General features: G+C 72.8%; 59 protein-coding genes and 4 tRNA genes (1 of these 63 only partly in view). 37 read left to right on the forward strand and 26 right to left on the reverse strand.

Annotation, left to right across the window (positions count from 1 at the left end):
* The 11 genes from E0W78_RS12795 to E0W78_RS12845 form a co-directional block, all read left to right on the forward strand.
* On the forward strand, nt 1–1,754 hold a 1,754-nt coding region (locus tag E0W78_RS12795), incomplete at its 5' end, for a chemotaxis protein CheA (RefSeq protein ID WP_131404349.1).
* A complete protein-coding gene (locus E0W78_RS12800) occupies nt 1,751–2,170 on the forward strand; it encodes a chemotaxis protein CheW (RefSeq protein WP_019145947.1) in 420 nt (139 codons plus the stop codon). The genes E0W78_RS12795 and E0W78_RS12800, both read left to right, overlap by 4 nt.
* Before the next feature lie 21 nt (nt 2,171–2,191).
* The gene (locus E0W78_RS12805) at nt 2,192–3,757 is read left to right on the forward strand and encodes a methyl-accepting chemotaxis protein (RefSeq protein ID WP_131404350.1); all 1,566 of its coding nucleotides are present in this window, start codon (nt 2,192–2,194) and stop codon (nt 3,755–3,757) included.
* 169 nt (nt 3,758–3,926) lie between these two features.
* Entirely contained in the window at nt 3,927–5,567 is a 1,641-nt protein-coding gene (locus tag E0W78_RS12810) for a methyl-accepting chemotaxis protein (RefSeq protein ID WP_131404351.1), read from the forward strand.
* Nucleotides 5,568–5,651: 84 nt separating this feature from the next.
* On the forward strand, nt 5,652–6,524 hold the full coding sequence (locus E0W78_RS12815; protein WP_131404352.1) for a hypothetical protein: 873 nt from the start codon (nt 5,652–5,654) through the stop codon (nt 6,522–6,524).
* Between the two features lie 109 nt (nt 6,525–6,633).
* The gene (locus E0W78_RS12820) at nt 6,634–7,767 is read left to right on the forward strand and encodes a chemotaxis response regulator protein-glutamate methylesterase (protein WP_131404353.1); all 1,134 of its coding nucleotides are present in this window, start codon (nt 6,634–6,636) and stop codon (nt 7,765–7,767) included.
* Nucleotides 7,764–8,600 carry a protein-glutamate O-methyltransferase CheR gene (locus tag E0W78_RS12825; RefSeq protein ID WP_131404354.1) on the forward strand — a complete coding sequence of 279 codons (837 nt, stop codon included), beginning with the start codon at nt 7,764–7,766 and terminating at the stop codon, nt 8,598–8,600. Before E0W78_RS12820 ends, E0W78_RS12825 begins: the two co-directional genes overlap by 4 nt.
* A gap of 20 nt (nt 8,601–8,620) precedes the next feature.
* Nucleotides 8,621–8,977 carry a response regulator gene (locus E0W78_RS12830; protein ID WP_242686347.1) on the forward strand — a complete coding sequence of 119 codons (357 nt, stop codon included), beginning with the start codon at nt 8,621–8,623 and terminating at the stop codon, nt 8,975–8,977.
* Entirely contained in the window at nt 8,974–9,417 is a 444-nt protein-coding gene (locus E0W78_RS12835; RefSeq protein WP_131404356.1) for a chemotaxis protein CheX, read from the forward strand. Before E0W78_RS12830 ends, E0W78_RS12835 begins: the two co-directional genes overlap by 4 nt.
* 39 nt (nt 9,418–9,456) lie before the next feature.
* The gene (locus tag E0W78_RS12840; RefSeq protein WP_131404357.1) at nt 9,457–9,819 is read left to right on the forward strand and encodes a response regulator; all 363 of its coding nucleotides are present in this window, start codon (nt 9,457–9,459) and stop codon (nt 9,817–9,819) included.
* Nucleotides 9,820–9,830: 11 nt separating this feature from the next.
* Nucleotides 9,831–10,313 carry a hypothetical protein gene (locus E0W78_RS12845; RefSeq protein WP_131404358.1) on the forward strand — a complete coding sequence of 161 codons (483 nt, stop codon included), beginning with the start codon at nt 9,831–9,833 and terminating at the stop codon, nt 10,311–10,313.
* A gap of 1 nt (nt 10,314) precedes the next feature.
* On the opposite strand, the gene E0W78_RS12850 is transcribed toward E0W78_RS12845, so the two are convergent.
* The gene (locus E0W78_RS12850; RefSeq protein WP_131404359.1) at nt 10,315–10,779 is read right to left on the reverse strand and encodes a tRNA (cytidine(34)-2'-O)-methyltransferase; all 465 of its coding nucleotides are present in this window, start codon (nt 10,777–10,779) and stop codon (nt 10,315–10,317) included.
* Between the two features lie 46 nt (nt 10,780–10,825).
* On the opposite strand from E0W78_RS12850, the gene E0W78_RS12855 reads away from it, so the two are divergent.
* The 6 genes from E0W78_RS12855 (at nt 10,826) to E0W78_RS12875 (ending at nt 16,846) form a co-directional block, all read left to right on the forward strand.
* Entirely contained in the window at nt 10,826–12,424 is a 1,599-nt protein-coding gene (locus E0W78_RS12855) for a gamma-glutamyltransferase (RefSeq protein ID WP_131404360.1), read from the forward strand.
* Nucleotides 12,425–12,465: 41 nt separating this feature from the next.
* Entirely contained in the window at nt 12,466–12,870 is a 405-nt protein-coding gene (locus tag E0W78_RS16765; protein WP_207392757.1) for a TOBE domain-containing protein, read from the forward strand.
* On the forward strand, nt 12,867–13,604 hold the full coding sequence (modA, locus tag E0W78_RS16770) for a molybdate ABC transporter substrate-binding protein (protein WP_207392758.1): 738 nt from the start codon (nt 12,867–12,869) through the stop codon (nt 13,602–13,604). Before E0W78_RS16765 ends, modA begins: the two co-directional genes overlap by 4 nt.
* The gene (locus E0W78_RS12865) at nt 13,601–14,386 is read left to right on the forward strand and encodes an ABC transporter permease (protein ID WP_131404362.1); all 786 of its coding nucleotides are present in this window, start codon (nt 13,601–13,603) and stop codon (nt 14,384–14,386) included. The genes modA and E0W78_RS12865 overlap by 4 nt, the downstream gene beginning before the upstream one ends.
* Nucleotides 14,383–15,423, forward strand: a complete 1,041-nt coding sequence (locus E0W78_RS12870) for an ABC transporter ATP-binding protein (RefSeq protein WP_131404363.1) — start codon at nt 14,383–14,385, stop codon at nt 15,421–15,423. Before E0W78_RS12865 ends, E0W78_RS12870 begins: the two co-directional genes overlap by 4 nt.
* A gap of 109 nt (nt 15,424–15,532) precedes the next feature.
* Nucleotides 15,533–16,846: a hemolysin family protein gene (locus E0W78_RS12875; RefSeq protein WP_131404364.1), complete on the forward strand. Its 1,314-nt coding sequence runs from the start codon at nt 15,533–15,535 to the stop codon at nt 16,844–16,846.
* A gap of 121 nt (nt 16,847–16,967) precedes the next feature.
* Here E0W78_RS12875 and E0W78_RS12880 read toward each other — a convergent pair whose 3' ends face one another.
* The 5 genes from E0W78_RS12880 to bcp form a co-directional block, all read right to left on the reverse strand.
* Complete coding sequence (locus tag E0W78_RS12880; RefSeq protein WP_131404365.1) at nt 16,968–17,861, reverse strand: LLM class flavin-dependent oxidoreductase; 894 nt, start codon at nt 17,859–17,861, stop codon at nt 16,968–16,970.
* A 24-nt stretch (nt 17,862–17,885) separates the two neighbouring features.
* The gene (locus tag E0W78_RS16620; RefSeq protein WP_165570508.1) at nt 17,886–18,053 is read right to left on the reverse strand and encodes a hypothetical protein; all 168 of its coding nucleotides are present in this window, start codon (nt 18,051–18,053) and stop codon (nt 17,886–17,888) included.
* A 162-nt stretch (nt 18,054–18,215) separates the two neighbouring features.
* Nucleotides 18,216–18,297 (reverse strand) — tRNA-Leu (locus E0W78_RS12885).
* Between the two features lie 103 nt (nt 18,298–18,400).
* Nucleotides 18,401–18,880: a GAF domain-containing protein gene (locus E0W78_RS12890; RefSeq protein WP_131404366.1), complete on the reverse strand. Its 480-nt coding sequence runs from the start codon at nt 18,878–18,880 to the stop codon at nt 18,401–18,403.
* 93 nt (nt 18,881–18,973) lie between these two features.
* Nucleotides 18,974–19,447: a thioredoxin-dependent thiol peroxidase gene (gene bcp, locus E0W78_RS12895; protein ID WP_131404367.1), complete on the reverse strand. Its 474-nt coding sequence runs from the start codon at nt 19,445–19,447 to the stop codon at nt 18,974–18,976.
* Nucleotides 19,448–19,507: 60 nt separating this feature from the next.
* On the opposite strand from bcp, the gene E0W78_RS12900 reads away from it, so the two are divergent.
* The 5 genes from E0W78_RS12900 (at nt 19,508) to phoA (ending at nt 23,690) form a co-directional block, all read left to right on the forward strand.
* On the forward strand, nt 19,508–19,756 hold the full coding sequence (locus E0W78_RS12900; protein ID WP_131404368.1) for a DUF3618 domain-containing protein: 249 nt from the start codon (nt 19,508–19,510) through the stop codon (nt 19,754–19,756).
* 218 nt (nt 19,757–19,974) lie between these two features.
* Nucleotides 19,975–20,271, forward strand: a complete 297-nt coding sequence (locus E0W78_RS12905; protein ID WP_131404434.1) for a co-chaperone GroES — start codon at nt 19,975–19,977, stop codon at nt 20,269–20,271.
* A 34-nt stretch (nt 20,272–20,305) separates the two neighbouring features.
* Nucleotides 20,306–21,433, forward strand: a complete 1,128-nt coding sequence (locus tag E0W78_RS12910) for an FUSC family protein (RefSeq protein WP_131404369.1) — start codon at nt 20,306–20,308, stop codon at nt 21,431–21,433.
* Nucleotides 21,434–21,876: 443 nt separating this feature from the next.
* Nucleotides 21,877–22,068 carry a hypothetical protein gene (locus E0W78_RS12915; protein WP_131404370.1) on the forward strand — a complete coding sequence of 64 codons (192 nt, stop codon included), beginning with the start codon at nt 21,877–21,879 and terminating at the stop codon, nt 22,066–22,068.
* Between the two features lie 176 nt (nt 22,069–22,244).
* Nucleotides 22,245–23,690 (forward strand): alkaline phosphatase, encoded by a 1,446-nt coding sequence (gene phoA, locus E0W78_RS12920; RefSeq protein ID WP_131404371.1) that lies wholly within the window; start codon nt 22,245–22,247, stop codon nt 23,688–23,690.
* Between the two features lie 60 nt (nt 23,691–23,750).
* On the opposite strand, the gene E0W78_RS12925 is transcribed toward phoA, so the two are convergent.
* The 10 genes from E0W78_RS12925 to E0W78_RS12970 all read right to left on the reverse strand — a co-directional run bounded on the left by E0W78_RS12925 (nt 23,751) and on the right by E0W78_RS12970 (nt 30,171).
* Nucleotides 23,751–24,623: a CoA ester lyase gene (locus tag E0W78_RS12925; RefSeq protein WP_131404372.1), complete on the reverse strand. Its 873-nt coding sequence runs from the start codon at nt 24,621–24,623 to the stop codon at nt 23,751–23,753.
* Between the two features lie 8 nt (nt 24,624–24,631).
* A complete protein-coding gene (locus E0W78_RS12930; protein ID WP_131404373.1) occupies nt 24,632–25,681 on the reverse strand; it encodes a CoA ester lyase in 1,050 nt (349 codons plus the stop codon).
* Between the two features lie 82 nt (nt 25,682–25,763).
* Nucleotides 25,764–27,254, reverse strand: a complete 1,491-nt coding sequence (locus E0W78_RS12935; protein ID WP_131404374.1) for an amidase — start codon at nt 27,252–27,254, stop codon at nt 25,764–25,766.
* 46 nt (nt 27,255–27,300) lie between these two features.
* Entirely contained in the window at nt 27,301–27,597 is a 297-nt protein-coding gene (locus E0W78_RS12940; protein ID WP_019145977.1) for a DUF503 domain-containing protein, read from the reverse strand.
* 1 nt (nt 27,598) lies between these two features.
* Complete coding sequence (locus E0W78_RS16890) at nt 27,599–27,949, reverse strand: zf-TFIIB domain-containing protein (RefSeq protein WP_131404375.1); 351 nt, start codon at nt 27,947–27,949, stop codon at nt 27,599–27,601.
* 51 nt (nt 27,950–28,000) lie between these two features.
* Nucleotides 28,001–28,240: a hypothetical protein gene (locus E0W78_RS12950; protein ID WP_131404376.1), complete on the reverse strand. Its 240-nt coding sequence runs from the start codon at nt 28,238–28,240 to the stop codon at nt 28,001–28,003.
* A gap of 49 nt (nt 28,241–28,289) precedes the next feature.
* Nucleotides 28,290–28,904, reverse strand: coding sequence for an FMN-binding negative transcriptional regulator (locus E0W78_RS12955; protein WP_131404377.1), 615 nt, complete (start codon nt 28,902–28,904; stop codon nt 28,290–28,292).
* Nucleotides 28,905–29,015: 111 nt separating this feature from the next.
* Nucleotides 29,016–29,091: transfer RNA gene (locus E0W78_RS12960), tRNA-Lys, on the reverse strand.
* 106 nt (nt 29,092–29,197) lie between these two features.
* Nucleotides 29,198–29,887 carry a hypothetical protein gene (locus E0W78_RS12965; RefSeq protein WP_131404378.1) on the reverse strand — a complete coding sequence of 230 codons (690 nt, stop codon included), beginning with the start codon at nt 29,885–29,887 and terminating at the stop codon, nt 29,198–29,200.
* Nucleotides 29,884–30,171, reverse strand: a complete 288-nt coding sequence (locus E0W78_RS12970; RefSeq protein WP_131404379.1) for a hypothetical protein — start codon at nt 30,169–30,171, stop codon at nt 29,884–29,886. The genes E0W78_RS12965 and E0W78_RS12970 overlap by 4 nt, the downstream gene beginning before the upstream one ends.
* A gap of 120 nt (nt 30,172–30,291) precedes the next feature.
* Here E0W78_RS12970 and E0W78_RS12975 point away from each other — a divergent pair, with 120 nt between their 5' ends.
* The gene (locus tag E0W78_RS12975; RefSeq protein WP_131404380.1) at nt 30,292–31,134 is read left to right on the forward strand and encodes a DUF4097 family beta strand repeat-containing protein; all 843 of its coding nucleotides are present in this window, start codon (nt 30,292–30,294) and stop codon (nt 31,132–31,134) included.
* Nucleotides 31,131–31,667: a nucleosidase gene (locus E0W78_RS12980; protein ID WP_131404381.1), complete on the forward strand. Its 537-nt coding sequence runs from the start codon at nt 31,131–31,133 to the stop codon at nt 31,665–31,667. The genes E0W78_RS12975 and E0W78_RS12980 overlap by 4 nt, the downstream gene beginning before the upstream one ends.
* 57 nt (nt 31,668–31,724) lie before the next feature.
* On the opposite strand, the gene E0W78_RS12985 is transcribed toward E0W78_RS12980, so the two are convergent.
* The 4 genes from E0W78_RS12985 to orn all read right to left on the reverse strand — a co-directional run bounded on the left by E0W78_RS12985 (nt 31,725) and on the right by orn (nt 37,619).
* Nucleotides 31,725–34,445 carry an ExeM/NucH family extracellular endonuclease gene (locus tag E0W78_RS12985; RefSeq protein ID WP_131404382.1) on the reverse strand — a complete coding sequence of 907 codons (2,721 nt, stop codon included), beginning with the start codon at nt 34,443–34,445 and terminating at the stop codon, nt 31,725–31,727.
* A gap of 5 nt (nt 34,446–34,450) precedes the next feature.
* Nucleotides 34,451–36,706, reverse strand: a complete 2,256-nt coding sequence (locus tag E0W78_RS12990) for a 5'-nucleotidase C-terminal domain-containing protein (RefSeq protein ID WP_207392760.1) — start codon at nt 36,704–36,706, stop codon at nt 34,451–34,453.
* Nucleotides 36,707–36,883: 177 nt separating this feature from the next.
* Nucleotides 36,884–36,956 (reverse strand) — tRNA-His (locus E0W78_RS12995).
* 60 nt (nt 36,957–37,016) lie between these two features.
* The gene (orn, locus tag E0W78_RS13000; RefSeq protein ID WP_131404384.1) at nt 37,017–37,619 is read right to left on the reverse strand and encodes an oligoribonuclease; all 603 of its coding nucleotides are present in this window, start codon (nt 37,617–37,619) and stop codon (nt 37,017–37,019) included.
* Between the two features lie 127 nt (nt 37,620–37,746).
* On the opposite strand from orn, the gene E0W78_RS13005 reads away from it, so the two are divergent.
* Nucleotides 37,747–38,532 carry a thioredoxin domain-containing protein gene (locus E0W78_RS13005; RefSeq protein ID WP_131404385.1) on the forward strand — a complete coding sequence of 262 codons (786 nt, stop codon included), beginning with the start codon at nt 37,747–37,749 and terminating at the stop codon, nt 38,530–38,532.
* A 130-nt stretch (nt 38,533–38,662) separates the two neighbouring features.
* A complete protein-coding gene (locus tag E0W78_RS13010; RefSeq protein WP_131404386.1) occupies nt 38,663–39,433 on the forward strand; it encodes a thioredoxin domain-containing protein in 771 nt (256 codons plus the stop codon).
* 22 nt (nt 39,434–39,455) lie between these two features.
* On the opposite strand, the gene E0W78_RS13015 is transcribed toward E0W78_RS13010, so the two are convergent.
* The 3 genes from E0W78_RS13015 to E0W78_RS13025 form a co-directional block, all read right to left on the reverse strand.
* On the reverse strand, nt 39,456–39,794 hold the full coding sequence (locus E0W78_RS13015) for a CrcB family protein (protein ID WP_131404387.1): 339 nt from the start codon (nt 39,792–39,794) through the stop codon (nt 39,456–39,458).
* A complete protein-coding gene (locus tag E0W78_RS13020; protein WP_131404388.1) occupies nt 39,791–40,195 on the reverse strand; it encodes a CrcB family protein in 405 nt (134 codons plus the stop codon). The genes E0W78_RS13015 and E0W78_RS13020 overlap by 4 nt, the downstream gene beginning before the upstream one ends.
* A 16-nt stretch (nt 40,196–40,211) precedes the next feature.
* A tRNA-Arg gene (locus E0W78_RS13025) sits at nt 40,212–40,285 on the reverse strand.
* Nucleotides 40,286–40,435: 150 nt separating this feature from the next.
* Here E0W78_RS13025 and E0W78_RS13030 point away from each other — a divergent pair.
* From E0W78_RS13030 to ettA, 9 genes are all read left to right on the forward strand, one after another.
* On the forward strand, nt 40,436–40,984 hold the full coding sequence (locus tag E0W78_RS13030) for a hypothetical protein (RefSeq protein ID WP_131404389.1): 549 nt from the start codon (nt 40,436–40,438) through the stop codon (nt 40,982–40,984).
* Between the two features lie 38 nt (nt 40,985–41,022).
* Nucleotides 41,023–41,520: a hypothetical protein gene (locus tag E0W78_RS13035; protein WP_131404390.1), complete on the forward strand. Its 498-nt coding sequence runs from the start codon at nt 41,023–41,025 to the stop codon at nt 41,518–41,520.
* 30 nt (nt 41,521–41,550) lie between these two features.
* Entirely contained in the window at nt 41,551–42,477 is a 927-nt protein-coding gene (locus E0W78_RS13040) for an alpha/beta hydrolase (protein ID WP_131404391.1), read from the forward strand.
* Nucleotides 42,478–42,531: 54 nt separating this feature from the next.
* Nucleotides 42,532–43,467 (forward strand): DUF1524 domain-containing protein, encoded by a 936-nt coding sequence (locus E0W78_RS13045; RefSeq protein ID WP_242686348.1) that lies wholly within the window; start codon nt 42,532–42,534, stop codon nt 43,465–43,467.
* A gap of 80 nt (nt 43,468–43,547) precedes the next feature.
* Complete coding sequence (locus tag E0W78_RS13050) at nt 43,548–45,173, forward strand: hypothetical protein (RefSeq protein WP_131404392.1); 1,626 nt, start codon at nt 43,548–43,550, stop codon at nt 45,171–45,173.
* A gap of 102 nt (nt 45,174–45,275) precedes the next feature.
* On the forward strand, nt 45,276–46,454 hold the full coding sequence (locus E0W78_RS13055; protein ID WP_131404393.1) for a PrsW family intramembrane metalloprotease: 1,179 nt from the start codon (nt 45,276–45,278) through the stop codon (nt 46,452–46,454).
* Nucleotides 46,455–46,548: 94 nt separating this feature from the next.
* Entirely contained in the window at nt 46,549–48,240 is a 1,692-nt protein-coding gene (locus E0W78_RS13060; protein ID WP_242686349.1) for a dynamin family protein, read from the forward strand.
* Complete coding sequence (locus E0W78_RS13065) at nt 48,237–49,868, forward strand: ABC transporter (RefSeq protein WP_131404394.1); 1,632 nt, start codon at nt 48,237–48,239, stop codon at nt 49,866–49,868. Before E0W78_RS13060 ends, E0W78_RS13065 begins: the two co-directional genes overlap by 4 nt.
* A gap of 45 nt (nt 49,869–49,913) precedes the next feature.
* Nucleotides 49,914–51,596 (forward strand): energy-dependent translational throttle protein EttA, encoded by a 1,683-nt coding sequence (ettA, locus tag E0W78_RS13070; RefSeq protein ID WP_131404395.1) that lies wholly within the window; start codon nt 49,914–49,916, stop codon nt 51,594–51,596.
* A 64-nt stretch (nt 51,597–51,660) separates the two neighbouring features.
* Here the strand turns inward: ettA and E0W78_RS13075 are convergent, their stop codons facing one another.
* Together E0W78_RS13075 and E0W78_RS13080 are read right to left on the reverse strand one after the other, a co-directional pair.
* On the reverse strand, nt 51,661–52,041 hold the full coding sequence (locus tag E0W78_RS13075; RefSeq protein ID WP_131404396.1) for a VOC family protein: 381 nt from the start codon (nt 52,039–52,041) through the stop codon (nt 51,661–51,663).
* 8 nt (nt 52,042–52,049) lie between these two features.
* Nucleotides 52,050–52,583, reverse strand: coding sequence for a MarR family transcriptional regulator (locus E0W78_RS13080; protein WP_131404397.1), 534 nt, complete (start codon nt 52,581–52,583; stop codon nt 52,050–52,052).
* A gap of 112 nt (nt 52,584–52,695) precedes the next feature.
* On the opposite strand from E0W78_RS13080, the gene E0W78_RS13085 reads away from it, so the two are divergent.
* Entirely contained in the window at nt 52,696–53,241 is a 546-nt protein-coding gene (locus tag E0W78_RS13085) for a YceI family protein (RefSeq protein WP_019146006.1), read from the forward strand.
* A gap of 91 nt (nt 53,242–53,332) precedes the next feature.
* On the opposite strand, the gene E0W78_RS13090 is transcribed toward E0W78_RS13085, so the two are convergent.
* Nucleotides 53,333–53,908, reverse strand: a complete 576-nt coding sequence (locus E0W78_RS13090; protein WP_131404398.1) for a TetR/AcrR family transcriptional regulator — start codon at nt 53,906–53,908, stop codon at nt 53,333–53,335.
* A 99-nt stretch (nt 53,909–54,007) separates the two neighbouring features.
* On the opposite strand from E0W78_RS13090, the gene E0W78_RS13095 reads away from it, so the two are divergent.
* A protein-coding gene (locus E0W78_RS13095; protein WP_131404399.1) for an acyl-CoA dehydrogenase family protein crosses the window boundary here: on the forward strand, nt 54,008–55,092 show its 5' portion. The gene runs 61 nt beyond the window's last position; 1,085 of the gene's 1,146 nt are visible here — the first part of the coding sequence; its start codon is at nt 54,008–54,010; the stop codon falls past the right edge of the window.

The following is a 55,092-nucleotide window of genomic DNA, read 5'->3' on the forward strand; positions in this document are numbered from 1 at the left end:
CCGCGGCCCCCTCCGCGCCGGAGGAGGAGCACACGACCCGCCGCAACGCGGCCGAGTCGTCCATCCGCGTGGACGTCGACCTGCTCGACACCCTCATGCGCCAGGTCGGCGAGCTCGTGCTCAGCCGCAACCAGATCGTGCGCCAGGCCGCCGAGACCGACGACCTCGACCTCGCCCGGGCCGCGCAGCGCCTGAACCTCATCGTCACCGAGGTGCAGGAAGGCGTCATGAAGACGCGCATGCAGCCCATCGACCACATCTGGGCCAAGATGCCGCGCGTCGTCCGCGACCTCGGCAGCTCGCTGGGCAAGAAGGTCAACCTCGAGATGATCGGTCGCGAGACCGAGCTCGACCGCAGCCTGCTCGAGTCGGTCAAGGACCCGCTGACGCACCTGGTGCGCAACGGTGTCGATCACGGCCTGGAGAGCACCGAGGACCGCGTCGCCGCCGGCAAGCCGGCCCAGGGCACGCTGACCCTGCGGGCGTACCACGAGGGCGGCCAGGTCGTCGTCGAGGTCACCGACGACGGTGCCGGCATCGACCCGGAGAAGATCGCCGCCAAGGCGGTCCAGAAGGGCCTGCGCACCGCCGAGCAGATCTCGCTCATGAGCCAGGCCGACGTCCTGCAGCTCATCTTCTCGCCCGGCTTCTCGACGGCCGCCCAGGTCACCAACGTCTCCGGACGTGGCGTGGGCATGGACGTCGTGCGCACCAACATCGAGGCCATCGGCGGCACGATCGAGGTCGAGTCCGTCGTCGGCCGCGGCACCACGTGCCGCCTGCGCATCCCGCTGACGCTGGCCATCGTGCCCGCGCTCACCGTGGAGTGCGCCGGCGACCGCTACGCCATCCCGCAGGTCAGCCTGCTGGAGCTCGTCGCGCTGGACGCCGACCGCGCCGCCACCGCCATGGAGGAGGTCAACGGCGCGCCGGTGTACCGCCTGCGCGGCTCGCTGCTCCCGCTCGTCCGCCTCGCCGAGGTGCTCGGCGTCGAGTCCGAGCGCAGCGACGGCCACGTGCTCATCGCCGTGCTGCAGGCCGAGAACAAGCGCTTCGGCCTGGTCATCGACCGCGTCCTCAACACCGAGGAGATCGTGGTCAAGCCGCTCGACGCGCGGCTCAAGGCGATCGGCACCTACTCGGGCGCCACGATCCTGGGTGACGGCCGCGTGGCCCTCATCCTGGACGTGCAGGCGCTGGCCCGCCGGGCCATGGCCGCCGAGGCGCTCGAGCGCACCGCGGCCGACGAGGTCGCCGGCGAGGCGGTCAAGGGCGTCGGCGAGCAGCTGCGCATGCTGGTCGCGGGCATCGGCAGCGGCCGTCGCGTCGCGATCCCGCTGTCGTCGGTCACCCGGCTGGAGAACATCCCGTCGGACAAGGTCGAGCTGGTCGGCAGCCGCGAGATGGTGCAGTACCGCGGGCAGATCCTGCCCCTGGTGCGCCTGGACCGTCACCTCGGCGCCATGTCGGAGCGCCACACCGACGACCTCGTCGTGGTGGTGTACTCCGCCGGCGACCGCAGCGTCGCGATCGTCGTGGACGAGATCATCGACATCGTCGACGAGACGTCCGACGTCCACAGCGACATCGACGACCCGGGCCTGCTCGGCTCCACGCTGATCCGCGACCGCATCGTCGAGGTGCTCGACGTCCGCTCGGCGATCCTCGCCGCGGACCCGCGCTTCTACACCGATCCCGCGCCGGTCCTGGACGCGGACGGCACCATCACCACCAGCTTCCAGGAGGCGCTGTGAGCACCCGTCTGGTCACCTTCACCCTCCACGGGCACCTGTACGGCGTCGACGTCGACGCGGTCCAGGAGGTGCTGCGGACGCAGCCGCGCACGCGCATCCCGCTGGCGCCCAAGACGTTGGGTGGACTCATCAACTTGCGCGGCCAGGTGCTGAGCGCGGTCGACATGCGAGAGCAGCTGGAGCTGCCCGCGCGGTCGGACGAGCAGGAGCCCATGGTCGTCGTCATCCGTGTCGCGGGCGAGCCCGTGGCCATGCTGGTGGACTCGATCGGATCCGTCGTCGACGTCGAGGACGATCAGTTCGAGCTTCCGCCGGACACGTTGTCGGGGGCGTCACGAGAGCTTCTTCTCGGGGCGTACAAGCTGCACGACCAGCTCTTGCTCGCGCTCGACGTCGAGCGCGCGGTCGCTGCCTAGTCGCTCGAAGGAGCCAACCCCATGAAACGCATCACCTGGACCGTCGGCCGGCGGCTCACCGCCCTGGCCCTGGTCGGAGTCCTCACCGTCGGCGTCGTCGTCAGCGTCGTCGTCAACAGCATGATGAAGCTGGACGACTCGAGCGAGAACCTGCAGACGCTCAACACCGTCGTCGACAAGATGCACCTGCTCGACACCCGGGCCAGCGAGCTGAAGTCCACCGCGTACCGCGCGCTCAGCTCGCCGGACCCGACGTCGCTGCAGGGCGACATCGACGAGGACGTCAACACGATGAGCACGCTGCTCGACGAGATGGACGGCGTCAGCCTGGACGTCAGCGCCGAGGAGAAGGAGGCGTTCCGCGTCGCCTTCGTCGAGTACGGCGGCACGCTGAGCGACGTCATCGCGCAGGCGGCGAGCAACCCGCGCGCCGCGCGCGGCCTGGCCGACGACATCCAGGCGGCCAACGACGTGGTCGACGACGTCATCTCCGGCGCGCTGGAGGCGATGTCCGCCGCGACCGCGGCCGAGGCGAAGCTCCAGGACGAGGACCGCAGCGCGACCATCACCCAGACGATCGTCATCGGCCTGGTCGGCATCGCGGCGCTCGGCGCGCTCGCCGTCGTCATCTCGCGCTCGATCGTGCGTCCGCTGGGCGGCGTGGTGGCGGTGCTCAAGGGCTTCGCCGACGGCGACCTGTCGCGTCGCGTCGACGAGACGGCCCAGGCCGAGCTCGGCGCGCTGCAGCGCAACCTGAACGCCTCCATGGAGGCCACCGACCGCATCGTCGGCAACGTCGCCGAGTCGGCGGACGCCGTGGCGGCCGCCGCCGAGGAGATGTCGGCCTTCGCCCAGCAGCTCGCGTCCGGCGCCGTCGAGACGTCGAGCCAGGCCGGCCTGGTGTCCGGTGCCGCCGAGGAGGTCTCGCGCAACGTGCAGACCGTCGCGGCCGGCGCCGAGCAGATGGGTGCCTCGATCCGCGAGATCTCGCACTCGGCCAACGAGGCGGCCCGGGTCGCGTCGGACGCCGTCGGCACCGTCGAGTCGACCAACCAGCAGGTCTCGAAGCTGGGCGAGTCCAGCCAGGAGATCGGCAACGTCGTCAAGGTGATCACGTCGATCGCCGAGCAGACCAACCTGCTCGCGCTCAACGCCACGATCGAGGCGGCGCGCGCCGGCGAGGCCGGCAAGGGCTTCGCCGTCGTGGCGAACGAGGTCAAGGAGCTCGCGCAGGAGACCGCCCGGGCCACCGAGGACATCGCCCGTCGCGTGGACGCCATCCAGGGCGACACCGCCGGTGCGGTCAACGCGATGGAGGAGATCTCCACCATCATCGCGTCGATCAACGACTACCAGCTCACGATCGCCTCGGCCGTGGAGGAGCAGACCGCCACGACCAACGAGATGAGCCGCAACGTCGCCGAGGCCTCGAGCAGCTCGAGCCAGATCGCCAGCAACATCACCGGCGTCGCCGACGCGGCCGACACGACCCGCGAGGCCGTCGTCCAGGCCGAGTCGTCGGTGCAGGAGCTGGCCCGCATGGCGGCCGACCTGCGCACGCAGATCAGCCACTTCTCGCGCGCCTGAGTCGCACGAAGGGGCCGGCCGGGACTCCCGGCCGGCCCCTTCGTCGTCCGGCCCGGGCGACCGGCCGTGGCCGGATCGTGACAGATTGCCGCCCGAAACCACTTGGACGTCCGAGCATCCCGCCGATGAGGGACGCGTCGACCTGCACGAAGCACCCGAGGGGTTACGGATGACCGATCACGACACCGACACCACCGCCGCGGCCGAGCGCCGCGGGCTGGTCCAGCGCCTGCGCGACTTCAGCGTCCGCACCAAGACCTTGACCGCCGTCGGGCTGGCGTCCTTCGTGGCGCTCGTCGTCGGCGTCAACGGCATCAACGCGCTCAGCGACGCCACCGACGAGGCGGACGCGCTGTACCGCAGCAACACCATGGGCATCGAGCACGCCGCCGAGATGCGGACCGCGATCGACGGCATGCGCATGGCGGCGCGCGACGCGCTCATCAAGACCTCCCGCGCCGACAAGCAGGGCGCGCTGGACAGGCTGGACGAGAAGTACGCGGCGTTCGAGGAGGCGAGCCAGGCGTACGCCGACTCGGGTCTCGACGCGACCACGCGGGCCCTGGTGGAGGAGCTCGAGCAGGCGGCCACGCAGTACGACCAGGTGCAGACCACCGACATGGCCACCCTCGCCCTGCGCGGGGACTTCCGTCGCTGGGACGACCTGAACGCGACCCAGGTGAGCGGCTACACGAAGGTGCTGGAGGAGAACATCCAGGCGATCACCGACCACGAGCTCGCGGCCGCGGCCGACGCGGTCGAGGCGATCAACGACGACTACACCTCGACCCGCAACCTCAGCATCGCGCTGCTGGTCGGCGGCATCCTGCTGGCCACCGCGCTCGGCTGGTGGATCGCCGCGACGCTGGCCAAGAACGTCGCCCGCGTCAAGCACGTCATCGACGGCATCGCCGAGGGCGACCTGACCCGCACCGCGGAGGTCGAGAACCGCGACGAGATGGGCGACATGGCCGAGGGCCTCAACGCGGCGTCCGAGAAGATGCGCGGACTCATGCGCACCGTCGTCGACTCCGCCGACGCGGTGGCGGCCGCCTCGGAGCAGCTGTCGGCCTCGTCGGCCCAGATCGCGGCCGGGGCCGAGGAGACCAGCGTCCAGGCGAACGTCGTCAGCAGCGCCGCCGAGGAGGTCTCGCGCAACGTGCAGACCGTCGCGGCCGGCGCCGAGCAGATGGGTGCGTCGATCCGCGAGATCTCGCACTCGGCGAACGAGGCGGCCCGGGTCGCGTCGGAGGCCGTCGGCACGGTCGAGGCCACGAACCACCAGGTCTCGAAGCTGGGCGAGTCCAGCCAGGAGATCGGCAACGTCGTCAAGGTCATCACGTCGATCGCCGAGCAGACCAACCTGCTCGCGCTCAACGCCACGATCGAGGCAGCGCGTGCGGGCGAGGCCGGCAAGGGCTTCGCGGTGGTCGCCAACGAGGTCAAGGAGCTCGCGCAGGAGACCGCCCGCGCGACCGAGGACATCGCCCGCCGGGTCGAGGCCATCCAGGCCGACACCGGCGGCGCCGTCACCGCCATCGGCGAGATCGAGTCGATCATCACCTCGATCAACGACTACCAGGTCACGATCGCCTCGGCGGTCGAGGAGCAGACCGCGACCACGAACGAGATGAGCCGCAACGTCGCGGACGCCTCGACGAGCTCCAGCGAGATCGCCACCAACATCACCGGCGTCTCGCAGGCCGCGGTGTCGACGACCGAGGCGATGAACCAGTCGCGCCAGGCCGTCGACGAGCTCTCGCGCATGGCCGCCGACCTGCGCGGGGTCGTCGCCCAGTTCAAGGCGTAGTCCGCGCAAGCCGTGCAGAGGTCGGCCCGTCCGGTTATGGTCCGGACGGGCCGATCTTTTCTTCACGAGCGGGCGGAGGACGCGATGACGTACTCCCTCGTCGGCGCGCCCGCCGTCGGCTTCGACCTCTCCCGGTTGGCCGGCGGGCCCCGGGTCGCCGCCGTGCTCCGCACCGCGCTGGCCACCGACGCGTCCGCGGTCACCGCCCTCGCCGCCCGCCATCCCGGCCCGGTCCGGGCCGCCTGGTGGGACGCCTGCACCGCGCGCCCGGCCGAGCCGCTCGGCTCCGTCCTGCCCGACGTGGCCCCGCGGCTCGGCGACGCGGCCGGGTCCGGCGTCCTGCTCCACCGGCTCGAGTCCGGGCTGCTCGGCGACCTCGGCGCGCTCGACCGGCTCGTCCGCCACGACCTGCTCGACTGGTCGTGGATCCACGCCGGCCCCGTCTCGGCCCAGGACCCGCTCGCGGCCGAGGCCGCCGACGTCCTCGTCGACGCGGCCGCCGCGGCGTACGCCGGTGACGAGGTCGAGGCCGACACCCGCCGGGCGATGACCCTGCCGTTCCTCGGTGCCAAGGTGCCGCTGCGCGACGACGCGGTGCCGGTCGGGGTCGAGGACGTCGACGTCCGGCTCGACCGGCTCGCGCACGCCGACGAGGAGGTGCGCGCGGCCTGGCGGTCCGTCGTCGACGCGCGCCGGCGCAGCACCGCGCGTTGGGCGCCGGCCATGCACCAGGCCACCTGGGCCCTCGCCGTCGCCGACCGGCTGCGGCCCGCCTTCGACGCGCAGATGGCCGCCGTGGACGCGTTCGCGCGGGCCGGCTTCACCGCCCACGACGCGGCGTACGGGGTCTGGAACGCGCTGAGCGGGGTGGTGCAGGCGGCCATGGTGGGCGACCTGCTGCCCGCCGCCGACGCCGACGTGCTGCTCGCGCCGTGGCGCGCCGTGCACGGCGACTGACGTCACGTCCGGATCGGTCCATCCGGCCTCCTGATCGGCTCAGGTGCCCGGTCGCACGGCCGATGGGGGTGGGGCCCGCCGCCCGGCGGCCCAGGACCGAAGGAACACCGTGACCCCCATCCGCGTGCTCGTCGTCGACGACTCCGTCGTCATCCGGCGACTGGTCACCGGGCTGCTGTCCGACGACCCCGACATCGAGGTCGTCGGGACCGCCATCAACGGCCGCGCCGCGCTGCAGAAGCTCGAGGCCCTGCAGCCCGACCTGGTGACGATGGACATCGAGATGCCCGAGATGAACGGCATCGACGCCGTGCGCGCCATCCGCGCCGGTGGCAGCCGCGTCCCGATCATCATGTTCAGCACCCTCACCGAGCGGGGCGCGACGGCGACGTTCGACGCGCTGTCCGCCGGCGCCTCGGACTACGTCCCCAAGCCGGCCAACGTCGGCAGCGTCGGACGCTCCATGGACCAGGTCCGCGACGCGCTCATCCCGCGGATCAAGTCGCTCGTCCCGCGCGCCGGGCTCAAGCCCGTGCGCCCCACGGCCGGCGGCCCGGCCATCACGCCCGCCGCCGTCCCCGCTCCGGCGTCGGCGGCGATCCCGCCGACCCGCGAGCGGGTCCAGCCCGCCGGTGGCTACAAGATGCTGGTGATCGGCAGCTCCACCGGAGGCCCGGAGGCGCTGCACACCTTCCTCACCGCGCTGCCGCCGCTGCCCGTGCCGGTCGCGATCGTCCAGCACATGCCGCCGCTGTTCACCCGCCAGTTCGCCGCGCGCCTGGACCGCCAGTGCCGCTTCCCGGTCCGGGAGGCCGAGGTCGGCATGACGCTCGACCCGGGCACCGTGACCATCGCGCCGGGCGACTTCCACCTCGTCGTGCAGCGGCACGGCACCAGCGGCTTCGCCGCCGGCCTGAACCAGGACCCGCCGGAGAACTACTGCCGGCCCGCGGTCGACGTGCTGTTCCGCTCGGCGGCCAAGGCCGTGCCCGGCCCCGTGCTCGGCCTCGTGCTGACCGGCATGGGCTCGGACGGTGCGGTCGGTGCCCGCCACCTGGTGGACGCCGGCGGCAGCGTGATCGCCCAGGACCAGGCCAGCTCGGTCGTGTGGGGCATGCCCGGCGCCGTCGCCGCGGCCGGCCTCGCCGAGCAGCTGCTGCCGCTGGGCCAGGTCGCGGGAGAGGTTCAGCGCCGGCTCAGCCAGAGCCGCGCGCTCGTGGACGACAGAGGAGGACGAGCATGAGCATCGGTGCCGACGCGTTCGGCTTCGTGCGTGACCACGTGCGGGCCGAGAGCGCGATCGTGCTGGAGACGGGGAAGGAGTACCTCGTCGAGTCGCGTCTGCTGCCGCTCGCGCGCCAGACCGGCCACGACTCGGTCGACACGTTCGTGGCCGAGCTGAGGCGCACGCGCAACCCTGCGCTGATGCGCCAGGTGGTCGAGGCGCTCACGACCAACGAGACGTCGTTCTTCCGCGACTCCGACCCCTTCGTGGCCCTGCGCCAGGACGTCCTGCCGACGCTGGCCAAGGAGCGTCCGGGTCGCAGCCTGCGGGTCTGGGCGGCGGCGTGCTCGTCCGGCCAGGAGCCGTACAGCATCGCGATGACGACGCGGGACACCCCCGAGGTGGCCGGCTGGAAGATCGACATCGTCGCGACCGACCTGTCCGAGGAGGTCCTGGCCAAGGCGCGCAAGGGCGAGTACTCCCAGCTCGAGGTCAACCGCGGGCTGCCGGTCACGACGCTGGTGAAGCACTTCCAGCGCTCGGGCATCAACTGGCGCATCAACCCCGACCTGGCCGCCATGGTCCAGTTCCGCCAGCTCAACCTCATGCGCCCGTTCGGGCCGGTCGGCCGCTTCGACGTGGTCTTCCTGCGCAACGTGCTCATCTACTTCGACCTCGCCACGAAGCGCGACATCCTGCGGCGCGTCCGCCAGGTGATGGCGCCCGACGGCTATCTCTTCCTCGGCGCCGCCGAGATGACCATGGGCGTCGACGACGCCTGGGAGCGCGTCCCTGCGGGGCGCTCGTCCGTGTACCGAATCAGAGAGGACCAGCGCTCATGCGTGCGTTGATTGTTGACGACTCACGGGCCATGCGCCGCATCGTGGGACGGATCCTGACCGAGCGTGGCTTCGAGACCGCCGAGGCCGCCGACGGCCAGGAGGCCATCGCCGTGCTCGAGTCGATGGACGACCTGCCGGCCGTGGCCTGCATCGACTGGAACATGCCGGTGATGGACGGGCTCGAGCTCGTCACCGCCATCCGGGCCCGTCCGGAGTGGCGTGACATCACGCTCATGATGGTGACCACCGAGAGTGAGCAGGACCGCATCGTCCGCGCGCTCGCGGCCGGCGCCCACGAGTACCTGATCAAGCCGTTCACCCCGGACGCCCTGGTCGAGAAGCTCGACCTGCTCGGGCTCGTCCCCACCCCCGGAGGCGTCGCATGACCATCACGACCGGACCCGACACCGACCTGGTCCAGGCCGCTCTCGAGCAGGTCTGGGAGTCGATGCTCTACGCGGTGGCCGAGCCGGTGCCCAGCACCGCGGGCGCGCTCGCGAACGGCCTCGAGGCCACCATCACCGTCTCGGGCGCCTGGAACGGCGAGCTGCGCCTGTTCTGCGACGCCGGTGCGGCCTCGCAGATGGCGGCGACGATGCTCGGCGCCCCGGCGGACGAGGAGATGCCCGAGCTCGACGTCCACGACGCGGTCGGCGAGATCCTCAACGTCGTCGGCGGCAGCGTCAAGGGCGCGCTGGAGGGCGAGAGCCGGCTCGGCCTGCCCCAGGTGCGTCCGGCCACGTCGCTGCCCGACCCGGCCGACTGCGTCGCCGTGTCGTGGCGCGGTGCGCCCGTCTACGTCCAGATCGTCTCCCTGCCGGCCTGACCCGCCGGTCTCTCGCACAACCGTAAGGAAGCTCCACCCATGAAGATCCTCGTTGCCGACGACAGCCGCGTGATGCGCCAGATCGTCGTGCGCACGCTGCGTCAGGCCGGCTTCGGCCACCACGACGTCGTGGAGGCCGAGGACGGCGCGGACGCGCTGGCCAAGGTCGCCGCCGAGAACCCGGACCTGATCCTGTCGGACTGGAACATGCCGAACATGACCGGCATCGAGCTGCTCCGCGCGCTCAAGGCGCAGGGCGACACGCGTCCGTTCGGCTTCGTCACCTCGGAGGGCTCGGACGACATGCGGTCCACCGCCGAGCAGGCCGGCGCGCTGTTCCTCATCGCCAAGCCGTTCACCCCCGACTCGTTCCAGGACGCCCTCAGCGGCGTGCTCGGCTGAGAGGCATCCCCATGCTCCCCACCCGCAAGGCGATCAAGGACATCTTCGACGGCCTGCTCGGCCGCGAGGTGTCGATGACCGACGGCGACCGCGTCGTCCTGGACGGCGAGCGCGGGCTGCTGCCCGTCGTGGCGTCCTACGTCGACGACCACAACCGGCTCTCGTCCGTGGCCACGATGGACTTCAAGCTGGCCGCGTACTCCGGTGCCGCGCTCGGCCTGGTGCCGCTCGGCGGCGCCGAGGCGTCCATCGAGGACAAGGAGCTGTTCCCGAACCTGTTCGAGAACACCTGCGAGCTGCTCAACGTCCTCGCCTCGCCGATCGGCGACGCGAGCCCCGTGCACCAGCGCCTGTTCGAGACCTTCGAGCCCGGTCGCGGCCTGCCCGCGGACGTGGCCCAGTGGGCCGCGACGCTCGGCGTGCGCGAGGACGTCAAGATCGACATCCCCGGCTACGGCGCCGGCAACCTGTCGATCATCACGACGCTCGCCTGAGCTACTCCCCGCCGGCGAAACCGTGCTGGCGCCACGCCTCGTAGACCGCGATCGAGGCACAGTTCGCCAGGTTCATCGACCGGCGTGAGGCCAGCATCGGCAGCCTCAGCCGCTCGGTGACCCTGGCGTCGTGCTGCACGGCGTCGGGCAGCCCGGTGGGCTCGGCGCCGAACATCAGCACGTCGCCGGGCTCGTACGCGACGTCGGTGTAGCGGGTCGTCGCCTGCGTCGTGAAGGCGAACACCCGGGCCGGCAGCAGCGCGGCGTAGGCCGCCTCGAGCGTCGGGTGCACGGTCACCGACGCGAGGTCGTGGTAGTCGAGCCCGGCCCGGCGCAGCTTGGCGTCGTCGAGGTCGAAGCCCAGCGGCTCGACCAGGTGCAGGTGGCTGCCGGTCGCGGCCGAGAGCCGGATCGCGTTGCCGGTGTTGCCCGCGATGCGGGGCTCGTGGAAGAGGACGTGGAACATGAGGCCTCGATCCTAGGGCCGGTGCCCGCGCCCCTACGCTGGCGCCATGACCGACGCCCCGCCGCAGCCCACCGCCCTGGTCGCCGCTCCGCACGCGCTGGCCGCCCGCGCCGCCCGTGACGTCATGGCCGACGGCGGCGACGCGGTCGAGGCGACGGTGGCCGCCGCGGCGACGCTCGCGGTGGTCTACCCGCACATGAACGGCCTGGGCGGCGACGGGTTCTGGCTGGTCAAGCCGGCCGGAGGAGCGCCGGTCGCGATCCACGCCGCGGGCACCGCGGGGTCGGGCGCGACGGTCGAGGCCTACCGCGCCCAGCACCTCACCGAGGTGCCGCGGCGCGGCCCGCTGGCCGCCGCCACGACCGCCGGCACGGTCGCCGGCTGGCACGCGGCGCTGCGCTGGTCGCGACAGCACCTGGGGTCGCGGCTCCCGGTCGCCCGTCTGCTGCAGGACGCCGAGCAGCACGCCCGCCAGGGCTTCGCCACGAGCCGTGGCCAGTACGCGGCCACCGCCCAGCTCGCCGAGGCGCTGCGCCCCGTGCCCGGCTTCGCGGACGTCTTCCTGCCCGGCGGCTCCGCGCCAGCCGAGGGCGACACTTTCGTGCAGCCGCGGCTCGCCGACGTCCTGGCCCGGCTGGCCGACGTCGGGCTGTCGGACTTCTGGGCCGGCGACGTCGCCGCGTCCGTCGCGTCCGACCTGGCGGCGGCTGGCAGCCCGGTGACGGCCGACGACCTCGCGGGCGTCCGTGCCTCGCTGCACGAGCCGCTGCGCCTGGAGCACTCGCGTGGCGTCGTGTGGAACCTCGCGCCGCCGACGCAGGGCCTGGCCTCGCTCGTCCTGCTCGGCCTGCTCGACCGGGTGCTGCCCGACGAGCCCGACCCGTCCGGCCTTCCGCTCGTCCACCTCTCGGTCGAGGCGGCGAAGGCGGCGACGGCCCTCGCCCGTCCGCTGGTCGGCGACGAGCGGCGCTCCACCGCCGAGGTCGCGCGGCACCTGCGTCCCGAGGTCCTGGACGCCATGGTCCGCCGGCTCGACGTCCGCCGGGCGTCCAGCTCGCGCGTCGCGCTCGAGGGCGGCGACACGGTCTGGACCGGCGTCGTCGACCGGCACGGCACCACGGTCAGCTTCATCCAGAGCACGTTCAGCGCGTTCGGCAGCGGCGTCGTGCTGCCCGGCAGCGGCATCGTCTGGCACAACCGGGCGACGGCGTTCTCGCTCGATCCGGCGGCGCCCGACGCGCTCGTCCCGGGCCGCCGGCCGCGCCACACGCTCAACCCGGGCCTGGCGCAGCTGGACGACGGGCGCACCATCGCCTTCGGCGCCATGGGTGGCGACCATCAGCCGCAGCACCAGGCTGCCGTGCTCACGCGCCTCCTCGAGTGCGGCCTGGACCCGGCCGCCGCGGTCGCCGCACCCCGCTGGACGTGGGGACGCGACCGCGGGGGCGCGTCCGACCTGGTGCGGGTGGAGTCCGGCATCTCGCCCGACGTGGTCGCCGAGCTGGTCCGCCGGGGTCACGACGTCGACGTCGTCCCGGCCCTGGACGAGTCGATGGGGCACGCCGGGCTCGTCGTCCGGGACGCCGACGGGCGCGTCGACGGCGCCCACGACCCGCGTGCCGACGGGGGCGTCGAGCGGCTCTGATGCCGCGCTTGGTCCGCAGATGCGTGCTAGCGTCCCGTTCCATGACGCAGATTCGGATTGCCGACGCGGCGCGCTTCCTCGGGGTCAGCGACGACACCGTGCGCCGCTGGGTCGACCAGGGCGTCCTGGAGGCGACCCGGGACGAGGCGGGACGCAAGGTCGTCGACGGTCACGCCCTGGCGGTGCTCGCCCGCGAGCGGGCCGAGCAGGTGCCCGACCCGTCCGGCGTGGCCAGCTCGGCCCGCAACCGCCTCGTCGGCCTGGTCACCGGCATCCGCACCGACGCCGTCATGGCCCAGGTCGAGCTGCAGTGCGGGCCCTTCCGCATCGTCTCGCTGATGAGCAGCGAGGCCGTCGAGGACCTCGGCCTCGAGCTGGGCAGCGTGGCGGTGGCGGTCGTGAAGTCGACCAACGTCATCGTCGAGACCGCCGGGAGGTCGGCGTGAGGCGCGCGCTCGCCGGTGTCCTCGCCCTGAGCCTGCTCGCCGCGTGCTCGGGCGGCGACGGGGACGACGACCGGCGCACCGTCGACGTCCTGGCCGCCGCGTCGCTGACCGAGCCGTTCACCGAGATCGCCGAGCAGCTCGAGGCCGATGACCCGGACCTCGACGTCCGGCTGTCGTTCGCCGGGTCGGCCGACCTCGTCGCGCAGGTGGAGGCCGGCGCCCCCGCGGACGTCCTGGCCACCGCCGACGAGGCGACCATGGCGAAGGTGGACGCCGCCGCGCTCGACGGCGAGCCGCAGGTCTTCGCCACCAACCGCCTGACGATCGTCGTGCCGCCGGGCAACCCGGGCCGCGTCGCCTCGGCGGCCGACCTCGCGTCCGTCGACACGGTGCTGTGCGCGGACGCCGTGCCGTGCGGCGCGCTGGCCCAGGAGGTGCTGGCCGACCTCGACGTCACCGTCCGTCCGGTGAGCGAGGAGCAGTCGGTCAAGGACGTGCTGGGCAAGGTCGCGGCCGGCGAGGCCGACGCCGGGCTGGTCTACGTCTCGGACGCGCAGGCGGCCGGGGACGGGGTCGAGACGATCGAGCTCGAGCGCTCCGCCGAGCACCTCAACCGGTACCCGGTCGCCGTCCTGGCCGACGGCGACGCCGACCTGGCCCAGCGGTTCGTCGACGCCGTGACCGGCGCCGAAGGCCAGCAGGTCCTGCAGTCCGCGGGGCTGGGCACGCCGTGACCCGGCGCGCACCCGGGCTCCCGGCCTGGCTGCTGCTGCCGGCGGCGATCGGGGCGCTGCTGGTGGTGCTGCCGCTCGTCGCGCTCGTCGTCCGCGTGCCGTGGACGTCCCTCGGGCCGCTGCTCACGTCGCCCACGGCGGTCGACGCGCTGCTGCTGAGCCTGCGCACCGCCGCGGTCAGCACCCTGCTGTGCGTCGTGCTCGGCGTCCCGATCGCGCTGTTCCTGGCCCGGACGTCGTTCCGCGGCCAGGCGCTGCTGCGCGCGCTCGTCCTCGTGCCGCTGGTGCTGCCGCCGGTGGTGGGCGGCCTGGCCCTGCTCTACACCTTCGGCCGGCGCGGCCTGCTCGGCGAGACGCTGGACGTGCTCGGCGTGCAGGTCGCCTTCTCGACGACCGCCGTCGTCCTGGCCCAGACGTTCGTCTCGCTGCCGTTCCTGGTGCTGAGCCTGGAGGGCGCGCTCCGCACGGCCGGCGGTCGCTACGAGGCGGTGGCCGCCACGCTCGGCGCGTCTCCCACCACCGTGCTGCGCCGGGTGACGCTGCCGCTCGTGCTGCCCGGCCTCGTGTCCGGCTCCGTGCTCGCCTTCGCCCGCAGCCTCGGCGAGTTCGGCGCGACGCTCACCTTCGCCGGCAGCCTGCAGGGCGTCACCCGCACCCTGCCGCTCGAGATCTACCTGCAGCGTGAGGCCGACCCGGACGCGGCCGTCGCCCTCGCGCTGGTGCTCGTGGTGGTGGCGGTCGTCGTGGTCGCCGGCACGCGTCTGCGCCGGGAGGACTCGTGACCCTGCACCTCGACGTGCGCCTGCACGCCCGTGACCTCGACGTCGCGCTGGACGTCGCCGACGGCGAGACCGTCGCGCTGCTCGGCCCCAACGGCGCGGGCAAGTCGACCACCCTCGACCTGCTCTGCGGGCTGCTCGAGCCCGACGAGGGCCGGGTCGAGCTGGACGGGCGGCTGCTCGCCGGGGACGGCGCGTGGGTGCCGCCGCACGAGCGTCGCGTGGCCCTCCTGGCGCAGGAGCCGCTGCTGCTGCCGCACCTCAGCGCCCGGCAGAACGTCGCGTTCGGGCCGCGCAGCCAGGGCGTGGGACGGCGCGAGGCGTCCGACCGGGCCCAGCACCTGCTCGACGCCTTGGGTGTGGGCGACCTCGCCGGACGGCGTCCGGCCGCGCTCTCGGGCGGCCAGGCCCAGCGCGTCGCGGTCGCCCGGGCCCTCGCGGCCGAGCCCCGGCTGCTGCTGCTCGACGAGCCGCTCGCGGCCCTGGACGTCACCGCGGCGCCGCAGGCTCGCGGGCTCCTGCGTGAGGTGCTCACCGGACGCACGGCGGTCGTGGTGACCCACGACCCGCTCGACGCGCTCGCCCTGGCCGACCGGGTCGTCGTCCTGGAGTCCGGAAGTGTCGTCGAGGCCGGACCGACCCGCGACGTGCTGGCCCGCCCGCGCAGCGAGTTCGCCGCCCGGGTCGCCGGCCTGGACCTGCTCGCCGGCACCGTCCGCAGCGGTGCCGTGCACACCGGGGACGTCGTCGTCGAGGGCGTCGCGCCCGAGCCGGTCGCCGAGGGCGAGCGGGCGGTCGCGGTGTTCCGGCCGGCGTCCGTCGCCGTGCACCGCGAACGTCCCGGCGGAAGTCCACGCAACGCCTGGCCGGCCGTGGTCACCGAGCTGGAGCCGCGCGGCGACCTCGTGCGCGTCCGCGCCGGCGAGGTCGCGGCCGACGTCACCCTCGCGGCGGTGGCCGACCTGGCCCTCGCGCCGGGCGACGCGGTGTGGCTGGTGGTGAAGGCGAGCGAGGTGGCCATCCACCCCGCACGCGCGTGACCGCCGACCTCGAGCCGCCCTCGGGCCGTCCCGCTACGATCTTCGCCATGAGCGACCCCGACAGTCCGAACCGTCCCTCGACCCGCACGACGAGGGACGGTGACCTCTGATGGACCAGCAGACCTGGCTCAACGCCGCCCTGGTGCTCGTCTTCGTCCTGGTCGGCGGCGTCTTCGCCGCGACCGAGCTCGCCCTGGTCTCGCTGCGCGAGAGCCAGCTGAACCGCCTGGAGTCCGAGAGCGCCCGCGGCGCCAAGGTCGCCAAGGTGGCGCGCGACCCGAACCGCTTCCTGGCCGCCGTGCAGATCGGCGTGACCGTCGCGGGCTTCCTGTCCGCGGCCTACGGCGCCTCGACCCTGGCACCGGACTTCGCGCCGTTCCTGGTCGACCTCGGCGTGCCGTCCGGCGCGGCCGACCCGCTGATGCTCGTGCTGATGACGCTGATCATCGCCTACCTCTCGCTCGTCCTCGGCGAGCTGGTGCCCAAGCGCTTCGCGCTGCAGAAGTCGCAGACGATCGCCCTGGTCGTCACCCCTGCGCTCGACCGCTTCGCGCAGGTCATGCGCCCGGTCATCTGGCTGCTGTCGGTCTCCACCAACGCGGTCGTCCGGCTGCTCGGCGGCGACCCGAACGCCAAGGTCGAGGAGATCAGCGACGAGGAGGTCCGCGACATCGTCTCGGGCCACGGGGGATTCGGCGTCGAGCAGCGCGCGATCCTCGAGGACGTCCTCGAGGCGACCAACCGGTCGGTGAAGGAGGCCATGCGCCCGCGTGGCGAGGTCGCCTTCCTCAAGGCCACGATGACGCTCAACGCGGCGGCCCAGGCCGTCCGCGAGCAGCCGTACTCGCGCTACCCGGTCATGGGCGAGGGCGTCGACGACGTGCGCGGCTACCTGCACGTCCGCGACCTGTTCGACCAGCTGCACGACGCGCCCGGCGACACCCGCGTCCGCGTCGGCGACCTGGCCCGCCAGATCGTCGTCCTGCCCGGCACGAACCGGGTGCTGCCCTCGGTCAACCTCATGCGCTCGGAGGGCACGCACATCGCCGTCGTCGTCGACGAGTACGGCGGCACCGACGGCATCGTCACGCTCGAGGACCTGGTCGAGGAGCTCGTCGGCGACATCCGCGACGAGTACGACCTGCGCGCGCCCGTCGAGGTGCTGGGGGAGGGCCCGCGCACCGTCGAGGGCGGCCTGACCATCGAGGAGTTCGCGGAGCGCACCGGCGTGGAGCTCGAGGACGGCTCGTACGAGACCGTCGCCGGCTACGTCATCACCCACCTCGGCCGCATGCCCGAGGTCGGCGACCACGTCGACGTCGGCGGCTACCGGCTCACCGTCGCGGCCCTGGACAAGCGCCGCGTGACCGAGATCCAGGTCGCCCTCCTCGAGCCCGAGGACGAGCCCGCCCCCGCCGAGTAGCCCTGAGCGGTCGGTCTCGGTTTACCTGGTAGACCAGGTAAACCGAGAATGGCCAGGGAAACGTGCCTGGTTCCTGTCGGCTTTCCTGGCTCCTGATGCGCCACGGCTCGAGATCCACCACTCACCGCTCGGCGGCGACGAGCTCCTTGAGCGCCGGCCCCACTTCGTGGGCCCAGGTGCGGATGGTCGTCTCGTCGTCCGCGGCGAGCACGAACGTGCTGGTGCCGTGCAGCAGCGCCAGGTCGGCGAGCTGCTCGGCCCACAGGCGCGGCGGCCCCTCCAGGAAGCCCGACCCGTCGGCCGCGAAGCGTCCGGACACGTTGAGCAGGCGCCGGACGTCGGCCGGGTCGCGGCCGGCCTCGCGGGCCGCGCCGTCCACGCGCCGGCTCATCGGGCCGAGGTCGTCCAGGCCTCCGGAGAGGTAGCCGACGGAGGGGAGCCAGCCGTCGGCCACGCGTCCGGTGAGCGCGAGCATCCGCGGCTTGTAGGCGCCGAGCCAGATGCCGACGTCGTGCGCCGGCGCGGGGCCGCGCTTGGCGCCCTTCACGCGGTGCAGGTCGCCGCCGGCCGTCGCGCCGCCGGACGCCCCGGTGTCCCACAGCGCCCGGACGACGTCGATCGCCTGCTCGAGCGCGTCGACGGCCCGGCCGGGCGTCAGGCGCTCACCGCCCATCGCCTCGATCGCGTCCCAGAACGCCCCGGTGCCGAGCCCCAGCTCGACGCGGCCGCCGCTCAGCAGGTCGAGCGACGCGACCGAGCGGGCGAGCACGGCGGGCTGGCGCAGCGGCAGGTTCAGCACGTTGCCCGAGAGCGTCACGGTGGACGTCCGCGCGGCGACGAACGACAGCAGCGTCCAGGTGTCGAGGTAGCGCGGCTGGTACGGGTGGTCCTGGAACGTCACCAGGTCGATCCCGGCCTCCTCGGCCGCGACCGCGAGCCCGACGGGATGGCGCGGCGACGCGTTCGTCGGCGTGATGAACACGCCGAGGCGGATGTCCTGCCCGTAGTCGGCCATGCCCGATGGTGGCGCGCCGTGGGGTCAGGCGCGCGTCGGGGCCCGCTTCGTCGAGGGCGACTGGTGCTCGAAGAAGGTGTGCGCGAACGTCACGATGAACACGCCGATCGCAGCGGCGCCCGCGGTCATGAGGGCCAGGTAGCCCCACGGCTCGCGGTCGACGACGCCCGCGGTGCTGAGCGCCAGCACCACGATGCCGGCGACGGTCGCGAGCGTGAGCGCGCCGGTGGCGACGGCCCAGCGACGGCGATGGGCAGGGAGAGGGTCGGGATCAGCGTTACTTGTAGCGTCAACGATGCTTCGACCATAGCCGCGGGGCTGCGGAACTCAAGTCTCGTGCGCGGCCGCGCAGGGTGCCGGTGACAGGACTTGAACCTGCACGTCCGAGGACACAGGAACCTAAATCCTGCGTGTCTACCAGTTCCACCACACCGGCGGGTGCGGGACGAGTCTAGGCCAGCCCCGCGCGCGTCCCACCGACACGCTGAGCGTGACGTATCGGGGCTCGACGAAGCAGTACCACCCCCCGAACGTCACGCTCAGCGGGAACGGGACCACACCTCGGCGGTGAGGGCCTCGACGTCGCCCGGGTGGATGCGCTGCAGGTTGCGGCCACCGCGCTCGACCGTCTGGTGCACCGCGGCGGGCACCTCGTCGTCCGGCACCGGCGCGGGCAGCCAGTCGCACGGACGCACGTGGACGAGGTCGGCCGCGACCGCCTCGGGGGAGCCGTCGTACCGGTAGCCGCCCGTGATCCGGCCCAGGTGCAGTCCGGCGTCGGTCAGCGTCCAGGCGAACGAGCCGTCGGGCACGGCGACGAAGCGGCGCAGCCGGGCGGCGGCGCGCTCGTCCACCCGCTCGAGCGCCGCGACGGCCTCGTCGGCGCCGGCGGGGACGTCGTCCAGCACGCCGCCCATGCCGACGACGCCGGCCGCGAGACCCCGCCGGGCGCCGCGACCGTCGTCGAGGGCGTCCGTGCGCGAGCGCATCGGCGCCCGCAGCACGACGAGCTTGCTCACGGACGAGCCTGCGTCAGGAAGAGGCACGGTACGCAGGCCCGTCCGTGAGGTGCTCGATGGTTCATTCGCTGCGCTCGCTCACGGACGAGCCGCTTAGGCGCCGAGGCCCAGGTCGCGGCGCAGCTTGGCCACGTGGCCGGTCGCCTTGACGTTGTACTGCGCCAGCTCGATCACGCCCTGCTCGTCGACGACGAACGTCGAGCGGATGACGCCCTCCACGACCTTGCCGTAGAGCTTCTTCTCGCCGAAGGCGCCCCACGCGGTGAGGACCTCCTTGTCGGGATCCGACAGCAGCGTGATCGTCAGCCCGTCGCGCTCGCGGAACTTCGCCAGCTTGTCGGGCTTGTCCGGCGAGATGCCGAGCACGGTGTAGCCCTCGGCCTGGAGCCGGTCGATCGAGTCGCTGAAGTCGCACGCCTGCTTGGTGCAGCCGGGGGTCATCGCGGCGGGGTAGAAGTACACGATCACCTTCTGTCCGCGCAGCGACGAGAGCGTGACGCTCGTGCCGTCGTCGGCGGGGAGGGTGAAGTCGGGGGCCTGGTCTCCAGCCTGCAGTCGGGCGCTCATGACCACTATCCTGGCCTACGAGCGCGGGGGACCCCGCGCGTGGCGACGAAAGAGGATGCTGTGGCGAAGTCCCGCAACGACGCGCTGGTCGACGAGATCGAGCAGACCCGCGAGCACCTGGCCCGCACGATCGACGAGCTCGTCGACCGGGCCAGCCCCAAGAACATCGCCTCGCGCCAGGTCGACCGGGTCAAGGCGCGCTTCGTCGCGCCCGACGGCTCGCCGCGCTTCGAGACGATCGTCCCGGTCGTCGGTGGCGTCGTGGCCGTCGTGGCCGCCGCCGTGGTGCTCCGCCGCCTGCTCACGTGAGCACGGCGGTCGTCGCCGAGGAGGTCCGCCCGTGACCGAGCACAGCGAGGGAGCCCATCCGGCTATCACGGGCGGTCCTCCTCATGCTGCCCTTCTCCCGGAGGTCCGCCCGTGACCGAGCGCAGCGAGGGAGCCCATCCGGCCATCACGGGCGGTCCTCCTCATGCTGCCCTTCTCCCGGAGGTCCGCCCGTGACCGCCGACAAGCTGCCGATCCGGATGCTGCACGACCGGCTGCTCGTGCGCCTGGACGCCGAGGCCGGCGACCGCCGCTCGACCGGCGGCATCGTCATCCCGGCCACCGCGGCCATGGGACGCCGGCTGTCGTGGGCACGGGTCGAGGCGGTCGGTGCGCAGGTGCGCTCGGTCGAGGTCGGCGACCGCGTCCTGTTCGACCCCGACGACCGTGCCGAGGTCGAGGTCCGGGGCGACTCGTACATCCTGCTGCGCGAGCGCGACCTGCACGCGGTCGCCGCCGAGCGGCTCGAGGAGGGCCAGACGGGCCTGTACCTGTGAGCGAGTGGACGAGCACGAGGGCGGTGGGACGACGATGAGCGAGCGAGGCGGCTTCGCGGCCTTCTCCCGGCGCCTGCCGGACGTGCGCCCGAGCCTGTCCCTGCGCGACCGGCTCATGCTGGTGCGCCGGCGGTGGCGCTTCCTGGTCCGGCTCGCGATCTCCACCTCGGTGGCCTACTTCGTCGCGACCGAGCTGTTCGGCCACTCGCAGGCCTTCTTCGCCCCCATCGCCGCCGTGCTGGTCATCAACTCCGGCGCCGGTCCGCGCAGCCGCACCCTCTACGAGCTGATCTTCGGCGTGGTGGTGGGCGTGGGCGTCGGCGAGCTGCTCATCCTGACGATGGGCCGCGGCGCCTGGCAGCTGGCGCTCATCGGGGTGCTCGCCGCCGCCGTCGGCCTGTTCCTCGGGCTCAAGGGTCTCGCCCTCAACCAGGCGGCGAACTCCGCCGTGCTGCTGGCCGCGGTCGTCCCGCTCTCGGGGGCCGGCAACCCCGCCGTCACCCGCGTGCTGGACGCGCTCATCGGCGGCCTGTGCGGTCTGGCCATGATGATCCTGCTGCCACGCAACACCGTCCGCGACATCGGCGTGGAGGTGCAGGACGTCCTCAAGCAGGTCTCGGGCGCGCTCGACGACGTCGCCGAGGCCCTGGCCACCGGCGAGCCCGCCGGCGCCGAGCGGGCGCTGGAGCGCACCCGCGAGCTGCAGCCGGCCGTCGAGACGCTGCGCTCGACCGCCGAGAACGTCTCCGAGATCGCGCGGATGTCGCCGATGCGCTGGACGCAGCGCGGGCACGTCAACCTGTACGTCGGCACGATCGCCCACATCGACAACGCCGTGCGCGACGCCCGCGTCCTGGCTCGTCGTTCCTCGGCGATGCTGCGCCACCACGAGGTCGCCCCGGCCGGCATGGCCGACGCCGTCCGCTCGCTCGCCCGGGCGGTCGGCATCTTCGCCGACGACCTCGCGGTGCAGGCCGACTTCGAGGCGGCGCAGCTGGCGCTCATCGAGGCGGCGCGCACCGCCGTGCACTCGCTGCCGGCCTCGCTCACGCTCAACACCGCGGCCGTCTCGGCCCAGGTCCGCTCGCTGTCGGCCGACCTGCTGCTGGCCAGCGGCATGACCCGCGAGGACCTCGACGAGCACCTCGACTTCGACGACTGACGCCGACGCGACACGCCGCGAGAACGACGCGACACGCCGCGCCGACGCCCAGATGGTGGACACGCGCTTGTGATCCGCGCTACGTTGCTCCCGCCTTCCTGCCCGAAGGCACCGACACGCCCCAGGAGGTGATCACCGATGTTCCACGTCACGAACCCGCGAGCCCTTGCGTTCGTCATCGTCACGTCCGACGCCGGTCGACCCTCCGGAGCTGTGCCCCGCCTGTAGCCAGTCACCTCTGGCTCAGCAGCCGCTTCGGACCCCGGTCCGAAGCGGTTTTTTTGTCCCCACACCCACCCTCACCCGAAAGGAGGCGCGCCATGAACACCACCCTCATCCCTTCCCCGACCCGTACGACCCTCATGCCCGCAGACGTCCCGACGACCACGAGCCCCGACTCGTCAGCACCGTCGGCCGCGACCACCCGAGAGGGGGTGAACACCGTGGCTCTCATCGAGATCCGCCGCCAGCGGACCGCTGCTCGCAGCCGCCGGCGCGCCTGGGACGAGCTGCCCGAGGCGGACCGCCAGGTCCTGATGCGCGAGGCCCGGCTGCGCATGCAGCGGGAGCGTGAGCTGCGCGCCGCACGCGACGCGCACGAGATGACCCTGTACGGGATGCGAGGCCAGCGTTGAGCCGCCCCGCCCCCGCCACCGCAGGACGGACGCCCCGAGGAGATGCTCCTCGGGGCGTCTGGTCGTTTCGGGCCATGCGGTCGTAGCCTGGAAGGACCACGAACGGTCGCACGGGCTTCGTCCGGAGGCCCGGTCTCGTTGGGTGGCCGTTCACCCGACCTGGATGGGCTGCGGCCATGAACCTTCGTACTCGCTCGCGGCGCGTCACCGTCGCCGCTGCGGCCGGCGCCCTCGTCGTCGGCTCCTCCGCGCTGGCCTACGCGGCCACCGACCTGTCCGACCACGGTGGCGCGCAGCGCAACCACGGCGACAGGACCAAGACGATCGCCCGCGCCCTCGACGGCGGCAAGGCCGAGAACGTCATCCTGCTCATCGGCGACGGCATGGGCGACTCCGAGATCACCTCGGCCCGCAACTACGAGTACGGTGCCGCCGGACGTCTGCCCGGCATCGACGCCCTGCCGCTGACCGGCCAGTACACGACCTACTCGCTGGGCAAGGACGGCAAGCCCGACTACGTCCCCGACTCGGCCGCCACCGGCACCGCCTGGGCCACCGGCACGAAGTCCTACGACGGCGCCATCTCGGTCGACGTCGACGGCAAGCCGCAGGCGACGCTGCTCGAGCTGGCCAAGAAGAAGGGCCTGCGCACCGGCAACGTCAGCACCGCCGAGATCCAGGACGCGACGCCGGCCGTCCAGGTCGCACAGGTCACGAGCCGCCGCTGCTACGGCCCGGTCGCCACGACGGCGCAGTGCCCGACGAACGCGCTCGAGAACGGTGGCGAGGGCTCGATCAGCGAGCAGCTGCTCGACACGCGTCCCGACGTCACCCTCGGCGGAGGTGCCGCGACGTTCTCGGAGGTCGCCGCGGCCGGACGCTGGAAGGGCAAGACGCTGCAGCAGCAGGCGGTCGAGCGCGGCTACCGGCTCGTCGACGACGCCGACTCGCTCGCGAAGGTCCGCACCGCCGACCAGCGCCAGCCGCTCCTCGGCCTGTTCGCGTCGGGCAACCTGGCCCAGCGCTGGGTCGGTCCGAAGGCCACCGCCGACGGCGGCAGCCAGCCGGCGCAGCGCTGCACCGAGAACCCCGAGCGCACCGACGCCCAGCCGACGCTGGCCGACCTGACCGACAAGGCGATCGACCTGCTCGACGAGGACGGCCGCAAGGGCAAGGGCAAGGGCCACGGCAAGGACGCGGGCTTCTTCCTCCAGGTCGAGGGCGCGAGCATCGACAAGGCCGACCACGCGGCCAACGCCTGCGGGCAGATCGGCGAGCTGATCGACCTCGACGAGGCCGTGCAGGTCGCGCTGGACTACGCGAAGAAGGACGGCAACACCACGGTGATCGTCACCGCCGACCACGCGCACACCAGCCAGATCGTCGAGGCCGGCTCCACCACGCCGGGCTACACGGTGAACCTGCTCACCAACGAGGACCGTCCGATGACGATCAACTACGCGACGGCCGAGGTCGAGGGCTCGCAGCAGCACACCGGCTCGCAGCTGCGCATCGCCGGCTACGGGCCGCAGGCCGCGAACGTGGTCGGGCTGACCGACCAGACCGACCTGTTCTTCACCGTCTCGCGGGCGCTGGGGCTCTCGAAGTCCGGACGCCACTGACCGTCCAGCACGACGACGGGGCCGGGACGATCGATCGTCCCGGCCCCGTCGCGTGCTCGGTCAGCGCTGCTGCAGCGCCTCGTGGAAGGCGAGGATCCGCTGCGCGTCGCGGACGTGCAGGCTCTCGACCATCTTGCCCTTGAACGTGGCGACGCCCTTGCCCTCGGCCTGGGCCTCCTCGAAGGCGGCGATGAGGCCGCGGGCGTCCTCGACGTCCTGCTCGGAGGGGCCGAACGCGGCGTTGGCCGGCTCGACCTGCGAGGGGTGCACGAGGGTCTTGCCGTCGAAGCCCATCTCGCGACCCTGACGCGCCTCGGCCTCGAAGCCCTCGGCGTTCTTCACGTCGTTGAAGACGCCGTCGAGCACGACCTTGCCGGCGGCGCGGACGGCCAGCAGCGCCCAGGTGAGCGACGGGACGAGGGGTGCGCGGCCCGGCACGTGCAGCGCGTGGCTGTCGTTGACCAGGTCGTTGGTGCCCATGACGAAGACGGTCAGCCGCTCGTGCGCGGTGGCGATCTGCTCGGCGTGCAGGATCGCGATCGGCGTCTCGATCATGGCCCACAGCTGCGTGTGGGCCGGGGGGCCGTGGCGCTCGAGCGCGGCGACGAGGGCGTGCACCTCCTCGGCGGAGTTCACCTTCGGGACCAGGACGGCGTCGGGGCCGGCCTGGGCGGCGGCGGCCAGGTCGTCGTCGTGCCACTGGGTGCCGATCCCGTTGACCCGGATGGCCAGCTCGCGGTGGCCGTACTCGCCGGAGCGGACGGCGGCGCAGACGCGCTCGCGGGCCTCGACCTTCGCGTCGGGCGCGACGGCGTCCTCGAGGTCGAGGATGAGGGCGTCGGCGTCGATGCCCTTGGCCTTCTCCAGCGCGCGCTCGTTGGCGCCGGGCATGTACAGGACGGAGCGGCGCGGCCGCAGGAGGGTGTCGGTCATGGCTCTCCTCAGAGGTCGTAGGCCGCGGCCAGCTCGGGGTCGCGCTCGGCCAGGGCCCGGGCCAGGTCGAGCATGACCAGGCACTGCTTGCAGGAGGCGTCGTCCTCCATCTTGCCGTCGATCATCACCGCGCCCGAGCCGTCGCCCATGGCCTCGACGACGCGCTTGGCGTGCGCGACGTCCTCGGGGGCGGGGGAGAAGACGCGCTTGGCGATGTCGATCTGCACCGGGTGCAGGCTCCAGGCGCCGACGCAGCCGAGCAGGAAGGCGTTGCGGAACTGGTCCTCGCAGGCGACGACGTCCTTGATGTCTCCGAACGGGCCGTAGAAGGGAAGGATGTCGTTCGCGGCGCAGGCGTCGACCATGCGCGCGATCGTGTAGTGCCACAGGTCCTGCTGGTAGGTGGTGCGTCCCTGCGTGAGGTCGTCGCCCGTCGGGTCCTGACGGACGAGGTAGCCCGGATGACCGCCGCCGACCCGCGTCGTCTTCATGCGGCGGCTGGCGGCGAGGTCGGCGGGGCCGAGGCTGATGCCCTGCATGCGCGGGCTGGCCCCGGCGATCTCCTCGACGTTGGCGACGCCCTCGGCGGTCTCCAGGATCGCGTGCACGAGGATCGGGCGCTCCAGGCCGGCGCGGGCCTCGAGCTGGGCGAGCAGCCGGTCGACGTAGTGGATGTCCTGGGCGCCCTCGACCTTCGGCACCATGATGACGTCGAGCTTGTGCCCGATCTCGGTGACGAGCGTGACCAGGTCGTCCAGCACCCACGGCGAGTCCAGGCTGTTGACCCGGGTCCACAGCTGGGTGTCGCCGAAGTCGGTCGCCTTCGCGATCTCGACCAGGCCCTGGCGCGCGGCCTCCTTCTTCTCCGTCTTCACCGCGTCCTCGAGGTTGCCGAGGATGATGTCGACCTTCTTCGCGATGTCCGGCACCTTGGCCGCCATCTTCTCGTTGCTGGGGTCGAAGAAGTGGATCATCCGCGAGGGGCGGAAGGGGACCTCGGCCACCGGGGCGGGGGCACCCACCGCCAGCGGACGCAGGAAGGCTCGGGGATTGCGCACAACAGCTCCGTTCGGTTCCGACTGCGACGTGCTCGCCAGTATGGCGAACCCCGATCAGGGTCGCCGAGTCAGATGGATCACGTCACGGAGCGAGCGGAGCGGGGTGCCGGTGGGCCCACGGCCGGGCCTGCTCCAGCTGCGCGGCGACCTGCAGCAGCAGCGCGTCCTCGCCCAGTCGGCCGACCAGCTGCACGCCGAGCGGCAGGCCCTCGGGCGTCCAGTGCAGCGGGACGTTGATCGCCGGGCGCCCGGTGAGGTTGGCCAGCTGCGTGTAGGGCACCCAGCCGAGGTTCTGGCTGACCAGGTCGTCGAGGATGCCGGTCTTGGCCAGCACCCGGCCGCCCTTGGCCTTGCTGACCACCCGCGACAGCCGCTGCAGCAGGGGAGCGGTGGTGAGCTCGCCGACCCGCAGCGGCCGCTTGGCCAGGGTCGGGGTGAGGAACAGGTCGTAGGACTGCTGGAAGTCGACCAGCGAGCGGACGTAGCCGTGGACGTTGCCGAGCGCCTGCTGGGCGGCGACCACGCCGGCGGCGCGGCCGATCTCGGCGATGGCCAGCGTGTCGGCCTCGAAGTCGCGGCTGGTCGCGCCGGTGCGGGCCTTGGTGAGCTCCACCTCGGCGGCCAGGTTGGCGAACCAGATGGTCAGGAAGTCGCGGGCCAGCGCCTCGTCGTCGTACGGCGGCGTGACCTCCTCGACCTCGTGGCCCAGCTCCGCCAGCAGCGCGGCGGCCTCGTGCATGGCGGCCACGGCCTCGGGGTCGGGGTCGGCGGTGATGGCCGAACGGGCCGAGAAGCCGACGCGCAGGCGGCCGGGCGCGTCCTTGACCGCCTCGGCGAACGGGCGCTGCGGCACCGGGGCCTGGTAGCCGGCGTACGGGTGCGGGCCGACGATGGCGTCGAGCAGGCCGGCGTTGTCGCGGACGGTGCGCGAGACGACGCCCTGCACGGCCATGCCGATCATCGACTCGCCGGTCTGCGGGCCGTACGGCGCGAGGCCGCGGCTGGGCTTGAGCCCGACCAGGCCGTTGCACGCGGCCGGGATGCGGATCGAGCCGCCGCCGTCGTTGGCGCCGGCGGCCGGGACGACGCCCGCGGCGACGGCCGCGCCGGACCCACCGGACGATCCGCCGGGGGTGTGGCCCAGCCGCCAGGGGTTGCGGGCCGGGCCCCAGTACTCGGGCTCGGTGACGCCCTTCGCGCCGAACTCGGGGGTGTTGGTCTTGCCGAAGATGACCAGCCCGGCGTCGAGCCAGCGCTGGACGACGCTCGCGTGCTCGGTGGCCACGTCGCCGCGGAGGGCCCGCGAGCCGTACGACGTCGGGTAGCCGGCGACCTCCTGCATGAGGTCCTTGACCAGGAACGGGACACCGGCGAACGGCCCGGACAGGTCGGGGTCGTCGACGATCGAGTCGGCGAGGTCGTCGGTGCGGACGACGATCGCGTTGAGCCGTCCGTTCACCTCGTCCGCGCGCTGGCGGGCCGCGGCGAGCAGCTCGCTGGGCTTGACCTGCTTGGACGCGACGAGCTCGGCGAGCCCCGTCGCGTCGTAGGTCATGTACTCGGTGACGTCCACGAAGCCTCCTGGGTCGGTGCTGGCGTCACGCTAGTGGCGCACGGGCTCACTCGTCCTCGCTGGTGAGCAGGCGCCGGTGCGCCGAGGCGACCTCGACCTCGGGGTGCCAGGCCACGAGCTTCTCCACCGCGTCCAGCACCTCCACGACGTGGGCGCGGTCGGCGGACACCACGCTCGCCCCGACCAGCGTCCGCCGGTACAGGTCCTGGTGGCCGACCTCGGCCGCGCTCACGTCGAAGCGGCGCTTGACCTCCGCGACGATCGGCCGGACGAGCGAACGCTTCTGCTTGAGCGAGCGCACGTCGCCCAGCAGCAGGTCCAGCTCGATCCAGCCGATCCACACGTCAGTCGAACAGCTCTCCGAGCCAGTGGCCCTTGCGCTTCTTGTAGCCGCCGCCTCCGTAGTACCGCTTGTCGGAGTCGTCGTAGTAGCGGTTGCCGTAGGCCGGCTGCGGCTGCTGGTAGCCCGGCGGCTGGCTGTACGACGGAGCGGCGGGCTGGGCCGGCGGTGCCTGCGGGGCGGGAGCCGGCGGGGCCGGCGGAGTGGCCGGTCCGGCCTCGGCGGCCACGCGGTCGAGGATCTTGTCGAGCTCGCCGCGGTCGAGCCAGACGCCTCGGCACTCGGGGCAGTAGTCGATCTCGATGCCGGATCGCTCGCTCATGGTCAGGGTCGCGCCGTCGATGGGGCACTTCATCAGGTGGTACCTCCTTGCCGGGTCAACGCACGGACCCCGCCCATGGTTCCGTCACCAGGGGAGCAGTCCGCGGCGCTCCGCGGCGTCCAGCAGCGCGCGCGTCGCGGCCCGGGTCAGCAGCAGGGCGGTGCCCAGCATGACGAACCACGCGGAGACCACGGACGCCGGATGTGCCCAGCCCAGACCGAGCGCGTGCTCGGCGCTCATGACCAGCAGCGTGATGGCGACCCACCCGACGGCGAAGAACCGGGCGGCGTCCAGGAGCATCCGGAGCGGGGTGGGACGGGTCACCTCTCGACGGTACGTCGGCCTCGCCGGACCTGCTCGCGGAGGCGTCCGGTCAGGACTCCATCGCGTCGGCGACGGCGGACGCGCGCGGGTCGGACTCGTCGCGCAGGCCCGCGACGACGCCGGCGCGGTCGGCATCGGAACGGTTCTGGCTGTACTTGCGCTTGGCCTCGACGCGCTCGACGGTGAGCTCCACGCCCACGATCGCCCGCAGCATCCCGGAGGTGTACCGCTCGGGCGCATCGGTCACCGCCCACGGCTCGGGACGCGGCTGCTCGTGGGCGTCGGTCAGCCGGGTCACCGCGGTGCGCAGCCAGTCGACGTCGTCGTGGACCCGCACGGTGCCGCTCATGTGGACGGACTCGTAGTTCCAGGTCGGTACCACGCGGCCGTGCTCGGCCTTGCTGGCGTACCAGGCGGGGGAGACGTAGGCCTGCGGTCCGGTGACGACGAGCAGCGCCTTGGTCGGCTCGAGCAGCGACCGCCAGTGGTCGTTCGCGCGGGCCATGTGCGCCACCACGGTGTCGCCGTCCCACAGGACGGGCAGCAGGGTAGCCACCGGGTACCCGTCGGCACCGACGGTGACCAGCTCGCCGGTGCCGAGCGCGGCGACCATGGCGCGGACCTGGGACTCGTCGTCGACGGCGTTCGGCGCGGGCACGTACATGGGACGAGCGTAGAGAACCGGGCCGTCGGGCGGGGAAGCGAGTCTCCGGGCCCACGCTCCAGGACGTCCGAGAACGCCGAAGGCCCCGACCGTCTGGTCGGGGCCTTCGTGTGGTGCGCCATCAGGGACTCGAACCCCGAACCCGCTGATTAAGAGTCAGCTGCTCTGCCAATTGAGCTAATGGCGCGCGAGAAAGAACATTAGCAGCACCCTCCTGAGGGGGTGAAATCGGGGGTCGGGCGGCTTCGCAGCGGCCTGGAACGCCGGGCAGATCGGCCCTCCGAAGCCAGGTCTCAGTGGCGCTGTCGGGTGCGCTCCCCGGCCTCGTCGGCCGCGACCGCGACCTCCGGGTCCACCGGCCTGTTGCCAGCGGCCTCCTCCTCGTGGACCTTGCGCCGCAGGCGGCCCATGCCGGGCAGACGGAGGACGAGCTCGTTGAGCTCGGTGACGACGTCCAGCAGCTGGTGCATGTCCGGGGCCACCGACTGCAGGTTGGCCAGCATCGGCATGAGGTCCTTCTCGAGGGCCTCGGCCAGGCGGGGCAGCTTGTCGATCATCTCGACGGCCGCGGCGACCTCGTGCTCGCCGGTGGTGCGGGCCAGGGTCTGCAGCGTGGGCTGCAGCGCCTGGATGCTGGGCTCGAGCGAGTCGACCAGCGCGGCGGCGCGGTTGGCCGTCGGCTCGGCGCTGGCGACCGTGCCGGCGCTGCGGACGATCAGCTCGTTGGCCTCGTCGAGCGTCCGCTCGGTGCGGGCGACCAGCGCGTCGGCGGACTCGCGGGTGTTCTCGACCCCCGCGATCAGCGCGTCGGCCGCCTTGCGGGTCTGCTCGATGCCGGCGATGAGCACGTCGGCCCGGTCGACCAGCTGCTCGGCGGCCTCCAGGAGTCGCAGCACACGGGGGATCGACGTCACGGCGTCCTGCAGCAGCGCGGGCGCGACGCCGGCGACGGTGAGCAGGTCGCGAGGATCGGGGAGCCTCATCGTCCGGCCTCCGCCCGCTCGCGCCAGCCGAACCGGCTCAGGGCGCTGAGCGCCGAGAAGATCGAGAACCGGGACGCGAACGAGAACGCCGAGAAGAACGACCCGAAGGACGCGAAGGACCCGATCGACAGCACCGAGTGGCTCGAGCCGATGGACAGGATGCTGTGGTGAGACCCGATCGACAGGATGCTCTGGTGCGAGGCGAACGACAGGATCGACTGGCTCGACAGCCGTGACCGCAGCGAGGAGTCGTCGGGGGCGCAGCAGTCGGGGGTGTGGCTCACCGGGCCAACCTACTGCCGCGACCCCGGGCCCGCGATCCCTCGCGGACGGGCTCCGAGGTCGTGCACGCGGGGGTCCGTCCCGGGAGGACCGCCGGGGCCGATGCTGCTTGACTGGTGGGCATGAGCCACTCCGGTGACGACGACACGATCATCCAGGGCGCCGTCCCGGCCGAGCAGGTCGGCGACTACGACGTCGCCTCCCCGGAGTCGCGGACCCTCGCGACCGTCGTGGGCACGATCCTCGGCGCGCTGGTGCTGGTGGGGCTGTTCCTGCTCCTCTCGCTGGCCATGCGCGACACCCGGGTCGAGTCGCAGGTCGTGGAGCTCGACGGCTCCGCCCAGGTCGTGCTGCAGGCGACCAATGCCGACGTCCGGCTCGTGCCCGGCGACGGCGACGACCTGCGCGTGCGCGCCGAGGTGGACGAGAGCCTGCTCAGCACCGACTTCGAGCTGCGCCGCAGCGGCGACGCCATCGCCATCGCCGCCGACTGCATCACCTGGCTGTCCCCGGGCTGTGGCGCGGAGGTGACCGTGGAGGTGCCCGACGGCGTCCCGGTCGAGCTGACCACGACGTCCGGGAAGGCCGAGGTGCGCGACCTGGACACCGACGTGCTCGTGCGCACCGGGGATGGTGACGTCGTCGTGGGCGGCAAGCTCGCCACGGTGGCCGTGACCACCGGCTCGGGGTCGGTGACCTCGCGCGACCTGGACGCCGTCGAGCTGAAGGTCACCACCGACAGCGGCGACGTCGAGGTGGTGATGGTCGAGCAGCCCTACGCGCTGGCCGTCACGACCGACAGCGGCGACGTCGAGGCGACGCTGCCGGACGGCGAGCGCACCTACCAGGTCAAGACCCGCAGCGACGACGGCGACGTGACGTCCGACCTCGACGACGACCCGGAGGGCGAGGGACTCGTCAGCCTGCGCACGGGCAGCGGCGACGTGCGCCTGACGGTGCGATGAGCGTCCTGGTCGTCAGCGCCACGAAGGCTGAGGCCGCGTACGTCCCCGACGGGCTGGACCTGCTCGTCTGCGGCGTCGGCAAGGTGGAGGCCGCGGTGCGCACGGGCGAGGCGATCGCCCGGCTGCGGCCGAGCCTCGTCGTCAACGTCGGCACCTGTGGCGCCTTGCGGGAGGGCGTGAGCGGCTTGTTCGAGCCGTCGCGCGTCGTGAACCACGACTTCGACGCGGCCGGCATCCGGGCGCTCGGGTACGACGTGGGCGACGAGGTCGAGCTGCCCGGCGGCGACGGGAGCGTGCTCGCGACCGGCGACCGCTTCGTCACCGACCCCGTCGTCCGCGACGGCCTGGCGCTGCGGGCCTCGCTCGTCGACATGGAGGGCTACGCGATCGTGCGGGCCGCGCAGGCGTTCGACGTGCCCGTGCGTCTGGTCAAGGTGGTCAGCGACGATGCGGACGAGTCGGCCCTGGACTGGCCGTCGGTCGTCGACGGCTGCGCCCGCCGGCTGGGGGAGTGGCTCGTCGCGCACGCCTGACCCGCACGCAGCACGACGCCCCGCACCCCTCGAGGGGTGCGGGGCGTCGCGCGTCGGTCAGCGGCTGGTCGACGGGGCGTAGCGGGCGTCGCCGTCGTAGCGGACGCTCAGCCCCTTCGTCCGGAAGCCGTACTGCAGCGGCGAGAAGTACGCCACGCCCAGCACGAGCCGGGCCTTGGCCAGCTCACGGCCGTCGCGCAGCAGCGTCACCGTGCCGGTCGGTCGACCGCCCTTGGCCGTCACCGTCGCCACCGTGCCCAGCACCGTGGTGAGCGCCTGGGTGCGGGTCGGGGTGAGGGCCACCGGCGGCTCGCCGGGGTCGAACCCGACCTTGATCGGGTCGTGGTCGGACGACCGGAACGCGCTGGTGTCGTACAGGTCGGTCGCGTTGACGTTGTAGCGGCTGTACTCGCGCGCGATCGACTCGTAGGCGTTGATGTTCCACACGTCCGCGCCGGTCACCCAGGCCCGGGCCGCCGGGGTGGCGAGCACGTGGTCGAGCGAGCCGACGAGACCGTCGAACTGGTACGTCTCCTCGTCGGTCAGCTCGTCGGCGAGGTCGGTGTAGCCGGCCTGCTCCAGCGTGACGATCGGGTCCTCAGCCGCGTAGGCGTTGAAGTCGCCGGTGAGGAACACCTTGTCGGTGCCCAGGCGCTGCTGCTCGGCCGCCGAGAACTCCACGAGCGCCTCGGACTGGCGGACGCGCGAGTAGTTCGACGCACCCTGGCCGTCGCCGGTGTCGGCGTCCTGGCCGCTGCCCGATCCCTTGGACTTGAAGTGGTTCACGACGACGGCGAACACGTCGTCGTCACCGTGACCCTTCGGCTTGAAGCCCTGCGAGAGCGGCTGGCGCGCGTTCGCGAACCGGGCGTCGTCCAGGATGGCCGACTCGCCGACCGGCTCGACCGTGGCCGGCTGGTAGATGAACGCGGTGCGGATGACGTCCTCGTCGGCCGGGACGGTGCTCGGCGAGGGCACGAACGCCCAGGTGCCGGCACCGGCGTCGGCGTTGAGCGCCGCCACCAGGGACGCGAGAGCGGCGTCGCGGTCGGGACCGTAGTGACGCGAGTTCTCGATCTCCTCCAGCGACACGACGTCGGCGTCGAGGTCGTTGATCGCGCGGACGATCTTGGCCTGCTGGCGCTCGAGGCTGGCGTCGTTGGCCGCGCCACGGGGTCCGGTGGGACCGCAGTCGTCGACGCTGATGTTCGCCCCGGCCCGGTCGCGGTAGTAGGTGCACCGGGCGCCGGTGGTGGCCGCGTACTCCTCGCCCACGGTCGTGAAGTAGTTCAGGACGTTGAACGTGGCCAGGCTGAGCCGTCCGCCGACCGGCTGCGGAGCGGCCTCGCGGGTGCGCGAGAACTCGGCCACCGGACGCACGCCGGCGGCGTCGTCGGCGGTCAGCTGCGCGGTCGGCTGAAGCTTCCAGCCGAACCGGTAGTCGAGCACGGCCGGGCCGGTGAACGTCGTCGTGGCTCCCACCCGCACCTCGTTGGTCGCCGTCAGCCACGGCACCGGGGTGCCCTGGTTCGCGGCCGAGAGGTAGTTGGCGGACGCGCCGTCGTCGAGCGTCACCAGCGCCTCGGCGTTGGCGGCCACGAGCGCGGCGTACGCCTCCGAGCCCGGGCGGGCCTCGTTCGTCGGCTGGCGCAGCGGCTCGGTGCCCGGGGCCAGCCCGATCTCGCCGTACTGGTGGGTCGAGTAGTTGTTGGTGATCGTGAACGTGCCCTGCGGCTCGACCAGCATGCCCTCGTAGCGCTCGCGCTCGGCGTCGTCCATGGGGAAGCGGACCGGGCTGGGCTTGACCGCCGGCTGCGGCTCGGCCGCCGGGCTGAACGAGGTCGCGCTGATCTCGGTCAGGTCGTTGAACTCCACGACCTGGCCGGTGACCGTGATGGTGTCGCCGACCCGGGCGCCCTGCGCGACGGCCGAGCCGTGCACGAAGACGCCGTGCGACGCCGCCGGAGCGTCGTCGCCACCGGTGCCGCCGGTCTGCAGGTAGACGCCGTTGAAGCCGCCCGTCGGGTAGGCCGCCGTGACGACGCCCGTGGTGGTGACGGTGCGGCCGACGAGCGGGCTGGCCGCTCCCGAACCCTGCACGTCGGCGATGGTCACCGTCGTGGGCTCCGGCTCGGGCTCGGGCTCGCCCCCGGCGCACCCGGCCGTGCTGCACGGCGTGGGTGCGGCGGCCGCCAGGTCGGCGGCGTTGGAGTCGGTGTCGGCGCCCGCGTCGCGCTGCAGCGACAGCGCCACGCCCTGGCCGGTGGCCGGGGCGGTCTCGAACGTGTTGGACGAGCCGTAGCCCACGACGTCCAGGACGTCGTCGCGTCCCTTGACGTCGCCGGTGGGCAACGTGAGGGCGCTCGTGCCCCGGGCCAGCACGACGGTGCCGGCGGAGCCGGAGCTGTTGAACGTCGCGGTCTGGTCGGCCGCGGGCAGCTCGGCCCCGGCGGTGCCCGAGTTCGCGCTGCCGCGCAGCAGGAAGTAGCCGCCCGGAGCGACCGTGCCGGTGAGCGGCACGACGGTGGTGGCGGCCGCGGTGCCGCTGGCCGAGCGGTACTGCAGCGACAGCCCGCTCAGCGACACCGGGGCGTCGGTCGGGTTGAACAGCTCCACGAAGCGGTGCGTGTACGCGGCGCTGGCGGCGGTGCCGTTGACGTACGCCTCGTTGATGACGAGCTGCGAGCCGTCGGGCGCGGCCTGGGCGGGGGCGGCGAGCAGGCCTCCGGCGAGGGCCGCGGTGGCGGCGAGGACGGTGGCGAGTCGGGTGCGGATCATGGGGTTCACCACTTCCGGGGCAGGACGACGGTGGTCTGGGCGGGCGCGTAGCGACGGTCGCCGGAGTAGGCGATCGTCAGCTGCTCGCCGGGCTGGAACCGGCCGAGCAGCAGCGCGAGCGTGTAGCCCCGCACGAGCGGGGTGCGGGCGACGGCACGGCCGTCGCGGGTCACGGTGACCGTGCCCGTGGCGGTGCCGGCCGAGCCGCTCACCTGGACCGGCAGCGCGTAGCCGAGCAGGCCGAGGCCGTAGGCGGACGCGTTGACCGTGGGCACCGGCTTCGGCGCGGCGGTGACGGTGACCGGCACCGTGACCGTGGTGCCGCTCGGAGCCGCGGTGAAGGTCAGCGACAGCGCGCCGGCCGGAGCCGACGCCGGGACCGGCAGCGACACCTGCGCGGACCCGGCACTGACCGGGAAGCGTCCCTCGGCGACGGTGCGGTCGCCCTGCTTCAGGGTGGCGGTGACCTCGGTGTTGGCCGGGCTGCCCAGCGACGTCAGGTCGAGCTTCGGAAGCGTCGCGGTGATCGTGCTGCCTGCGGCGTACGAGTCGGCGAGGCCCTCGAGCGCGATCGCGCGGCGCGCGAAGCTCGGCGAGACCGGCGACTCGGCGCGCAGGTAGGCGATCCAGGCGTCGCGGTCGACCAGGCCGGTGTCGACGAAGCGTCCCTTCGTGAACGCGCGGAAGTTGTCGCCGCCCGTGGCCAGGAAGCTGAACGTGGCGACCTTGTAGGTGCGCTCGGGGTCGAGCGGCTGACCGTCGATGGTGACGTGCGTGATGCGCTCGCCGGCCGGACGCGTGGCGTCGAAGGTGTACGTGACGTTGTCGGACAGGCCGAGCTGCAGGTACGGACGCGACGGCACCGAGCCGTCGGCGTTGGTCTGCCACTGCTGCTCGAGCACCTCGCGCAGGGCCGAGCCGGGCAGGCTGACCGAGTACAGGTTGTTGACGAACGGCAGCACCGCGTTGGCCTCGGCGTAGGTGATGACGCCGTCCTTGTTGACGTCCGCGTCAGCGCCGGTGGAGCCCGCCTTGAGCAGCTCGTTCCGCAGTCCGCCGGGGTTGACGACGCCGAGGTCGGCCCCTGCGGAGGTGGCGGCGACCGAGTCGCGCAGGGAATTCGCCACCAGGTTGCCCAGGGTCGACTCGGACGCGCGGTCGTCGCGCTTGCCGTCGACGTAGGCGGTGGTGATGTCGGCGGTGACCTCGCCGACGGGCTCGCCGCCGATGACCGCGGCCTTCGCCAAGGCCTCGTCGACGATGCCGTCGACCTCGGCCACCCGCGGGTAGGCCGAGATGAGCGCGGCGTCGTCGGTGGTGGTCCGGGCGACGTTGCGGGCGGTGTACGACAGCACCTCGTCGGTGTCGCCGTCGACGGTCAGCTGGAGCTGTCCGACGGCCTCGCCGTAGCTGCCGGTCTGGAGCACCGGACGCGTGCGGTCGGTGCCGGGCACCGGCGCGTCCCAGGCGTACTGCTTGTGCGTGTGGCCGGTGAAGATCGCGTCGACCTCGGGGTCGGTCTTGGTGACGATGTCGGCGAAGGCGCCGCCGTCGGCGACCTCCTGCTCGAGCGTCGAGCCGTCGGGCGTGCCGGCACCGGCGCCCTCGTGGTACGCCGCGACGATCACGTCGGGCGGGGTGCCGGACGCCTCGAGCTCGGCGACGACGCGGTTGACCGCCTCGACCGGGTCGCCGAAGTCCAGGTCGGCGATGCCCGCGGGCGTGACGAGGGTCGGGGTCTCCTCGGTGGTGGCCGCGACGAAGGCGACGGTCTTGCCGCCCGCCTCGAGCAGCTCGTACTCGGGCAGGACCGGGTCGGTGGTGCCCTTGCGGTAGACGTTGGCGGCGACGTGGCCGTAGTCGGCGACCTGCTCCAGGCGTCCGGTCAGGTCGGACTCTCCGCCGTCGAGCTCGTGGTTGCCCACGGCGGACGCGGCCAGGTCGAGCGCGTCGAGCACCTCGACGGTGGGGACGTCCTGCTGCGAGGACGACGCGAACAGGCTCGCGCCGACGTTGTCGCCCGCGGACAGGAAGAGCGTGTTCTGCTCCCCGGCCGCGGCGCGGAGCTGCTCGATCGTGCCGGCCACCTTGACCGTGCTGGTGTCGATGCGTCCGTGGAAGTCGTTGACGTCCAGCAGGTTGATGGTGACGTCGTCCGCGGCGCTGGCGGAGCCGGCCGCGACCGGCAGCCCGGCGACCAGGAGCGCGCCGGCGAGACCGGCCGCCCAGCGCGTGCGGACATGACGTGGCGATGAGCTCACGGTTTTCCCCCGATGTGTCGTTGTGCGCCGCCCCACCCGAGGCGGCAGCTCGACCCTAAGGAGGGGGTCCGACAGGCGACAAGGCTCCGCCCGGTGAAGTTTGGGTGACGCGGCACCGGCCGCGCGGGGGTAAAGCAACGAGCCCCGTCGTCATCGACGACGGGGCTCGTTCACGGGGGTGGACGACGGGACTTGAACCCGCGGCCACCGGCACCACAAGCCGGTGCTCTACCAACTGAGCTACGCCCACCGCGCGTCCTCGGCTTCACCGAGAACGGCGAGGAACACTGTAGTGCATGCCCTCCGGGGATCAGGAACCGGTGGGGCTGATGCGCTCCGAGATGGCCTTCGCGGTCTCGGTGTCGGGGCCGGGCGCGGGCACGAAGACGGCCTCGCGGTAGTAGCGCAGCTCGGCGATGCTCTCGGTGATGTCGGCCAGCGCGCGGTGGTTGCCGTGCTTGGACGGCGCGTTGAAGTAGGCGCGCGGGTACCACTGGCGCGACAGCTCCTTGATGCTGGAGACGTCGACGACGCGGTAGTGCAGCCAGCTCTCGAGCTCGACCATGTCGCGGGCCAGGAACGTGCGGTCGGTGCCGACGGTGTTGCCGGCGAGCGGGGCCTTGCGCGGCTCGGGCACGAACTCGCGGATGTAGCCGAGCACGGCCTCCTCGGCCTCGCGCAGGGTGAGGCCCGCGTCCAGCTCCTCCAGCAGGCCGGACGACGTGTGCATCTGCGTCACGAAGTCGTTCATCTGCTCCAGCGCGGCGGCGGGCGGCTTGACCACCACGTCGATGCCGTCGCCGAGGACGTTGAGCTCGAAGTCGGTGACGAGCGCCGCCACCTCGATGAGCGCGTCGTCCTCCAGGGAGAGGCCGGTCATCTCGCAGTCGATCCACACCAGTCGGTCGTTCACGCACGACACACTAGCCCCGCCGTCCTGACCGCCCCGTTAGAGTGCTCGTGGCCTGCGTCGGGCCGGAGCGGGGGAACTCACCTCGCCGCCCGCGCGTTGGACAGCCCGTGACCTCAGGAGACGTTCAGTGACCAACGACCGCCAGAAGCGTGCCGCCCGCGCCGAGCAGATGCGCAAGGAGCGTGAGAAGGCGTCCCGCCGCCAGCGCAACCGGATCACCACGGTGGTCGTGGTGGCGGTCGTCGCGCTCATCGCCGCCGCCGCGTTCGGCTACAACCAGCTGCAGAAGGAGAACGACAAGCCGCTGGTCGCCCCCGCCAACGCGACCGAGGACTTCGCGATCCCGTTCACCACGGAGGTCTCGACCGGCAAGCCGGCCGCGGCCGACCCGGTGACGGTCACGCTGTACGAGGACTTCCAGTGCCCCGGCTGCCAGGCTCTCGAGGCCGGCGCCGGCACCGACATGAAGAAGGCCGTCGACGCGGGCCAGGTCACCCTGGAGTACCGCCCGGTGTCGTTCCTGAACAACGCCAGCACCACCGACTACTCGACGCGGGCGACCAACGCCGCGCTGTGCGTGCTGGACGAGAAGGGCGTCAAGGCCTTCTACGACATGCACCAGCTCCTCTACGCCAACCAGCCCGCCGAGGGTGGCGAGGGCCTGACCGACGACACCCTGGCCGAAATGGCCCAGCAGGCCGGCGCGTCCGACAAGGTCTCGTCCTGCATCGACGACGGTCGCTTCGAGCCGTGGATCGAGGACGCCACCAACGCCTGGCGCGACGCCGGCTACGGCGGCACCCCGACGGTGGTCGTCGACGGCAAGGAGGTCACGGGCGAGTCCGGTGGCCAGCAGGTCATCCCGAGCTGGGCCGACATCCAGAAGGCGGTCACCGCCGCTCGCCAGGGCTGAGCCCGCAGCACGTCCCGAGGGGCGCCCGGTCGCACGAGCGACCGAGGCGCCCCTCGTCGTCCCCGTAGGTCCGACGGTCGCGCCGAGGACGTCGTAGGGTCGCGACGCGGACCGAGACGGGGAGGCCACGGTGGCGGCGAAGGACAAGCAGGAGCGCGTGGAACGTGCGGCCCGGCAGCGCGAGGAGCGCGAGCAGGCGGCCCGGCGGTTCCGCGTCAAGGTGACGGCCGGGGTGCTGGTGGTCGTGGTGGCGCTCGTCGCGATGACCGCCTGGGGCCTGAGCCGCGCGACGCCGCAGGACGAGAAGCCGCTGGTCGAGCCGTCCGGCGTGACGGCCGAGCACGGCGTGCTGCGGGTCGCCGACGGGGCGGCCGATCCCGTGCCGGTCGTCGTCTACGAGGACTTCCAGTGCCCGGCGTGCAAGGCGTTCGAGGCCGAGGTGGGGGAGTGGCTCGACCAGGCCGTCGAGCGCGGCGAGGTCAGCCTGGAGCACCGCACGGTGGCCAAGCTCGACCGGGCGAGCAGCACCGAGTACTCGTCCCGGGCGGCCAACCTGGCGATGTGCGTGGTGGACGCCGACGGGCCGAAGGCGTTCGCCGACGTGCACCGGCTGCTCTTCGCCGAGCAGCCGCCCGAGATGACCGCCGGCCTGCCGGACGAGCGGCTCGTGGAGATCGGTGAGGAGGCCGGGGTCGGCGTGGACGTCCTCGAGCCGTGCGTCGCGGATCGGCGCTTCGACCGCTGGCTGGACGACGCGAACGACGCCTTCGACGACGCCGGGCACGGCGGCACGCCCACCGTGCTCGTGGACGGCGAGCCGGTCGTCGCCGAGGTGGACGGGCAGCAGCTCGTGCCGGGGCTGGCCCAGCTGCAGGCGGCGGTGGCCGCGGCCCGCGGCTGACGCCGGTGAACGCGCCAGGGCGTTAGAGGAGCGCGAGTCCGGCCGCGGCGGCGCCGACGCCGAGCACGAGGGTGCCGGCGGCATGGGCCGCGGCGAGGGCCGGTCGGCCGTCGCGCACGAGGTCGAGCGTGTCGTGGCTGGCCGTGCTGAACGTCGTCCAGCCGCCCAGGAAGCCGACGCCGAGGGCGGCCGTCCAGGGCTCGGCGAGCGAGGCCGCGGTCAGCAAGCCGAGCGCGAACGAGCCGACCACGTTGACCGCGACGATCGCCCACGGCCCGGGCCATCGCTCGCGACCCAGCCCGTCGGCGACGAAGCGGGACGCGGCGCCGACGCCACCGGCGAGGGCGGTCAGGACGATCACGCGGTCGTCCCTCGGCGTCCGGCCGCCGCGCCGAGCGCGACGGCGAGGAGCCCGAGCAGCACCGTTCCGACGGCGTAGGCCGCGGCCGTGGCGAGCCGGTCGTCACGGGCGAGCTCGACGGTGCCGACGGCCAGCGCGCTGTAGGTGGTGAAGCCGCCGAGCACCCCGGTGCCGAGCAGCAGGCGAGCGCTGAGGAGCCGTCCGGCGTCCGGTCCGCGACGGCGCAACGACGCCAGGAGCAGGCCCAGCAGGAACGCTCCGGCCAGGTTGATCGCGAAGGTGGCGACGGGCCACACGGTGTCACCGGTCGCCCGGGTGAGCAGGTCGCGCGCCAGGACGCCGGCGGTGCCGCCGGCCGCGACGAGCGCGATGAGGCGGGGGTCGCGGTGCGGGGCCGGCATGCCGCTCAGCGTAGGGCGCGCCCGGCAGGACTCGAACCTGCGACCCAGAGATTAGAAGGCTCTTGCTCTATCCAGCTGAGCTACGGGCGCTCGGCGACCCAGGCCGCCGAGCGCCAGTATGCCGCAGCGCGCCGGAGGGTTCGTCCCGACGGCGTGGCCGAAACCGGTCTCGGTCACGGACCGCGCGTGGGAGCATCCTCCTGACCGTCGGCACGGACGCCGGCCGACCGAGGAGCACCGATGGACCGCCTGCGCCGTGCGTTCGCCTCCCGCCGCCGTCGGGCGGTGGCGGCGGCCATCGTGCTCGTGGCGCTGGCAACTTCCGGTTTGGTTGTCGGGCTTGCCCGCGCCGATGGCACCACGTTGCAGATCGCGAGTGGCAACGGGCAGGGCCGGACCACCCCGGCCGAGCACGGCACGTTCTACTTCGGTGATCTCTGCGTGAAGGGTGAGGGCTCCGTCGAGCTGGTGGCGGTGGAGCCGCGGCGCGCGACGCCGGGCTCCGAGGTCAGCGGCTTCGCTGCGGTGCGGTTCGCTCGCGTTCAGAGGGGGTTCGAGCACACTGCACTGGCTCACGAGCCGACGCTCGGCCGGACCCGGAGCGTGACGGAGCGGTGCGTCCCGGGAGTGCCCGCGACTGCTACGTCCCTCGTCGTCGAGGTGACGCGGCACGGGCCGTCGGCGTCCGTGGACGGCCTCCGGATCTGGTACCGCGACGGGACGAGGCTGCGTTCCCTGGACGCCGACGGTTCCATCACCATCTGCCGTGACGAGAAGGCCTGCCCGTGAGGCGCCGCGTTCTCGTCGCCACAGCAGGAGTCCTGGCCGTGGCCCTCGGCGTGGGCCTGTTGCTCGTGGACCGGGCGTGTGCTCCGGAAGTACGTGCGGCAGCCGGCGTCCAGCTCACCAGTGGGTACGACCCCGCGAAGCCGCAGCCGTACGACACGATCTACGTCGACGACCTGTGCGTCGAGGGGGCGGACCGGGCCACGGTGATCGGGGTGGAGCCGGTCCGCGCGAAGCACATGTCCGTCACCGCCTTCGGACTGCATCTGTTCAAGTCCGACGAGCCAGGGATCGGCGCACAGCCGGGACCGCTCGTGGACACCGCGGTCGAGTGGTCCCACGAGGTGGATGCCACGTGCTCGGGCCCAGGTTCCCAGCACGGGCCGACCTCCCTCAACGTCGAGGTCCACCGGGACGCGCCCGGTGACGGGATCATCGAGGGCCTGCGGATCCTCTACCGCGTGGGCGACGCCGTCCATACCGTGGAGAGCGACGCCGTCCTTGAGTTCTGCCAGACCGACGCCTGCTTCGACCGGTGACTGACCTCGTCCTCGCCTAGCCTGCGGGCCATGACCGTGGACTCCCAGCTCGCCGGCCTGCTCACCCTCATCGAGGCCGGCACGCCCATGCACCAGCAGACCCCCGCCGAGGCCCGCGCGGGCTTCCGCACCCTCACCGTCGACATGCGCCAGCCCGAGAGCGTCGTGCCCGTGCGCGCGGTCGAGGAGACGACGGTCGCCGGTGCCGAGGGCGACCTGGCGGCGCGGGTCTACCGGCCCGAGGCGGACGGTCCGGTGCCGACCGTCGTCATGTTCCACGGCGGCGGCTTCGTCATCGGCGACCTCGAGACCCACGACAACATGGCGCGGACGATCTGCGCCGGCACCGGCTCCGTCGTCGTCTCGGTCGACTACCGGCTCGCCCCCGAGCACCCGTTCCCGGCTGCCCCGATGGACGCGGTCGCGGCCACGCTGGACGTCATGGAGCGCCGCGCCCAGCTCGGTGGCTCGGACCTCGTGGCGGTCGCCGGCGACAGCGCCGGCGCCAACCTGTCGGCCGTCGTCGCGCAGCAGGTGCCCGAGGTCGCGGCCCAGCTGCTGCTCTACCCGGTCACCGACATGGGCGGCCAGTACCCCTCGCACGAGGAGAACGGCACCGGCTACTTCCTCGACATGCCGACGATGCTGTGGTTCGGCGCCCAGTACGTCCCCGAGGGCACCGAGCCCACCGACCCGCGGCTCTCCCCGCTGCACGGCGACCTCACCCAGGTCGCCCCGGCCGTGGTCGCGACCGCGGGCTTCGACCCGCTGCGCGACGAGGGCGACGCCTACGCGAAGGCGCTCGAGGCCGCCGGCGTCCGCGTCGTGCACCGCACCTACCCGGCGATGATCCACGGCTTCATGGACATGGGTGCGTTCTCCACCGGGGCGAGGACGGCCGTCGACGACGCGGTCGCCGCGTTCGGCGAGCTGCTGGACTCGCTGCCGCGTCCCTGACCCGACACGCTCCCGCTGCCGCACTCACCGGCGCCGGCGGGGGAGGATGTCGCGGTGCCGATCTTCCCCCGCTCGGCACGTGCCGCAGTCGTCGCCGTCCTGACGCTGCTCGGTGCGTGCTCCGCCGTGCCCGCCGCCGAGCCGACCGCCACCCCGACGGTCGCGCCGCCGACGACGTCCTCCCCGGCCCCGCCCACGTCGGCGGCCACGCCGTCACCGTCGCCGACGCCGCATGCGTCCGGCACGGCCCTGGCCACGCTGCGCACCCTGCCGGTCAAGGGTCGCGGCGCCCGTACCGGCTACGACCGTGACCGGTTCGGCGCCGCCTGGCTCGACGCCGACCGCAACGGCTGCGACACCCGCAACGACGTGCTGGCCGCCCACCTGTCCGACGTGCAGGTGAAGCCCGGCACCCGCGGCTGCGTCGTCCTGTCCGGGGTGCTGGCCGACCCGTACACCGGACGCTCGATCGCCTTCGCCCGCGGCGCCGGCAACGGGGTGGACGTCGACCACGTCGTCGCGCTGTCCAACGCCTGGGTGACCGGCGCGTCGTCCTGGGAGCTTCGCAAGCGCGCCGCCCTCGCCAACGACCCGCTCAACCTGCTCCCGGTCGACGCCTCGGCCAACCGGCAGAAGGGCGACGGCGACGCCGCGACCTGGCTGCCCCCGCACAAGCCGTCGCGCTGCGCGTACGTCGCGCGCCAGGTCGCGGTGAAGGCGAAGTACGGCCTGTGGGTCACGCGACCCGAGCAGAAGGCGGTCGAGCGGGTGCTGGCCGGGTGCCCCGGCGAGCCGCTGCCCGACGACCGGACGGCGGCCCCGGTCCTCGTGCCGCTCGACCTGCGCGAGCCCACCGCCGCCCCCGACGGCGCCGTGCACTTCGGCTCCTGCGCGGACGCCCGAGCCGCCGGGGCAGCGCCGGTCCGGCGCGGCGACCCGGGTTACGGACCACACCTGGACCGCGACGGCGACGGCAGCGCCTGCGAGTAGCCGACAGGGACGTGCAAGGCCGCTGTAAGGCCGCTCGGTGACGGTGGGGACGTCGAACGTCCCCGAGCAGGAGCAGTCCCATGCACGTGCTGAGCAGCACCGCCCGCCGTCTGGTCGTCCTCGTCGCCGTCGCGGCGAGCGTCCTGGCGGTCCAGACCGCCGCACCCCCGGCCGCCCACGCCGGCACGGTGTTCTTCTCGCCGGAGGCCTACGGGACCGGCCGGCTCGACCTGGTCGAGCCGGGCTCGGGCTCGTTCTGCTGGTCGGCCCGGTCGGATCCGTACGCCAAGCACGACTGCGGCCGGTTCTACGTCGAGGCCGTCTTCCAGGCCTGGGCGTGGATGCGCGCCGACCCCTACGAGCACGTCGGCTTCACCGAGGTCGAGTGGGAGAACTGCGACGCGCTCCGCACCCGTGACGGGCAGGTCGAGTGCGGCGTCCACTCTCCGGAGCTCGGCAGCGCCGAGAAGCAGCCGCGCGTCCGCTTCCTCGACGTCACGGCGCCGACCCTCAGCCCGCTCACGGTCGTGCCGCACGACGGGGAGGAGCGCGCGGTGGGCTACGAGTACGCCATCTCCGACACCAGCGCCGCGTCCGCGTTCTGCCGCTACGACGGTGGGGCGGAGACCGCGTGCTCGGCGAAGCGGGCGCGGGCGGTGTGGCCGTCCGAGGGGTGGCACACGGTGAGCGTCGTGGCGCGTGACCGCAGCGGCAACGAGAGCCAGACCCGCCACGCGGACGTCAAGATCGTCGACACCACGATCCGGAGCGGCCCCTCGACCACCCGGTTCCCCGACGCGTTCTTCGAGGTGGGCTCGGGTGCCGGCACGGCCTACGAGTGCGCCGTGGACGATGCCGACTTCGCCCCGTGCCGCATGGGGGACGAGGACCAGGTGTACGTCCCGTCGGTGTCGCCGGGCACGCACCGGTTGCTCGTCCGGGCGGTCGACGGCGAGTGGAAGGACCCGGTCCCGGCATCCTGGACGTGGACCCTGCTGGCGCCGACCCCGACGGACCCGGGCACCCCGACGGACCCCGGCACCCCGACCGACCCCGGCACCCCGACCGACCCCGGCACGCCGACGACACCCACGCCGCAGAAGGACCGGACGGCTCCCGACACCCGCGTGACCGCGGGGCCCGCCCACGGCTCGGTGCTGCGCGCCACCAGCACGACCCTGCGCGCCGCCGCGACCGAGAAGGGGGCCACGTTCCGCTGCACGCTGGACGGACGCGCCGTGGGCTGCGCGAACGGCGCCCTGGCCCTGCGGGGGCTGCGGTCCGGGACGCACGAGGTCCGCCTCGCCGCGGTCGACCGGGCCGGAAACGCCGACCGCACGCCCGCCGTCCGCCGGTTCACCGTGCCGACCGACCTGCGGTCGGCCAAGGGCTGGAAGCGGGTCTCGACGCGGGGAGCCTGGGGCGGGGCGGTGCTGAGCGCCTCGCGGCGCAAGGCCGCGCTGACGACGTCCGTCGCCCGCGGCACGCGCTCGGCCGTGCTGATCGGCTCGAGCTCCCGCATCGGGGCGAAGGTCAGCGTCTACGCCGGCCGGACGCGGCTGGCCACGCTGAGCGTGCCGCGTGCGTCGGCCCCGGGGCTCCTGCCCGCGGTGCGCGTCCCGGTCTCCTTCCACGGCCGGCTGAAGGTCGTCGTGCGGAGCAAGGGCAAGCCGGTGCGGCTGGACGCGGTCGCGCTCGTCCGGTGACCCGACCCGCTCCCGCGGCATGCCTTCCGTGTCGCGGGAGCCGGCGTCCGGGCCCGTGGACGACGACGGGCCGACGGGGGATCGCGCCACTACGCTGACGCCGTGACCGCCACCCTCGGAGCCCCGCCGCGCCGCCTGCCCCGGGAGGCGGACGTCGTCCAGCGCGGTCGCACCACGCTCGTCGTCCTGGTGGCGATCGCCGGGGTCGTGGGCATCGCCGGCGGCATCTTCTTCGCGACCACCGCCGGCGACGTCGAGGGCGCGGGCCTCGCGCTGCTGTACGCGCTCATCCCGCTCCCGCTGCTGTGGTGGACGTTCTGGTGGCTCGACCGCTACGAGCCCGAGCCGCCGCGCTACAAGCTGGCCGCGTTCGTGTGGGGAGGCGTGGTGGCGGTGGTCATCGCCCTGGGCCTGCAGATCCTGGCCGAGCTGTGGTTCGACCTCACGCTCGAGCAGATGGCCACCTACTTGGCGCCGGTCACCGAGGAGCCGGCCAAGGCGCTGTTCCTGCTGCTCACCGTCCTGCGCTGGCGGCGCATCATCGACGGCGTCCTCGACGGCATCGTCGTCGCCGGCATCGTCGGCATCGGCTTCGCGTTCATGGAGAACATCGGCTACTACGCCGTCTCATACCTCGGTGAGGCCGACGCGATCGGGCCCACCGGGGCGAGCGGCGCCGCGGCCACGTTCTTCGTCCGCGGCGTCGTCAGCCCGTTCGCCCACCCGCTGTTCACCGCGTCCGTCGGAATCGGGCTGGGCCTGGCCGTCGGACGCCGCAGCACGGTGGCCAAGGTCGCGCTCGTCGCGGGCGGGCTGGCCGTCGCGATGCTGCTGCACGGCCTCTGGAACGGCAGTGCCTCGAGCGGGCGTCCGGAGCTGTTCGTGCTGACCTACCTGCTGCTCGGCGCGGTGCTCCTCGGCTACGGCGTCCTGGCCGTCGTCGCGCGCTTCCGCCAGGTGCGGACGCTGGAGCGCTCGCTGCACTACGTGGCGCTGCGCGGCTGGATCCACCCCGACGAGGTGCCGTACCTGTCGCGGTTCTCGTACCGCAAGGCCGCGCGGACGTACGCCGCCGCCCACTACGGTCCCGACACCGCCCGTGCCGTGCGCCGCTACCAGGAGCTCGCCACCGAGATGGCCTTCCTCCACGACGCCGTGATGACCGGCCGGCGCAAGCCGCACGGGGTCGAGCGCACCTTCGCCCTGCTGGACGCGATGCACGCCGTCCGGCCGTGGGTGCGGCTGCCCCCGCCGCTGCGCGTGCCGCGACACCTCTCCTGACCCCCGGCCCGGCGCTGGGCGGCGCGGCGGCGGAGCGCGTCGTCCACTAGGGTTGAGCAGCAAAGTCCACGTCCGGGAGTCGAAAGAGGTGAACGTGCCGAGCGATCACGCCTCGCCCGAGCTCCTGGGTGCGTTGAGCCGCCTGCACGGCGACGCCGCCGCGGCCACGTTCCCGTTCGAGGTCGAGGGCAGCGACGAGGTCCGCGAGAAGCGCACCGCGCTGCTCGAGCAGCTGTCCGACTACATCCTGCCGCGCCTGGTCCAGCTCGAGGCGCCGCTGCTGGTCGTCGTCGGCGGCTCCACCGGCGCGGGCAAGTCGACCCTGGTCAGCTCGCTGGTGGGGGAGCGCGTCACCGAGTCCGGCGTCCTGCGCCCGACCACCCGCTCGCCCGTGCTCGTGCACCACCCCGACGAGGCCAAGTGGTTCGCGCCCGACCGCGTCCTGCCCGAGCTTCCGCGCACGACCGAGGTCGGCAACGCCACGTACGCCCTGCGCCTCGTCGCGTCCGACAAGATGCCGCGCGGCCTGGCCATCCTGGACGCCCCCGACGTCGACTCGATCGACGCCGGCAACCGTGAGCTCGCCTCCCAGCTGCTCGCCGCCGCCGACCTGTGGCTGTTCGTCACCTCCGCCGCGCGCTACGCCGACCAGGTGCCGTGGGACTACCTGCGCGCCGCGGCCGAGCGCAGCGCCGCCGTCGCGGTCGTGCTCGACCGCACCCACCCGGACTCGATCAACGAGGTCCGCGGCCACCTGGCCCGCATGATGACCTCGCGCGGCCTGAGCGACTCCCCGCTGTTCACCATCGACGAGTCCCCGCTGGACGTCGACGGCCTGCTGCCGCGCGAGAAGGTCACCGGCATGCTCGGCTGGCTGCGCGACCTCGCGGACGACCCCGCGGCCCGCGCCGAGGTGGTCAGCCGCACCCTCGACGGTGCGGTGCGGCTCAACGTCTTCCGCGGCTTCGACCTGGTCGACGGCCTCGACGCGCAGGTCGCCGTCGGCCGCCGCCTGACCGGCGCCGGCGAGCGCGCGTACGACGAGGCCGCCTGCAAGGTGGCCGACGCGGTCGCCGACGGCTCCCTGCTCGTCGGACCGCTGGGCGCGCGCTGGGACGACTACGTGGGCTCCGGCGAGGTGCTGGCCTCGGTCGAGCAGCGTGTCGGACGCATCCGCGACCGCTTCATCGAGGGCGTCACCGGCAAGCGCACCCGCGCCGCCGAGGTCACCGAGGCCGTGGTCTCGGCCCTCACCGTCGTCCTCACCGGCGCGGTCGAGTCGGCCGCCCGCACGACCGCCGCCGCCTGGGACGCCGAGCCGGCCGGACGCGTCGTCGTCGAGGCCCACCGCGGCATCGACCGCGCCTCCCGCGAGGCCGCGCCCGCGGCCGAGCGGGCCGTGCGCGACTGGCAGCAGGTCGTCCTCGACACGGTCAAGACCGAGGGCGCCGACAAGCGCCTGAGCGCGAAGTTCCTGGCCTTCGGTGCCGACGGCGTCGCGCTGTCGGCGATGATCGTCGCCCTGGCCGGCCCGTCGGGCCGTGACCAGGTCGCCCGCCGCGTGCTCGACTCGATCCTGGGTCCGGAGCAGGCCGGACGCGTCGTCGAGCGCGCCCGCGCCGACCTCGACGCCCGGGTGCGCCGCTACGTCGACGCCGAGCGCGACCGCCAGCTCCGCGTCCTGCCGTCGGTGACCGAGCTGGAGGCCGTCCGCGCCCGCCTGTCCGAGTCCGCGCGCGGTGCCGAGCACGCCCGCCACCTCGACTTCCTCGGAGACGACGCATGACCGAGCCCGTCACGCCCGCCACCCCGGCCGAGACCGGGACCGAGACCACGGCCACCCCGGCCGTCGCGCCCGACGTGGCCGCCCGCCTGGACGCGCTGCAGCAGGCCGTCGACGCGTCGAAGGCGCACCTCGACGCCGAGGTGCTGCGCCCGGCCGCCGACGTCACCGGCCGTGGCGCGGAGCGGCTCAAGCTGTCCGGCGAGCACACGATCGTCGCCCTCGGCGGCGCGACCGGCTCGGGCAAGTCGTCGCTGTTCAACGCGCTGGCCGACCTCGAGATCGCCGGCACCGGCGTCCGGCGCCCCACCACGACGTGGGCCCTGGCCTGCGCCTGGGGCCCGGACGGCGCGACCGAGCTGCTCGAGTGGATGGGCATCCCGGCTCGCCACCAGGTCTCGCGCCAGAGCATGCTCGACCGCTCCAGCGACGACACCCGCCTGGACGGCCTCGTGCTGCTCGACCTGCCCGACCACGACTCCACCGAGGTCTCGCACCACTTGGAGATGGAGCGCCTGCTGCCCTACTCCGACACCCTGGTGTGGGTGCTGGACCCGCAGAAGTACGCCGACGCGGCCATCCACGACCGGTACATCCGGCCCATGGCCGCGTACGCGGACGTCACCATCGTCGTGCTGAACCAGATCGACCGGATCCCGTTCGACCAGCGTGAGAACGCCCTCGCCGACCTGCGCCGCATCCTCACCGAGGAGGGCCTGCCGGACGTCACCGTCATCGGCGTCTCCGCGGCCCGCGGCGACGGCGTCGACGAGCTCAAGCGCGAGCTGGCCCGCCGCATCCGGGCCAAGCAGGCCTCCCGCGAGCGGCTCGGCACCGAGCTCACCGCGATCGCCTCGACCATCGCCGACACCGTCGGCACCGCCGAGGTGCCGGGCATCGGCGAGGCCGACGTCCGTGGCCTCGAGGACGGCCTGGCCGGTGCGGCCGGCGTCCCCGACGTCGTCGACTCGATCGGCTCCGTCTCGCGCCGCCGCGCCGTGCGCACCACGACCTGGCCGGTCGCGCGCCTGTTCACCCGCAAGGACCGCTCGGGCGAGGTGACCGCCGACGAGTCGCTGACCGTCACGTCGCTGCGCCGCGCGCAGGGCGTCGGCGTCGGGGGCGTGCAGCCCGCCGCCGCCGAGCAGGCCGTCCGCGACTTCGCCGACAAGGCGGCCGTCGGCATGAGCCGTCCGTGGGCCACCGCCGTCCGTGACACCGCCGACGCGCGCCAGCGCGAGGTCGTCGATACCCTCGATGAGCGTCTCGCCGGCGCCGACCTGGGGCTCGACCGCACGCCGGCCGGCTGGTACCTGCTCGCCGCGCTGCAGTGGCTGCTGCTGCTCGCCGGCATCGGCGGCGTGGCCTGGCTGGTCTCCATGGCGTTCGGCCAGGAGTGGAACCCGCTCGCGGTCGTCCTCGCCGTCGCCGGCCTGCTCGGCGGCACCGTGCTCGCCCTGGTCACCCGGCCGTTCGTGCTGGCCTCGGCCCGCAAGCGCGCGGCCCGGGCCGAGGACGTGCTCCGCGACGTCGTCCGCGACGTGGCCGGCGAGCGCGTCGTCGAGCCGCTCGAGGGCGTCGTCGCCGACTACCGGCGCGCCCGCGAGGGCCTGCTCGTCGCCCGCGGCTGACGCACGGGGCGCGCCCCCTCGTGCGCTCGGTAGGCTGGTCGCACCATGGCTGACTACGTATTCACTCTCCGCAACGTGCGCAAGGCGCACGGCGACAAGGTCGTCCTCGACAACGTCACGCTCTCGTTCCTGCACGGCGCGAAGATCGGCGTCGTCGGCCCCAACGGCGCCGGCAAGTCGACGCTGCTCAAGATCATGGCCGGGCTCGAGCACGCCAACAACGGCGACGCGATCAAGGACCCCGAGGCCACCGTCGGCATGCTCCAGCAGGAGCCGCCGCTGACCGAGGGCAAGACCGTCCTGGAGAACGTCCAGGAGGCCGTGGGCGAGATCAAGGGCAAGCTCGACCGGTTCAACGAGATCTCCGAGCTGATGGCCGCGCCCGACGCGGACTTCGACACGCTGCTCGCCGAGATGGGCGACCTGCAGACCGACCTCGACCACACCAACGCCTGGGACCTCGACTCGCGCCTGGACCAGGCGATGGACGCCCTGCGCTGCCCGCCGCCGGACACGCTCGTCGACCACCTCTCCGGTGGTGAGCGCCGCCGCGTCGCGCTGTGCAAGCTGCTGCTCCAGCAGCCCGACCTGCTGCTGCTCGACGAGCCCACCAACCACCTGGACGCGGAGTCGGTCAGCTGGCTGGAGGGTCACCTCAAGACGTACCCGGGCGCCGTCCTGGCCATCACCCACGACCGGTACTTCCTGGACAACGTCGCCGAGTGGATCGCCGAGGTCGACCGCGGCTCCATCCACGGCTACGAGGGCAACTACTCCACGTACCTGGAGACCAAGAAGGAGCGGCTCAAGATCGAGGGGCAGAAGGACGCCAAGCGCGCCAAGCGCCTCGAGCAGGAGCTGGAGTGGGTGCGCTCCAACGCCAAGGCCCGCCAGACCAAGAGCAAGTCGCGTCTGGCCCGCTACGAGGAGCTCGCCGCCGAGGCCGAGAAGGCCCGCAAGATCGACACCGCCGACATCAACATCCCGCCGGGACCGCGCCTGGGCGACGTCGTGCTCCAGGCCGAGCACCTGACCAAGGGCTTCGAGGACCGTGTGCTGTGGAACGACATCTCGTTCTCGCTGCCGCGCGCCGGCATCGTCGGCGTCATCGGCCCGAACGGCGTCGGCAAGACCACGCTGTTCCGCATGATCACCGGCGAGGAGCAGCCCGACGCGGGCACGCTGAACGTCGGCTCCACGGTGTCGATCTCGTACGCCGACCAGAGCCGCGGCGGCATCGACCCGCAGAAGAACGTCTGGGAGGTCGTCTCCGGTGGCCTGGACTTCATCAAGGTCGCCAACTTCGAGATGAACAGCCGCGCGTACGTGGCCTCGTTCGGCTTCAAGGGCCCGGACCAGCAGAAGAAGGCCGGCGTGCTCTCCGGTGGTGAGCGCAACCGCCTGAACCTCGCGCTCACGCTGAAGATGGGCGGAAACATGCTGCTCCTCGACGAGCCGACCAACGACCTGGACGTCGAGACGCTGTCGTCGCTGGAGGACGCGCTCCTGGAGTTCCCCGGCTGCGCCGTGGTCACGTCCCACGACCGCTGGTTCCTCGACCGCGTCGCCACCCACATCCTCGCCTGGGAGGGCGACGAGGAGGACGGCGGCAAGTGGTTCTGGTTCGAGGGCAACTTCGCCTCGTACGAGGCCAACAAGATCGAGCGCCTCGGCCCCGAGGCGGCGCGCCCGCACCGCGTGACGCACCGTCGCCTGACGCGCGACTGACGCCCCACGCACGACGGCCCCGGACCACCTGGTCCGGGGCCGTCGTGCGTGTCGGCGCGGACGCTCAGCCGGTGGCGGCGCGCTCGGCGGCGCTGCGCAGGACGCAGAACTCGTTGCCCTCGGGGTCGGCCAGCACGACCCAGCCGGTGCCGTCGGGCTCGCGCCGGTCGGCCAAGACGGTGGCGCCGATCGCGAGCAGGCGCTCGACCTCGGCGTCGCGGGTCGAGTCGGGCTGCAGGCACAGGTGCACGCGGTTCTTGACCGTCTTGGGCTCGGGCACCTGGTTGAAGTGAAGTACCGGCCCGCCGGGGACGAGCACCTGCGTCTCCTCCACGCCGGGACCGTCCTCGGCGTGCTGAGGGTGCCCGGTCACCTGGCACCAGAACTCGGCGAGCGCGAAGGCGTCCGTGCAGTCGATCGCGACGTTCTGCACCACCGAGACCATCGCGGGTCCTAGGCGGTGGTGGGGGAGGCCAGGGAGTCGGCGGGGTTGGACGGCGCGCCGTAGCAGCGGTCGCCCTCGGCCAGCCGGGTCACCACGGCCTGCATGACGTTGCCCATCGTCTCCAGGTCGGCGTCGGGCACCTGAGAGACGAGGTAGTCGTGCACGCCCGTGACGTGGGTGTGCGCCGCCTGCTCGAGGGTGCGCATGCCGTGGTCGGTGAGGAAGGCGAAGACGCCGCGGCCGTCGTCGCCGCACTGCCCGCGCCGGACGATGCCGGCCTTCTCCAGGCGGGAGACGGTGTGGGTCACGCGGCTGCGCGAGTGGGACAGGGCGTCGGCCAGCTCCGACATGCGCACGGAGTGCTCGGGCGACTCCGAGAGGCGCACGAGGATCTCGTACTCGGCGAGCGAGAGGCCGTGGGCCTGGCGCAGGTCGCGGTCGAGCCGGTCGAACAGCACCGTCGTGCCGCCCAGGAGCAGGCGCCAGGAGCGCTGCTGGGCGGGGTCGAGCCAAGGAGTGGCGTCGGGGGACGTGCTGGTCATGGGCTGATCCTACTCCGAGGAAGGGGGTTGTTGACTGTTCAACAACATGGTACGTTCTTCCCAGGCAGTTGAAAAGGCAACTACCGAACAGACTTGAACGAGGAGAATCACCATGGTCACCACCGGCACCTGGCACCTGGACCCGACCCACACCGAGATCGGCTTCCAGGTCCGTCACCTCATGAGCAAGGTCCGCGGCAAGTTCGAGAGCTTCGAGGGCACGATCGTCACCGCCGACGACGTCACCGCCTCCAGCCTGAACGTCTCGGTCGACCTGACCTCGATCAACACCGGCACCGCCGACCGCGACCAGCACCTGCGCTCGGCCGACTTCTTCGAGGTCGAGAAGTACCCGGCGATGACGTTCACGAGCACCGGCATCAAGCAGGTCTCGGACGAGGAGTTCGTCGTCACCGGCGACCTGACCATCAAGGGCGTCACCAAGCCGGTCGAGCTCGAGGTCGAGTTCCTGGGCGAGGGCGGCGACCCGTGGGGCGGCACCCGCGCCGGCGTCGAGGCCAAGGGCCAGATCAGCCGCAAGGAGTTCGGCATCGACTTCAACATCCCCGTCGCCGGCGCCGACAAGGCGATGATCGGCGACACGATCAAGCTGCAGATCGTCGCGGAGGCCGTCCTCGAGGCCCCCGTCGAGGCCTGATCCTCACGAACCTGCGGACCTCAGCAACCCGCACACGCGCGACGCCCGGTCCCACCTCGGTGGGGCCGGGCGTCGTCGTGCGTGGACGGCCTCAGCCGTGGGTGACCATGCGGACGGCCAGGGACGCGTGCAGCGTGGCCATCGACTCCGGGGTCCGCGAGCCGGCGTCGGGGGAGTACCAGCGCACGAGGTCGACGCCGAGCGAGAGCAGCGCCCGGGCCGTGCCGCCGAGGTCGTCCACGTCGAACGCGCCCGCCGCGACGCCGTCGGCGAGGACGTCGCGGACGACGCGCTCGATCCGCCGGCGGTAGTCGCCGATCTCGGTGCGGTGCTCGGGGGAGAGGGCGTTGAACTCGTACTGCACGATGCGCCCGACGCGGCTGTTGCGCGCGTGCCAGAGGCTGAAGTCGTAGATCAGGCCGCGCAGCCGCTCGACCGGCTCGCCGGTGCGCGCCGCGGACTTCTCGACCAGGTCGAGCGTCTCCTGGTGGCCGGACAGGCTCACCTGGAAGAACAGGCTCTCCTTGGAGTCGTGGTGGACGTACACCGCCGCCGGGCTCATGCCGGCGCGCGACGCGATGTCGCGCGTCGTGGTCGCCGCGAAGCCCTTCTCGGCGAAGGCCTCGACGGCGGCGCTGATCAGCCGCTCGCGGGCGGTGGTCGTCATGGAGCCTCCTCGGTCGGTAGACAGCATGGCGCACGTCTGGCACGCTAAGCAAGCGCTTAGCAACCTGGAGCGCCGCACCGCCGAGCCACGAGGAAGACCATGCAGCGAACCATCTTCGACGCCGACCACGAGTCCTTCCGCGACACCTGCGCGGCCTTCCTGGCCAAGCAGGTCGAGCCGAACCTCGAGCAGTACATCCAGGACAAGGCGATCAGCCGGGACTTCTGGCGCGCGGCCGGCGAGCAGGGCCTGCTCGGCCTGGAGATCCCCGACGAGGTCGGTGGCTCCGAGGCCGGCGACTTCCGGTTCAACGCGGTCTTCGCCGAGGAGCTGAGCAAGGTCAGCGCCGCGCTGGCGTCGTGCGTCGGCATCCACTCCGACATCGTCGCGCCCTACATCGTCGACCTGGGCACGCCGGAGCAGAAGGAGCGCTGGCTCCCCGGCATGGCGTCCGGCGAGATCCTGGCCGCGATCGGCATGACCGAGCCGGGCGGCGGCTCGGACCTGGCCGCGCTGCGCACCACCGCCGTCCGCGACGGCGACGAGTGGGTGATCAACGGCTCCAAGACGTTCATCACTAACGGCTACAGCGGCGACCTCATCGTCACCGCGGTGCGCACCTCGCCGGAGAAGGGCGCCAAGGGCATCACGCTGTTCGGCATCGAGGCGACCGACCCCGGGTTCAGCCGCGGCCGCAAGCTCGACAAGGTCGGGCAGCCCGAGTCCGACACCGCCGAGCTGTTCTTCGAGGACGTCCGCCTGGGCGACGACCGGGTCATCGGCGAGGTCGACCGCGGCTTCATCTACATGATGGAGCGGCTCCCGCAGGAGCGGCTGACCTGCGCGGTGTCCAACATCGCGCACGCCAAGCAGATCCTGGTCGAGACCATCCAGTACGCGAAGGACCGGCACGCGTTCAAGCAGCCGATCGGCTCCTTCCAGCACAACAAGTTCCTGCTCGCCCACCTGGTGACCAAGATCGAGGCCGCCGAGGCCTTCGTCGACGCCGCGGTGCTGGCGCACAGCAAGGGCGAGCTGACCGCGATCGACGCCGCCAAGGCCAAGTACTGGTCCTCGGAGGTCCAGAACGAGGTGCTCGACGACTGCGTCCAGCTGCACGGCGGCTACGGCTTCATGAACGAGTACCGCGTCGCCCGCGCCTGGCGGGACGCCCGCGTGAGCCG

It is taken from the genome of Aeromicrobium sp. IC_218 (assembly GCF_004336805.1).
GTDB lineage: Bacteria > Actinomycetota > Actinomycetes > Propionibacteriales > Nocardioidaceae > Aeromicrobium.

Bases quoted from the DNA above. Each gene is read 5' to 3' on its own strand.
- E0W78_RS12805 (WP_131404350.1), top strand. From the start codon at position 2,192: ATGAAACGCATCACCTGGACCGTCGGCCGGCGGCTCACCGCCCTGGCC.
- E0W78_RS12810 (WP_131404351.1), top strand. From the start codon at position 3,927: ATGACCGATCACGACACCGACACCACCGCCGCGGCCGAGCGCCGCGGG.
- E0W78_RS12815 (WP_131404352.1), top strand. From the start codon at position 5,652: ATGACGTACTCCCTCGTCGGCGCGCCCGCCGTCGGCTTCGACCTCTCC.
- E0W78_RS12825 (WP_131404354.1), top strand. From the start codon at position 7,764: ATGAGCATCGGTGCCGACGCGTTCGGCTTCGTGCGTGACCACGTGCGG.
- E0W78_RS12830 (WP_242686347.1), top strand. From the start codon at position 8,621: ATGCGCCGCATCGTGGGACGGATCCTGACCGAGCGTGGCTTCGAGACC.
- E0W78_RS12835 (WP_131404356.1), top strand. From the start codon at position 8,974: ATGACCATCACGACCGGACCCGACACCGACCTGGTCCAGGCCGCTCTC.
- E0W78_RS12840 (WP_131404357.1), top strand. From the start codon at position 9,457: ATGAAGATCCTCGTTGCCGACGACAGCCGCGTGATGCGCCAGATCGTC.
- E0W78_RS12845 (WP_131404358.1), top strand. From the start codon at position 9,831: ATGCTCCCCACCCGCAAGGCGATCAAGGACATCTTCGACGGCCTGCTC.
- E0W78_RS12850 (WP_131404359.1), bottom strand. From the start codon at position 10,779: ATGTTCCACGTCCTCTTCCACGAGCCCCGCATCGCGGGCAACACCGGC.
- E0W78_RS12855 (WP_131404360.1), top strand. From the start codon at position 10,826: ATGACCGACGCCCCGCCGCAGCCCACCGCCCTGGTCGCCGCTCCGCAC.
- E0W78_RS16765 (WP_207392757.1), top strand. From the start codon at position 12,466: ATGACGCAGATTCGGATTGCCGACGCGGCGCGCTTCCTCGGGGTCAGC.
- E0W78_RS12875 (WP_131404364.1), top strand. From the start codon at position 15,533: ATGGACCAGCAGACCTGGCTCAACGCCGCCCTGGTGCTCGTCTTCGTC.
- E0W78_RS12880 (WP_131404365.1), bottom strand. From the start codon at position 17,861: ATGGCCGACTACGGGCAGGACATCCGCCTCGGCGTGTTCATCACGCCG.
- bcp (WP_131404367.1), bottom strand. From the start codon at position 19,447: ATGAGCGCCCGACTGCAGGCTGGAGACCAGGCCCCCGACTTCACCCTC.
- E0W78_RS12905 (WP_131404434.1), top strand. From the start codon at position 19,975: ATGCTGCACGACCGGCTGCTCGTGCGCCTGGACGCCGAGGCCGGCGAC.
- E0W78_RS12910 (WP_131404369.1), top strand. From the start codon at position 20,306: ATGAGCGAGCGAGGCGGCTTCGCGGCCTTCTCCCGGCGCCTGCCGGAC.
- phoA (WP_131404371.1), top strand. From the start codon at position 22,245: ATGAACCTTCGTACTCGCTCGCGGCGCGTCACCGTCGCCGCTGCGGCC.
- E0W78_RS12925 (WP_131404372.1), bottom strand. From the start codon at position 24,623: ATGACCGACACCCTCCTGCGGCCGCGCCGCTCCGTCCTGTACATGCCC.
- E0W78_RS16890 (WP_131404375.1), bottom strand. From the start codon at position 27,949: ATGAAGTGCCCCATCGACGGCGCGACCCTGACCATGAGCGAGCGATCC.
- E0W78_RS12955 (WP_131404377.1), bottom strand. From the start codon at position 28,904: ATGTACGTGCCCGCGCCGAACGCCGTCGACGACGAGTCCCAGGTCCGC.
- E0W78_RS12965 (WP_131404378.1), bottom strand. From the start codon at position 29,887: ATGAGGCTCCCCGATCCTCGCGACCTGCTCACCGTCGCCGGCGTCGCG.
- E0W78_RS12975 (WP_131404380.1), top strand. From the start codon at position 30,292: ATGAGCCACTCCGGTGACGACGACACGATCATCCAGGGCGCCGTCCCG.
- E0W78_RS12980 (WP_131404381.1), top strand. From the start codon at position 31,131: ATGAGCGTCCTGGTCGTCAGCGCCACGAAGGCTGAGGCCGCGTACGTC.
- E0W78_RS12985 (WP_131404382.1), bottom strand. From the start codon at position 34,445: ATGATCCGCACCCGACTCGCCACCGTCCTCGCCGCCACCGCGGCCCTC.
- E0W78_RS13020 (WP_131404388.1), bottom strand. From the start codon at position 40,195: ATGCCGGCCCCGCACCGCGACCCCCGCCTCATCGCGCTCGTCGCGGCC.
- E0W78_RS13030 (WP_131404389.1), top strand. From the start codon at position 40,436: ATGGACCGCCTGCGCCGTGCGTTCGCCTCCCGCCGCCGTCGGGCGGTG.
- E0W78_RS13040 (WP_131404391.1), top strand. From the start codon at position 41,551: ATGACCGTGGACTCCCAGCTCGCCGGCCTGCTCACCCTCATCGAGGCC.
- E0W78_RS13050 (WP_131404392.1), top strand. From the start codon at position 43,548: ATGCACGTGCTGAGCAGCACCGCCCGCCGTCTGGTCGTCCTCGTCGCC.
- E0W78_RS13065 (WP_131404394.1), top strand. From the start codon at position 48,237: ATGACCGAGCCCGTCACGCCCGCCACCCCGGCCGAGACCGGGACCGAG.
- ettA (WP_131404395.1), top strand. From the start codon at position 49,914: ATGGCTGACTACGTATTCACTCTCCGCAACGTGCGCAAGGCGCACGGC.
- E0W78_RS13075 (WP_131404396.1), bottom strand. From the start codon at position 52,041: ATGGTCTCGGTGGTGCAGAACGTCGCGATCGACTGCACGGACGCCTTC.
- E0W78_RS13080 (WP_131404397.1), bottom strand. From the start codon at position 52,583: ATGACCAGCACGTCCCCCGACGCCACTCCTTGGCTCGACCCCGCCCAG.
- E0W78_RS13085 (WP_019146006.1), top strand. From the start codon at position 52,696: ATGGTCACCACCGGCACCTGGCACCTGGACCCGACCCACACCGAGATC.
- E0W78_RS13090 (WP_131404398.1), bottom strand. From the start codon at position 53,908: ATGACGACCACCGCCCGCGAGCGGCTGATCAGCGCCGCCGTCGAGGCC.